The sequence below is a fragment of the Streptomyces sp. NPDC050508 genome (genome assembly GCF_040655155.1).
Taxonomy (GTDB): Bacteria; Actinomycetota; Actinomycetes; order Streptomycetales; family Streptomycetaceae; genus Streptomyces.
Window position 1 is genome coordinate 593,094 of the sequence record NZ_JBFAJJ010000001.1, and the last position, 54,211, is coordinate 647,304.

Annotated in this window: 56 protein-coding genes and 2 pseudogenes (2 of these 58 only partly in view); 29 read left to right on the forward strand and 29 right to left on the reverse strand. The window is 70.7% G+C overall.

Annotation, left to right across the window (positions count from 1 at the left end):
• From AB0I69_RS02650 to AB0I69_RS02660, 3 genes are all read right to left on the reverse strand, one after another.
• Window positions 1–449: the beginning of a lactonase family protein gene (locus tag AB0I69_RS02650; protein ID WP_363093663.1), read on the reverse strand. The gene continues 778 nt to the left of window position 1, outside the view; 449 of the gene's 1,227 nt are visible here — the first part of the coding sequence; its start codon is at window positions 447–449; the stop codon falls past the left edge of the window.
• Window positions 450–563: 114 nt separating this feature from the next.
• Complete coding sequence (locus AB0I69_RS02655) at window positions 564–1,613, reverse strand: hypothetical protein (RefSeq protein ID WP_363093664.1); 1,050 nt, start codon at window positions 1,611–1,613, stop codon at window positions 564–566.
• A 51-nt stretch (window positions 1,614–1,664) separates the two neighbouring features.
• Complete coding sequence (locus AB0I69_RS02660; protein ID WP_363093665.1) at window positions 1,665–2,918, reverse strand: FUSC family protein; 1,254 nt, start codon at window positions 2,916–2,918, stop codon at window positions 1,665–1,667.
• 123 nt (window positions 2,919–3,041) lie between these two features.
• Between AB0I69_RS02660 and AB0I69_RS02665 the strand changes: the two genes are divergently transcribed.
• Window positions 3,042–3,635, forward strand: coding sequence for a TIGR03086 family metal-binding protein (locus AB0I69_RS02665; protein WP_363093666.1), 594 nt, complete (start codon window positions 3,042–3,044; stop codon window positions 3,633–3,635).
• A 69-nt stretch (window positions 3,636–3,704) separates the two neighbouring features.
• A complete protein-coding gene (locus AB0I69_RS02670; protein ID WP_363093667.1) occupies window positions 3,705–5,045 on the forward strand; it encodes an erythromycin esterase family protein in 1,341 nt (446 codons plus the stop codon).
• Here the strand turns inward: AB0I69_RS02670 and AB0I69_RS02675 are convergent.
• Window positions 5,009–5,575 carry an ABATE domain-containing protein gene (locus AB0I69_RS02675; protein ID WP_363093668.1) on the reverse strand — a complete coding sequence of 189 codons (567 nt, stop codon included), beginning with the start codon at window positions 5,573–5,575 and terminating at the stop codon, window positions 5,009–5,011. The genes AB0I69_RS02670 and AB0I69_RS02675 overlap by 37 nt on opposite strands.
• Window positions 5,576–5,740: 165 nt before the next feature.
• On the opposite strand from AB0I69_RS02675, the gene AB0I69_RS02680 reads away from it, so the two are divergent.
• Window positions 5,741–6,736 (forward strand): zinc-binding dehydrogenase, encoded by a 996-nt coding sequence (locus AB0I69_RS02680; protein WP_363093669.1) that lies wholly within the window; start codon window positions 5,741–5,743, stop codon window positions 6,734–6,736.
• A 14-nt stretch (window positions 6,737–6,750) separates the two neighbouring features.
• Here the strand turns inward: AB0I69_RS02680 and AB0I69_RS02685 are convergent, their stop codons facing one another.
• Complete coding sequence (locus AB0I69_RS02685; RefSeq protein ID WP_363093670.1) at window positions 6,751–7,245, reverse strand: FBP domain-containing protein; 495 nt, start codon at window positions 7,243–7,245, stop codon at window positions 6,751–6,753.
• 86 nt (window positions 7,246–7,331) lie between these two features.
• Here AB0I69_RS02685 and AB0I69_RS02690 point away from each other — a divergent pair, with 86 nt between their 5' ends.
• Entirely contained in the window at window positions 7,332–8,252 is a 921-nt protein-coding gene (locus AB0I69_RS02690; protein ID WP_363093671.1) for a DUF3626 domain-containing protein, read from the forward strand.
• Here AB0I69_RS02690 and AB0I69_RS02695 read toward each other — a convergent pair.
• Both AB0I69_RS02695 and AB0I69_RS02700 read right to left on the reverse strand, forming a co-directional pair.
• Window positions 8,183–8,827, reverse strand: coding sequence for a PAS domain-containing protein (locus AB0I69_RS02695; RefSeq protein WP_363093672.1), 645 nt, complete (start codon window positions 8,825–8,827; stop codon window positions 8,183–8,185). The two genes, AB0I69_RS02690 and AB0I69_RS02695, sit on opposite strands and share 70 nt — an antisense overlap.
• A 44-nt stretch (window positions 8,828–8,871) precedes the next feature.
• Window positions 8,872–9,306 carry a DUF6234 family protein gene (locus AB0I69_RS02700; RefSeq protein ID WP_363093673.1) on the reverse strand — a complete coding sequence of 145 codons (435 nt, stop codon included), beginning with the start codon at window positions 9,304–9,306 and terminating at the stop codon, window positions 8,872–8,874.
• A 207-nt stretch (window positions 9,307–9,513) separates the two neighbouring features.
• Here AB0I69_RS02700 and AB0I69_RS02705 point away from each other — a divergent pair, with 207 nt between their 5' ends.
• Genes AB0I69_RS02705 through AB0I69_RS02720 form a run of 4 tightly spaced genes read left to right on the forward strand, consistent with a single transcriptional unit; the run spans window position 9,514 to window position 15,709 of the window.
• The gene (locus AB0I69_RS02705; protein WP_363093674.1) at window positions 9,514–12,690 is read left to right on the forward strand and encodes a cytochrome P450; all 3,177 of its coding nucleotides are present in this window, start codon (window positions 9,514–9,516) and stop codon (window positions 12,688–12,690) included.
• Window positions 12,691–12,714: 24 nt separating this feature from the next.
• Complete coding sequence (locus AB0I69_RS02710; RefSeq protein ID WP_363093675.1) at window positions 12,715–13,680, forward strand: aminoglycoside phosphotransferase family protein; 966 nt, start codon at window positions 12,715–12,717, stop codon at window positions 13,678–13,680.
• A 59-nt stretch (window positions 13,681–13,739) separates the two neighbouring features.
• Window positions 13,740–15,029 (forward strand): ROK family transcriptional regulator, encoded by a 1,290-nt coding sequence (locus tag AB0I69_RS02715; RefSeq protein ID WP_363093676.1) that lies wholly within the window; start codon window positions 13,740–13,742, stop codon window positions 15,027–15,029.
• Between the two features lie 29 nt (window positions 15,030–15,058).
• The gene (locus AB0I69_RS02720) at window positions 15,059–15,709 is read left to right on the forward strand and encodes a M15 family metallopeptidase (RefSeq protein WP_363093677.1); all 651 of its coding nucleotides are present in this window, start codon (window positions 15,059–15,061) and stop codon (window positions 15,707–15,709) included.
• A 14-nt stretch (window positions 15,710–15,723) separates the two neighbouring features.
• On the opposite strand, the gene AB0I69_RS02725 is transcribed toward AB0I69_RS02720, so the two are convergent.
• Window positions 15,724–16,686: an SDR family NAD(P)-dependent oxidoreductase gene (locus tag AB0I69_RS02725; protein ID WP_363093678.1), complete on the reverse strand. Its 963-nt coding sequence runs from the start codon at window positions 16,684–16,686 to the stop codon at window positions 15,724–15,726.
• A 264-nt stretch (window positions 16,687–16,950) separates the two neighbouring features.
• The gene (locus AB0I69_RS02730) at window positions 16,951–17,973 is read right to left on the reverse strand and encodes a PHP domain-containing protein (protein WP_363093679.1); all 1,023 of its coding nucleotides are present in this window, start codon (window positions 17,971–17,973) and stop codon (window positions 16,951–16,953) included.
• A gap of 80 nt (window positions 17,974–18,053) precedes the next feature.
• On the opposite strand from AB0I69_RS02730, the gene AB0I69_RS02735 reads away from it, so the two are divergent.
• Window positions 18,054–18,290 (forward strand): hypothetical protein, encoded by a 237-nt coding sequence (locus AB0I69_RS02735; RefSeq protein WP_363093680.1) that lies wholly within the window; start codon window positions 18,054–18,056, stop codon window positions 18,288–18,290.
• A 26-nt stretch (window positions 18,291–18,316) separates the two neighbouring features.
• Here the strand turns inward: AB0I69_RS02735 and AB0I69_RS02740 are convergent, their stop codons facing one another.
• The 4 genes from AB0I69_RS02740 to otr(A) all read right to left on the reverse strand — a co-directional run bounded on the left by AB0I69_RS02740 (window position 18,317) and on the right by otr(A) (window position 23,140).
• The gene (locus tag AB0I69_RS02740; protein WP_363093681.1) at window positions 18,317–19,558 is read right to left on the reverse strand and encodes a family 16 glycosylhydrolase; all 1,242 of its coding nucleotides are present in this window, start codon (window positions 19,556–19,558) and stop codon (window positions 18,317–18,319) included.
• A 153-nt stretch (window positions 19,559–19,711) separates the two neighbouring features.
• A complete protein-coding gene (locus AB0I69_RS02745; protein WP_363093682.1) occupies window positions 19,712–20,320 on the reverse strand; it encodes a VanZ family protein in 609 nt (202 codons plus the stop codon).
• A 40-nt stretch (window positions 20,321–20,360) separates the two neighbouring features.
• The gene (locus tag AB0I69_RS02750) at window positions 20,361–21,023 is read right to left on the reverse strand and encodes a DUF4230 domain-containing protein (RefSeq protein WP_363093683.1); all 663 of its coding nucleotides are present in this window, start codon (window positions 21,021–21,023) and stop codon (window positions 20,361–20,363) included.
• A gap of 254 nt (window positions 21,024–21,277) precedes the next feature.
• Complete coding sequence (gene otr(A) / locus AB0I69_RS02755) at window positions 21,278–23,140, reverse strand: tetracycline resistance ribosomal protection protein Otr(A) (protein ID WP_363093684.1); 1,863 nt, start codon at window positions 23,138–23,140, stop codon at window positions 21,278–21,280.
• 198 nt (window positions 23,141–23,338) lie between these two features.
• Between otr(A) and AB0I69_RS02760 the strand changes: the two genes are divergently transcribed.
• Complete coding sequence (locus AB0I69_RS02760; protein WP_363093685.1) at window positions 23,339–24,292, forward strand: ribose-phosphate diphosphokinase; 954 nt, start codon at window positions 23,339–23,341, stop codon at window positions 24,290–24,292.
• A 55-nt stretch (window positions 24,293–24,347) separates the two neighbouring features.
• Window positions 24,348–25,541, forward strand: coding sequence for an elongation factor Tu (gene tuf / locus AB0I69_RS02765; RefSeq protein WP_363093686.1), 1,194 nt, complete (start codon window positions 24,348–24,350; stop codon window positions 25,539–25,541).
• A gap of 47 nt (window positions 25,542–25,588) precedes the next feature.
• Here tuf and AB0I69_RS02770 read toward each other — a convergent pair whose 3' ends face one another.
• Together AB0I69_RS02770 and AB0I69_RS02775 are read right to left on the reverse strand one after the other, a co-directional pair.
• Window positions 25,589–25,969, reverse strand: a complete 381-nt coding sequence (locus AB0I69_RS02770; protein WP_363093687.1) for an anti-sigma factor antagonist — start codon at window positions 25,967–25,969, stop codon at window positions 25,589–25,591.
• Between the two features lie 178 nt (window positions 25,970–26,147).
• Window positions 26,148–26,585 (reverse strand): MarR family transcriptional regulator, encoded by a 438-nt coding sequence (locus tag AB0I69_RS02775; protein WP_363094157.1) that lies wholly within the window; start codon window positions 26,583–26,585, stop codon window positions 26,148–26,150.
• Between the two features lie 127 nt (window positions 26,586–26,712).
• Here AB0I69_RS02775 and AB0I69_RS02780 point away from each other — a divergent pair, with 127 nt between their 5' ends.
• Both AB0I69_RS02780 and AB0I69_RS02785 read left to right on the forward strand, forming a co-directional pair.
• Window positions 26,713–28,167, forward strand: a complete 1,455-nt coding sequence (locus tag AB0I69_RS02780; RefSeq protein WP_363093688.1) for an aldehyde dehydrogenase family protein — start codon at window positions 26,713–26,715, stop codon at window positions 28,165–28,167.
• Window positions 28,168–28,236: 69 nt separating this feature from the next.
• Window positions 28,237–29,343, forward strand: a complete 1,107-nt coding sequence (locus AB0I69_RS02785; protein WP_363093689.1) for an NAD(P)-dependent alcohol dehydrogenase — start codon at window positions 28,237–28,239, stop codon at window positions 29,341–29,343.
• 13 nt (window positions 29,344–29,356) lie between these two features.
• Here AB0I69_RS02785 and AB0I69_RS02790 read toward each other — a convergent pair whose 3' ends face one another.
• On the reverse strand, window positions 29,357–30,307 hold the full coding sequence (locus tag AB0I69_RS02790) for an NADP-dependent oxidoreductase (RefSeq protein WP_363093690.1): 951 nt from the start codon (window positions 30,305–30,307) through the stop codon (window positions 29,357–29,359).
• A gap of 71 nt (window positions 30,308–30,378) precedes the next feature.
• Here AB0I69_RS02790 and AB0I69_RS02795 point away from each other — a divergent pair, with 71 nt between their 5' ends.
• Window positions 30,379–31,326: a helix-turn-helix domain-containing protein gene (locus tag AB0I69_RS02795; protein WP_363093691.1), complete on the forward strand. Its 948-nt coding sequence runs from the start codon at window positions 30,379–30,381 to the stop codon at window positions 31,324–31,326.
• A 57-nt stretch (window positions 31,327–31,383) separates the two neighbouring features.
• The gene (locus AB0I69_RS02800) at window positions 31,384–32,211 is read left to right on the forward strand and encodes a hypothetical protein (protein ID WP_363093692.1); all 828 of its coding nucleotides are present in this window, start codon (window positions 31,384–31,386) and stop codon (window positions 32,209–32,211) included.
• Between the two features lie 7 nt (window positions 32,212–32,218).
• Here AB0I69_RS02800 and AB0I69_RS02805 read toward each other — a convergent pair whose 3' ends face one another.
• Together AB0I69_RS02805 and AB0I69_RS02810 are read right to left on the reverse strand one after the other, a co-directional pair.
• On the reverse strand, window positions 32,219–32,782 hold the full coding sequence (locus tag AB0I69_RS02805; RefSeq protein ID WP_363093693.1) for a TetR/AcrR family transcriptional regulator: 564 nt from the start codon (window positions 32,780–32,782) through the stop codon (window positions 32,219–32,221).
• Window positions 32,779–33,141: a DUF1304 domain-containing protein gene (locus tag AB0I69_RS02810; RefSeq protein WP_266865717.1), complete on the reverse strand. Its 363-nt coding sequence runs from the start codon at window positions 33,139–33,141 to the stop codon at window positions 32,779–32,781. The genes AB0I69_RS02805 and AB0I69_RS02810 overlap by 4 nt, the downstream gene beginning before the upstream one ends.
• Before the next feature lie 260 nt (window positions 33,142–33,401).
• Between AB0I69_RS02810 and AB0I69_RS02815 the strand changes: the two genes are divergently transcribed.
• Genes AB0I69_RS02815 through AB0I69_RS02835 form a run of 5 tightly spaced genes read left to right on the forward strand, consistent with a single transcriptional unit; the run spans window position 33,402 to window position 37,734 of the window.
• Window positions 33,402–35,120, forward strand: coding sequence for an ATP-binding protein (locus AB0I69_RS02815; RefSeq protein WP_363093694.1), 1,719 nt, complete (start codon window positions 33,402–33,404; stop codon window positions 35,118–35,120).
• Entirely contained in the window at window positions 35,117–35,527 is a 411-nt protein-coding gene (locus tag AB0I69_RS02820) for a roadblock/LC7 domain-containing protein (protein ID WP_363093695.1), read from the forward strand. The genes AB0I69_RS02815 and AB0I69_RS02820 overlap by 4 nt, the downstream gene beginning before the upstream one ends.
• Window positions 35,524–35,895 (forward strand): DUF742 domain-containing protein, encoded by a 372-nt coding sequence (locus AB0I69_RS02825; RefSeq protein WP_363093696.1) that lies wholly within the window; start codon window positions 35,524–35,526, stop codon window positions 35,893–35,895. Before AB0I69_RS02820 ends, AB0I69_RS02825 begins: the two co-directional genes overlap by 4 nt.
• Window positions 35,876–36,484, forward strand: a complete 609-nt coding sequence (locus AB0I69_RS02830) for an ATP/GTP-binding protein (RefSeq protein WP_363093697.1) — start codon at window positions 35,876–35,878, stop codon at window positions 36,482–36,484. The genes AB0I69_RS02825 and AB0I69_RS02830 overlap by 20 nt, the downstream gene beginning before the upstream one ends.
• On the forward strand, window positions 36,481–37,734 hold the full coding sequence (locus tag AB0I69_RS02835) for a cytochrome P450 (protein ID WP_363093698.1): 1,254 nt from the start codon (window positions 36,481–36,483) through the stop codon (window positions 37,732–37,734). The genes AB0I69_RS02830 and AB0I69_RS02835 overlap by 4 nt, the downstream gene beginning before the upstream one ends.
• 107 nt (window positions 37,735–37,841) lie before the next feature.
• On the opposite strand, the gene AB0I69_RS02840 is transcribed toward AB0I69_RS02835, so the two are convergent.
• The 3 genes from AB0I69_RS02840 to AB0I69_RS02850 form a co-directional block, all read right to left on the reverse strand.
• Window positions 37,842–38,855, reverse strand: a complete 1,014-nt coding sequence (locus AB0I69_RS02840) for a 7-epi-alpha-eudesmol synthase (protein ID WP_363093699.1) — start codon at window positions 38,853–38,855, stop codon at window positions 37,842–37,844.
• Between the two features lie 177 nt (window positions 38,856–39,032).
• Window positions 39,033–40,664, reverse strand: a complete 1,632-nt coding sequence (locus AB0I69_RS02845) for an amidohydrolase (RefSeq protein WP_363093700.1) — start codon at window positions 40,662–40,664, stop codon at window positions 39,033–39,035.
• A gap of 22 nt (window positions 40,665–40,686) precedes the next feature.
• Window positions 40,687–42,174 carry an APC family permease gene (locus AB0I69_RS02850; RefSeq protein WP_363093701.1) on the reverse strand — a complete coding sequence of 496 codons (1,488 nt, stop codon included), beginning with the start codon at window positions 42,172–42,174 and terminating at the stop codon, window positions 40,687–40,689.
• A 135-nt stretch (window positions 42,175–42,309) separates the two neighbouring features.
• Here AB0I69_RS02850 and AB0I69_RS02855 point away from each other — a divergent pair, with 135 nt between their 5' ends.
• Together AB0I69_RS02855 and AB0I69_RS02860 are read left to right on the forward strand one after the other, a co-directional pair.
• Window positions 42,310–43,032, forward strand: a complete 723-nt coding sequence (locus tag AB0I69_RS02855) for a TetR/AcrR family transcriptional regulator (RefSeq protein ID WP_363093702.1) — start codon at window positions 42,310–42,312, stop codon at window positions 43,030–43,032.
• Window positions 43,033–43,048: 16 nt separating this feature from the next.
• On the forward strand, window positions 43,049–43,513 hold the full coding sequence (locus AB0I69_RS02860; RefSeq protein WP_363093704.1) for a pyridoxamine 5'-phosphate oxidase family protein: 465 nt from the start codon (window positions 43,049–43,051) through the stop codon (window positions 43,511–43,513).
• Between the two features lie 9 nt (window positions 43,514–43,522).
• Here AB0I69_RS02860 and AB0I69_RS02865 read toward each other — a convergent pair whose 3' ends face one another.
• Window positions 43,523–44,962, reverse strand: a complete 1,440-nt coding sequence (locus AB0I69_RS02865; RefSeq protein WP_363093705.1) for a VCBS repeat-containing protein — start codon at window positions 44,960–44,962, stop codon at window positions 43,523–43,525.
• Window positions 44,963–45,131: 169 nt separating this feature from the next.
• Between AB0I69_RS02865 and AB0I69_RS02870 the strand changes: the two genes are divergently transcribed.
• Complete coding sequence (locus AB0I69_RS02870; protein WP_363093707.1) at window positions 45,132–45,524, forward strand: VOC family protein; 393 nt, start codon at window positions 45,132–45,134, stop codon at window positions 45,522–45,524.
• Here the strand turns inward: AB0I69_RS02870 and AB0I69_RS02875 are convergent.
• Together AB0I69_RS02875 and AB0I69_RS02880 are read right to left on the reverse strand one after the other, a co-directional pair.
• A complete protein-coding gene (locus AB0I69_RS02875) occupies window positions 45,515–45,832 on the reverse strand; it encodes a DUF4235 domain-containing protein (protein ID WP_363093708.1) in 318 nt (105 codons plus the stop codon). The genes AB0I69_RS02870 and AB0I69_RS02875 overlap by 10 nt on opposite strands.
• Before the next feature lie 295 nt (window positions 45,833–46,127).
• Window positions 46,128–46,577 (reverse strand): nitroreductase family deazaflavin-dependent oxidoreductase, encoded by a 450-nt coding sequence (locus tag AB0I69_RS02880; protein WP_363093709.1) that lies wholly within the window; start codon window positions 46,575–46,577, stop codon window positions 46,128–46,130.
• Window positions 46,578–46,773: 196 nt separating this feature from the next.
• Between AB0I69_RS02880 and AB0I69_RS02885 the strand changes: the two genes are divergently transcribed.
• From AB0I69_RS02885 to AB0I69_RS02895, 3 genes are all read left to right on the forward strand, one after another.
• The gene (locus AB0I69_RS02885) at window positions 46,774–47,235 is read left to right on the forward strand and encodes a nuclear transport factor 2 family protein (protein WP_363093710.1); all 462 of its coding nucleotides are present in this window, start codon (window positions 46,774–46,776) and stop codon (window positions 47,233–47,235) included.
• 142 nt (window positions 47,236–47,377) lie between these two features.
• Window positions 47,378–48,601, forward strand: coding sequence for a cytochrome P450 (locus tag AB0I69_RS02890; RefSeq protein WP_363093711.1), 1,224 nt, complete (start codon window positions 47,378–47,380; stop codon window positions 48,599–48,601).
• Between the two features lie 13 nt (window positions 48,602–48,614).
• Complete coding sequence (locus tag AB0I69_RS02895) at window positions 48,615–48,821, forward strand: ferredoxin (protein WP_363093712.1); 207 nt, start codon at window positions 48,615–48,617, stop codon at window positions 48,819–48,821.
• A 148-nt stretch (window positions 48,822–48,969) separates the two neighbouring features.
• On the opposite strand, the gene AB0I69_RS02900 is transcribed toward AB0I69_RS02895, so the two are convergent.
• Window positions 48,970–49,848 carry a sigma-70 family RNA polymerase sigma factor gene (locus tag AB0I69_RS02900; RefSeq protein ID WP_363093713.1) on the reverse strand — a complete coding sequence of 293 codons (879 nt, stop codon included), beginning with the start codon at window positions 49,846–49,848 and terminating at the stop codon, window positions 48,970–48,972.
• A gap of 68 nt (window positions 49,849–49,916) precedes the next feature.
• On the opposite strand from AB0I69_RS02900, the gene AB0I69_RS02905 reads away from it, so the two are divergent.
• Complete coding sequence (locus tag AB0I69_RS02905; RefSeq protein ID WP_363093714.1) at window positions 49,917–50,591, forward strand: NAD(P)H-dependent oxidoreductase; 675 nt, start codon at window positions 49,917–49,919, stop codon at window positions 50,589–50,591.
• Between the two features lie 2 nt (window positions 50,592–50,593).
• Here AB0I69_RS02905 and AB0I69_RS02910 read toward each other — a convergent pair whose 3' ends face one another.
• On the reverse strand, window positions 50,594–51,145 hold the full coding sequence (locus AB0I69_RS02910) for a TetR/AcrR family transcriptional regulator (RefSeq protein ID WP_363093715.1): 552 nt from the start codon (window positions 51,143–51,145) through the stop codon (window positions 50,594–50,596).
• Between the two features lie 112 nt (window positions 51,146–51,257).
• On the opposite strand from AB0I69_RS02910, the gene AB0I69_RS02915 reads away from it, so the two are divergent.
• On the forward strand, window positions 51,258–51,719 hold the full coding sequence (locus AB0I69_RS02915) for a nuclear transport factor 2 family protein (protein WP_363093716.1): 462 nt from the start codon (window positions 51,258–51,260) through the stop codon (window positions 51,717–51,719).
• A gap of 9 nt (window positions 51,720–51,728) precedes the next feature.
• Window positions 51,729–52,253 (forward strand): flavoprotein, encoded by a 525-nt coding sequence (locus tag AB0I69_RS02920; protein ID WP_363093717.1) that lies wholly within the window; start codon window positions 51,729–51,731, stop codon window positions 52,251–52,253.
• On the opposite strand, the gene AB0I69_RS02925 is transcribed toward AB0I69_RS02920, so the two are convergent.
• From AB0I69_RS02925 to AB0I69_RS02935, 3 genes and pseudogenes are all read right to left on the reverse strand, one after another.
• A complete protein-coding gene (locus AB0I69_RS02925) occupies window positions 52,250–53,104 on the reverse strand; it encodes a hypothetical protein (RefSeq protein ID WP_363093718.1) in 855 nt (284 codons plus the stop codon). The two genes, AB0I69_RS02920 and AB0I69_RS02925, sit on opposite strands and share 4 nt — an antisense overlap.
• Before the next feature lie 129 nt (window positions 53,105–53,233).
• Window positions 53,234–54,039 (reverse strand): annotated as a pseudogene (locus AB0I69_RS02930) (alpha-glucosidase/alpha-galactosidase); the annotation flags it as partial.
• An 8-nt stretch (window positions 54,040–54,047) separates the two neighbouring features.
• Window positions 54,048–54,211: pseudogene (locus tag AB0I69_RS02935) on the reverse strand (ABC transporter substrate-binding protein) (its annotated part continues 85 nt past the right edge of the window); the annotation flags it as partial.

Below are 54,211 nucleotides of genomic sequence, written 5' to 3' on the forward strand. Positions count from 1 at the left end.
CCGCCGGTGCTCCGCGCGCCGAGGATCTTGCGGTCCGCCAGGCGTACGGCGGTCACCGCGCCGGCCGTCTGCTCGTCGACCGCGTACAGCGTGCGGCCGTCGGGGTGCAGAGCGAGGTACGACGGGTCGGCGACCCCGGTGAGCGTGCCCGCGCCGGTGATCTGCCCGGTCGACGTGTCGTAGGTGGCCAGGCCGATGCCCGTACCGCCGCCGTCGACCGAGGTGTAGGTGCCGAGGTAGAGAGGGCGGGGGCCGGAATCCTTGCCCGGGTGGTGGGCGCCGGGTGCGGGCGCCTTCGCGGCCGTCGAGTCCGCCGTAGGAGCGGATTCGGGATCCCCCGGTGCCGAAGCCGGTGCGGGGACCACGACCACCGCCGCTGTTCCCGCCAGGGCGCCGAAGAAACGGCGCCTGCTCCAGCCCTCGCGTGACGGCTCCGCACCACTGGTCATGCCCACACCCTCAGGTCGTCGCTTGCCCCGGTCGTCACAGCAACCTTGGCGTGGAGGGCCCGTCGAGCGCAAGACCGGCAACGACCGTTGCGCATGCTGCAATGGGTGACTGGCTCACCAGTCGCCGTCCTCCACCGGCTCGCCCTGCGCGTCCTTGAGAGGCTGCACCTGGTCAGGCGTGGGCTGCTGCCAGGGTTCATGGTCGTCACCCAGCCAGTCGCCGACCGGCTGCACCGCCTCCAGGGTGTCGGTGGGGGCGAGATCCGCGGCGTCCTGGTCGTAGTAGTCGAACCAGGGGAGCCCCGCCCGGGTGTACGCGGCACGGTCCACCGGCGACGGCGGCGGGGCCTCGCCGGTGATACGGCGCCACTCCGGAGGCGTCACCAGATGGACGAAGACCCGCCCGGCGGGCGCATCGGCCCAGGACTTCGGCGGGCGGTCGTCCTCGTAGACCTCCTGGTGCATCGAACCGCCGACACCGAGCCCCATGGCGGTGGCCCCGCGGCTCGGCGTCGGCGCGGCGCCGGGCGCGGGGGCGGCCGGCCCGGACATCATCGGCATGGCGGGCATGCCGTGGCCGCCGATCGGCAAGGTCGTCCTCCGTGCCCGCTCCGAGCGGCGTCGCTCGGCCTTGCGCCACTTGGTCAACTCCCGCTTGACGAGCGGGAAGGACTGGAGCTGGACGCCGCCCCACACCTCCTCGCCCGTGACCTGCCCCTCGACGGTCGCGCCGAGGCCGAGCGGGACCGCCACGAACTGACGGACCGTGCCCTTGCCGGAGTTGATGCCGTCGAGCCACGGCTGGCGGGGCAGCACCACGTAGTTCTGCGGGCTCCGGGACAACCGGTCGCTCCACGGCTCGCCCGAGACCGCGCACACCTTGCCCACCCCGACCTGAAGGGCGGCCGGCTCCCGCGTGCCCGCGAAGCTCAGCCACATCGCCTCACGCAGATACACCGGCAGCATCACCCCGCTCCGCGCCCGCCACTCCTCCGGCACCGTGTCCGGGAAGTCCGCGACCCGCCGGACCGGGAACTCGCCGAGCCCCGGCGGCAACGGATGCGTACCCGTCTCGGGCAGCCGCAGGGTGCGGACGAAGCGCACCGCCACCCCACCGGGCAGGCGCAAGGTGTTCCCGTCGATCCGTACGCCGTTGTCGGTCATGCGCCCGCCCCCATCGCCGTGCTGCCTCAGGCACCCCCTGAGATGACTCCGTCACCTGGAACGATCGGCGCCCGTGTCCCGGTTCCTGCGCAGCCGCTCCGGTACGCCCACCCGCTCCCGCAGCCAGGTCAGCCACGGCAGGCGCTCGCGCTGCTCGCCGGCACACCGGTCCAGTTCCTCCAGCAGCCGGCGCGAGCGGTGCTCGGTGTCCAGCTCGTCCAGCATGCGGTTGACCTCGGTCAGCATCGCACCCAGCAGCTGCCACTGGGCCGCGTCGCGCTGGACCTCCTCCAGGAGCAGCTGGGCCAGCTTGTCGCGGGTCGCGGCGGCCGTGTGCAGTTCGGCGGTGAGCCGCGACTCCGCGGACTCGGCGCTCACCGTCACATCGGTGGTCACCAGCACCGCGAAACTGACCACGGCATCACCGATCTCGGACAGCAGCTGTTCTACGGCCGCGCCGGTGGGCGGCGCGAACAGCGGCTCGGGGTCGCGCTGTTTCGCCAGGTCGGTGAAGGTCCGCGCGAGGACGCGGAGCACGACCGTGCAGATCTCCAGGGTGTCCAGGCCGGTCCGCAGCACGACCCGGTGCAGCAGCCCCTCCCGTACGCGCGGATTGAGCCGCAGGCTGTCCTCGGCCTGCCTCAGGGCCGCGTCCACCTCGACGATGTCGTGGTCGAGCCGGCGCGCCTCGTGCAGCCGCGCGGTGGCGTGGTCGACGGGCGTACGGCCCGCCGCCTCCTCGCCCATGCGCCGCATCAGCCGTCGTAGCCGACGGGCCAGCCCCTCGATCGACTCGCCGGCCTCGTCCACCCACACCGGGGGCGCCAGCAGCAGATTGCAGCCGAGTCCGACGACCGCGCCGATCAGTGTCTCCACGACCCGTGCCCAGGCAGTGTTCCCGACCGTGGTGACCCCGAGGACCAGCATCGCGCTGATCGCCACCTCGGGCACGTACTCGTCGACCCGCACCAGTCGCCCGACGACCAGTGCGGCCACGATCAGCAGCGCCAGGCTCCACCAGGTCAGACCGACCAGCAGGCTGAAAGCGATGGCGACGAGCACGCCCGCGACCACGGCGTTCACCCGGCGGATGCCGTTCGTGAGGGTGGCGTAGAGGGTGACCTGCACGACGAGGAGCGCGGTCAGGGGAGCGGTCAGCGGCGCAGGCTCGGGGCTCAGGCGCAGTGCGACGACGTACGCGACCGTCGCCGCGGTCGCCGACCGCAGCGTCTGGACGACCACCGGGTCCCGGCGACGCCCCACGAACCGCACCAGTGGCGCGGTCCACTCACGGACATCTCGCATCCTTGGCCTATTCCCTTTCACAGATGCGTCGAACGTATCCATTGAGGACAGTAACTGTCCGCAAGGGGTCCTAGATTGTTATCACCGGACGGAGCCAAGGGGACCAAGGGGAGGGGAACGTTCATGACGAACATCCAGGGCATCGAGGTGCTGACCCGCTCGCACGACTACCTGCGCGAGGTGGTCGCCGCCGTGCCCGGGACGGCCTGGGCGGCGCCGACGCCGTGCAGCGAGTGGACGGTACGGCAGGTCCTCAACCACGCACGCGTCGACCAGCAGGCATACGGCCTCGTCCTCACCGGCGACCGGCCCGACTCCGACCCCTTCCACCCGGCGGACGCCCTGGACGGGGACCCGGTAGCCGAACTCGACAAGGTGCTCCGCGCGGTGGCGGACGGGTACGCGCGGCTGCCCGCCGACACCGACCGGGTGCCGACACCGCTGGGCCCGATGCCCCTCCCGTTCGCCGCCGCGACGGCCGCCATGGACGCGGCCGTGCACGCCTGGGACATCGCGGCGGCCACGGGCCAGAACCGGCCACTGGGGGCGGACCTGGCCGAGGGAATCTGGCCGGCCGCGGAACGGCTCGTCGACCAACTCCGCGACGCCTACCGGGTGTTCGCGCCCGCGCTTGAGGTGGCGGACGGCTACGGCAGGTCCGAGGCGCTCCTCGCCTTCCTCGGACGGGACCCGCACTGGACGCCCGCCGGATCCTGAGGGAAACCCCACCCCGATACGGAGGATCACTGCATGGCCTCCGCCCCTGAGGCACGCAACCCTCGCACCATGAAACGGCATCGGACCGGACTGATCCTGACCCTGCTCATCAGCCTCGGCGCCGTCGCGGTCGGCACCCCGGCCGCCACGGCAACACCAACTCACGCGCCCTCGGCCGTGGTTGCGGCCCTCGACCGCTCCGCCCACCCCCTGCGGACCGTCGAACCGGGCGGCGCCACCGACGACTTACGCCCCCTCGACCGGATGCTCGGCGGCGCCCGAGTCGTCGGCCTCGGCGAGGCCACGCACAGCTCCCACGACTTCTTCGCCCTCAAGGACCGCGTCTTCCGCCACCTCGTCGAGAAGAAGGGCTTCCGCACCTTCGCCCTGGAGGGCGCCTGGAGCACCGGCCTGCGCCTCAACGACTACGTCCTGTACGGCAAGGGGGACCCGCGACGCATCTTCCGCGAGGAGTTCCAGCGCGACTACCTGTGGTGGAACAACACCGACTACCTGAAACTCGTCGAGTGGATGCGCGCGTACAACGTCCGGCATCCCGGCGACCCCGTGCGCTTCATGGGCGACGACATGGGCTGGGCCGGACCCGAACTCTACGACTCGGTCAGCACCTATGTGGCCCGCACCCACCCCGAGTTGAGCGCCCGCCTCGCCGAGCTGTACCGCGGGCTGCGGCCCACGGTGCCGGCCGGGACGTACATCGAGCAGTACCTGGACAAGCCGTACGCCGAACGGAAGGAGATGGCCGAACGTGCGGACCGGGCACTGGAGTTGCTGAAGCGCCAGTCACCGGGGGAGGACCGCGAGGCGTACGGCTGGGCCGTGCAGAACGCGGCTGTCGTCGACCAGGTGGCTCGGCAGTACGACTTCGACTTCGACGACCCCGCGCAGATCGCCGCGGCCATGCGCTATCGGGACGAGACGATGGCCGCCAACGTCGTCTGGTGGCAACGGCACACCGGAACCAAGGTGTTGCTGTCCGCGCATGACGCCCACATCGGCTATGTGCCGTCCGATCCTGCCAACTACCCCAAGATGCAAGGGGCGTTCCTGCACGACCAGCTCGGCTCCGGGTATGTCGGCGTGGGTCTGACCTTCGACCGGGGTTCGTTCAACGCCACTGGTCCGGACGACGCGATCCACCGCTGGACGCTGGGACCCGCCGGGGCGGGCAGCAACGAACAGACCCTGGACCAGGTGCGGTTCGCCGACTACGTGGTCGATCTGCGCTCGGTCGGATCACCGGCCCGGACGTGGCTGGAGACGGCACGGCCGACCCGCAGCATCGGCACCGACTACCCGGAGAACCCGCACGACATCGCGCTGGCGCGCAGCTACGACGTCCTGATCCACCTTCACTCGGTCACGGCGGCCCGGCTGCGCGAGCGATAGCCCGCGATCTTCGCGAGGTTGCCGCAGCGGTCCATCGAGCACCAACGGCGGCGGCGGGCCTGGGAGTCGTCGAGGAACAGCAGTGAACACTCCGGGTTCTCGCACTCCTTGACCCGCTCCAGCAGTGGACTGCCCACCAGCAGAACGCCGTCCCGGGCCACCGTCGCCAGCGCCGCGCGTGCCGGATGCGCCGACTTCCAGCGCTGTTCGCCCAGTTGGGGTGCGAGATCCGGGCGGGCGGCGGCCTCGTTGATCCGCTCGACGTCGGCCGCCTCCGGCTTCCGGCCGGCCATCGCGGCCCGTACGACGCGGTAGAGCGCCTCCCGGAGGGCGCGCGCGTCCGTCAGCTCCCGGGCCGTGACCCGCACCGGCTCGGTACCCGCCGCCAGCTCCGCCTCCGTGATCCAGCGGGCCAGGGCGGACGGATCCGGGAGCCGCTCGACGGGGGTTCCGTGCCGTTTGCCGAGCGTCGCCGCGAAGTTCAGACACGGGCGTCCGCCGATGAACGGGAAGGCGAGCGGGAGGGTCATGGCAGCGAGCATACCTCGCGCACACCGGTTCAGGAGGTGTACGGGAGATCGTCGTACGGGGCGTTGTCGGGCGACCCTTGACACCTGTTCGTCCGGTGTCGCATGGTGACACCACTTCAATAGGTGTCGGCCGGTTCGGTGGCCGTGACAGGGAGCGGGTTCGGTATGCGTGCGGTACGGATCGACGAGTTCGGTGGGCCGGAGGTACTGGTGCCGGTCGAGGCGCCCGACCCGGTCGCGGGCCCCGGGCAGGTGCTGGTGCGGGTCGCGGCGGCGGGGGTGAACCGCGCGGACGCCCTGATCAGGTCCGGCAACTACCACCGGGCCGGGAAACCACCGCTGATCCCGGGGGTGGAGGGCGCCGGCACCGTCGCCGCGCTGGGGGAGGGCGTCACCGGATTCACGGTCGGGCAGCGGGTCGTGGCCCTCGACGGCGTGAACTCGCCCGGTTTCTATGCCGAGTTGGCAGCCGTGCCCGCTACCCAGGTGACCGCCCTGCCCGACGGGGTGGACCTGACGCATGCTGCCGCGCTGCCCGTCGCCTGGCTGTCGGCCTGGTACTGCCTGCGGCACCTCGCCCGCCTCACCAAGGAGGACACCGTGGTCGTGAAGGCCGCCGCGAGCGGAGTCGGCAGCGCGGCCGTGCAGATCGCGGCCGAGACCGGCGCCCGGGTCATCGCCCTCGCCGGATCACCCGAAAAGGCCGCCTGGGCAGGGGAGTTCGGCGCCCACACCACCCTCGACACGTCCTCCTACCCCGACGACGCGGAGGTCGACGAGGTGCTGCGGCTCACCGGTGGTCGGGGCGCGGACGTCGTCCTCGACACCGTCGGCGGCCGGGCCTTCGGGCGCAGCCTGCGCGAGATCGGGCACGGCGGCCGAGTCGTCGCGCTCGCCAATGTCGCCCTGGAGTCGAGCACCGTCGACACCCGCGACTTCTACCCGAAGAACGCGTCGATCCTCGGCTTCCAGCTCACCAACCTCCAGGTCCACGGCGGCTACGACCCCCGCCCCGACCTGCGTGAACTCGCCGAGCGGGTCGCGGCCGGCACCTACCGTGTGCCGATCGAGACGGTCGTACCCCTCGCCGAAGCGCGTGCCGCCCACGAGCGGCTGGAGCGTCGCGACAACCGGGGCAAGATCGTGATCGCCGTGGAGTAGGAGCGGGATCGACGTCAGACGTACAGCTTGTCGAGGAAGGCGGTCAGATTTCCCACCGCCCGCTCGATCTGCTGCTCCGTCGTCAGGCTCTCCTCGATGCGGATGCCCGACTCCGGGATCTTCCTGCCGCGCACGTAGAGGGAACAGGCCAGGTCGGTGCACATGTACAGGCCGACCGAGTTGCCCTCGCGGCCCGCCGGGCCCGCCTTGCGCGCGGTCATCAGGGAGACGCCGCCGCCCGGGTGGGTCGTCAGGCACAGAGAGCACATGCTCCGGTGCGGAAAGCCGCGCCGCGCGGACGGGAACCGCAGGGTGACACCGACCAGCCCGTCCGCCCGCTCGGTGACCAGATAACTGCGGTCGGGCGCCCCGGGATCTCGCCAGCCCAGGAAGTCCAGGTCGCCCCAGGGTCGGGTGTCGAGATCGCGCGGGGTCGCCAGGCGCTTGGCCTCGCCCTTCGAGCAGTTCACAAATGAGTTGCGGATGTCGTGCTCGGTGAGTGATCTCATGGGAAGCCTCCTGGGTGGTGCCCGAACCAAAACCTAGAGGGTCTAGGTTTTGGCCAAGGGTAATCAGGTGAGCGGTGGAGGAGCCAGTGGATTTCGACGGCGTCGAGCCGCGGCAGGCGCAGGCGCTTCGGCATGTGGCGGCACGGTCCTCGGGCCCGGCCGTCGACCGGCGGCTGCGTATCACGCTGAACTTCCATCCCGACCGTACGGCGGCCGGGCGACCGATCCTCGACGCGCTGGCCCAAGACGGCACGTACCACTCGCAGTTCGTCACCGGCACCAGCAACGGCGGCCTCACCGCCCACCCCGGCGGCGACCGCTGGCGCTGGGAGAGCCGGATCTTCGCGGGTGCCTACGACGACGCGCCCGCGCCCGAGCGACCGGTGTACGGCGCGCTGGACTTCCGGCGCCAAGTGGTGGGCGCCGCCCCGCGGTTCGGCTCCTCGCACTTCCGGCTGACCGGCGCGGTCCTCGCCCGTGCGACCTTCTGCTACCCGGACAGCGCGGCCGAACCGACCGACTTCGGCGTCGCTGGCGGGATGTCCCTGATCGCGCTCGCCGAGGCCGACGAACAGGACGCCCTCAACGACTACATCGAGACACAGGTGCACGGCGGAGTCGTCCTCGCCCGGGACGCGGAGGCACTCGTCCTGGACGCGAGCTACCGCGGTACCCCCGTCGAAATTGCCGCCCGCCGCCTGCCCTGTCCCGTCGAATGGCACCCCGGATACCGGCTCACCGTGCGGGAGTTGCGCCGGTACGCGGACTATCGGGGTCAGGAGTACGCCGACCTCGGCGCCCACATCGCCGAGCGCGGGATCGTCGACCCGCGGATCATCGGCGACGCCGCCCGCACCGGCCGTTACGAACTCCAGGACCTGAAGATGGTGTGGCACACCCTCGCCCGCTTCGGGGCGCCGGAGGGAGCGGGTACGGCCTACCGCTCGTCGGAGGCGGTGACCGGCATGGGCGGCCACACCCCCGGCGTCAGCACCCCAAGCGCATAGGCGCGGGCGACCAGTTCGGTACGGTTCGCCGCGTCCCAGCGGGCCGACAGGCGTCGTAGGTGATAGGTCACGCCGTCGGTGGTGAGGCCGGTCTCGCGGGCGGCGCGGGCCGTGGTGGCACCCCCGGCGAGCAGCGCCAGGATGCGGGCCTCGATCGGGGTGACCTGCGTGGGAGTGTCCTCGCGGGGCTCGCCCTCGCCCTGTACGCGCAGCATCACCAGCAGTGCCGGGGTGTCCTCCACGGTGTCGCTCACCGGGTCGGCCGTCAGTTCGCCGTAGCGCTCGGCGCCGCCCGGGGCCCGCCATCGCACCGACACCTCGTAACGCGACCGGTGCCGCAGCCGTAGCGCCTGCGCGATCCGCTCGACCTGTCCCGACTCCTGCGGCTGGAACAGGTCGAGTACGTCCCGGCCGCGCAGTCGTCCCGGCGTCGTGCCGCACTCCGCCGCCATCGCGGGATTGGCGACCTGCACCGAGCCGTACACGTCACACACCGCGACCGGCACCGACACCCGGTCGAAGAGCATCAGGGCACGGTTGCGCCACACCACGCCCTCCCTGCGGGTCCAGTCCACCCGTACCTCCTGCCATGCCCTTGCCCACTACATAATCATGCGGCTCAGCGGCACTTCCCACTGCCGCTGAGGCAGGGCGTGTACTGGATGGACGGGGTGGGCGCGGGGGCCGGATGCGTGCGGTCGTAGCCCTGCCACGCGCCCGTGAGCAGCGCGAACACGACGAAGGCGGCGAGGAGGTGCGACACCGTCGTCCACGGTGCGCGGGACAGTGCCGCGAGTCCCGCCAGGGCCAGGAGGACGTAGAGGAGGTGTTCCGTCCAGACGATGCTCGCGAGCGTCGAGTCGCCGCCGATACTGTCCGGCTGGCCCTGCGCGGCCCAGCCCTTCATGGCGTCGCTGAACGTCTTCAATGCGAAGACGGCGGTTTCGACGAGGGACAGGAGGACGGCGGCGCTGATGTCCGAGACGCGCGACGTCCGGTGGGACCACGGCCATCTGCTGCGCCGAGGTGAGCGTTCGGGCAGTACCTGCGTCATGGGCCCACCCTGCCGGGGCGGTCACTGGGTACGCATGAGTACGCGCACTCAGTTCACGCGCCCGGTTAGCCGGACCGTGCCGTCGGCGCAAGACGCCATCGGTGCCTTTCGCTACACGATCGTGTAGTCGCGCGGCGCGGTCCGCAGGGGCGCGGCGAGCACGCTGGATCGCAGTACTTCCGTACCGCGAAAGGCAGTTGTCGCGCCATGCCCCCCACCGCGCCGCACCCCCAGCCCGTCGACACGCTCCCCGGCGTACCCGTCGTCGACATCACCGCGATCGGCCCCGGTCGCACCCCGATGCAGCAGATCATGGACCTGATGCGCCGTCACGGACCGGTGTTCGTACGGCGGTTGCACGGGCGGGACACGCTGTTCGTCAGTGATCTGGACCTGGTGACCGACCTCGCCGACGAGCAGCGGTTCGCCAAGCACATCGGGCCCGCCCTGGAGAACGTGCGGGCCTTCGCCGCCGACGGACTCTTCACGGCGTACAACGACGAGCCCAACTGGGCCAAGGCGCACGACATCCTGATGCCCGCCTTCGCGCTCGGCTCGATGCGCACCTACCACCCCGTGATGCTGAAGGTGGCCCGCCGGCTCGTCGAGGCCTGGGACCGAGGCGCCCGTGCCGGGCAGCCCGTCAACGTGCCCGACGACATGACCCGGATGACCCTGGACACCATCGGACTCGCCGGATTCGACTACGACTTCGGGTCCTTCGAGCGGGACGAGCCGCACCCCTTCGTCGAGTCCATGGTGCGCTGCCTGGAGTGGAGCATGACCCGGCTGGCGCGCGTCCCGGGCGAGGACCACTCGGTGGCCGACGCGGCCTTCCGGGCCGACGCCGACTATCTCGCCCAGGTCGTCGACGACGTCGTCGCCGCCCGCACCGGCACCGAGCAGGGCGACGCGGAGGACCTCCTCGGACTCATGCTGACCGCCGAGCACCCGGTCGACGGCACGACGCTCGACACCGCCAACATCCGCAACCAGGTGATCACTTTCCTGATCGCGGGCCACGAGACGACGTCCGGCGCGATGTCGTTCGCGCTGTACTACCTCGCCAAGCATCCCGCCGTGCTCCAACTGGTGCAGCGCGAGGTGGACGCGCTGTGGGGCGACACGGCGGACCTGGAGCCGACGTACGACGAGGTCGGCCGACTCACCTATACGCGTCAAGTGCTCAATGAGGCGCTGCGGTTGTGGCCGACCGCCGCCGCGTTCAGTCGGCACGCGCTGGAGGACACGGTGCTCGGCGGGCGCATCCTGCTCAGCGCCGGGCAGGCCGTCACCGTGATCGCGCCGATGCTGCACCGGCAGCCCGGCTGGGGCGACAACCCCGAGCTGTTCGACCCCTCGCGCTTCACGCCCGAGGCGGAGGCGGCCCGGTCCGTGCACGCCTTCAAGCCGTTCGGCACCGGTGAACGCGCATGTATCGGGCGGCAGTTCGCGCTGCACGAGGCGACCATGCTGCTCGCGATGCTCGTCCACCGCTACCGGCTGCACGACCACGCCGACTACCGGCTCACGGTGAAGGAGACCCTCACCCTCAAGCCCGACGGCTTCACTCTCACCCTCACCCCGCGCACCCCCGCCGACCGCGTGCACAGTCCGCTGCCGGGTGCCGTCGAGGCCCCCGAGGGCCCTTCGGTCGACACAGCCACCCTGCCCGCCCGCGTCCGACCCGGCATCGCGGCCCTCCTCCTGCACGGCAGCAACTACGGCACCTGCCGCGAGTTCGCCGCCCAACTGGCCGACGAGGCGGCCTTGTTGGGGTGCGCCGTGGAGGTGGCACCGCTGGACGCGTACGCCGACGGACTGCCCACGGACCGGCCCGTCGTCATCACCGCCGCCTCCTACAACGGCCGTCCCACCGACGACGCCCTCGCCTTCGCCGCCTGGCTGGAGGAGACCCACGACCTGGATGGCGTGACGTACGCCGTCCTCGGCGTCGGGGACCGCAACTGGGCCGCGACCTACCAGCACATGCCGACCCGCATCGACGCCCGCCTCGCCGAACTCGGCGCCACCCGCCTCACCGACCGTGCCGCAGCCGACGCCTCCGGCGATCTCCCCGGTGCCGTACGGGAGTTCACGGCCCGGCTGCGCACGGCACTGCTGGAGAAGTACGGCGATCCCGATGCCACGGACGCCGAACCAGTGGAGCAGACCTCCGCCTACGAGATCCGCACCCTCACCGACGGTCACCTGGACGCCCTCGCCGACCGGCACGGTCTCGTCCCGATGACCGTCACCGAGGCCCACGACCTCACCGCCCCCGGCCACCCGCGCCGCAAGCGCTTCGTCCGCGTCGCCCTGCCGGACGGGACCCGCTACCGAACCGCCGACCACCTGACCGTCCTGCCCGCGAACGCGACGGCTCTGGTCGAACGCGCCGCCGCAGCCCTCGGCGTCGACCTCGACACCGTCCTCGACATCCGCCCGGCCCGCCCGCGCCGCGACGTCCTGGCCGTCGACCGACCCGTGACGGTACGTCAACTCCTCACCCACTACGTCGAGTTGCAGGACCGCCCGACCGCCGCCCAACTGATCGCGTTGGCCGCCGCCAACCCCTGCCCGCCCGAGCGCACCGCCCTGGCCGCCCTCACCGACGACCCGCGCACCTTCGTCGAACTCGTCGATGACCACCCGGCGTTGCGCGGCGCCCTGGACTGGCCCACGCTCCTCGACCTCCTCACCCCGCTGCGCCCCCGGCACTACTCGATCTCGTCCTCGCCCGCCGTCGACCCCGACCACGCGGACCTGATGGTCTCCCTGCTGGAGGCCCCGGCCCGCTCGGGCAAGGGCGTCTACCGGGGGACCGGTTCCGGCCACCTCGGCACCGTCGCGCCGGGCGACACGGTGTACGCCCGCGTCCAGCCGTGCCGCGAGGCCTTCCGGATCGACGACTCCACTCCGGTCGTGATGATCGCGGCCGGTACCGGGCTCGCCCCCTTCCGAGGAACGATCGCGGACCGTACGGCCGCTCTCGCCACCGGCGCCGAACTCGCCCCGGCCCTCTGCTACTTCGGCTGCGACGCACCCGGCGCCGACTACCTCCACGCCGACGAACTCCGCACCGCCGAGAGCGCCGGAGCCGTCTCGCTCCGCCCGGCCTTCAGCGCGGCCCCGGAGGGCGGAGTGACCTTCGTCCAGCATCGCGTCGCCGCCGAGGCCGACGAGGTGTGGGCCCTGTTGGACGCGGGCGCCCGGGTGTTCGTCTGCGGCGACGGCTCGCGCATGGCACCGGGCGTGCGGGAGGCGTTCCGTACCCTGTACCGGGACCGTACGCCCGGCGCCGACGACGCGGCGGCCGAGCGGTGGCTCAACGAACTGATGGCGGACGGGCGTTACGTCGAGGACGTGTACGCCGCCGGCTGATCGAGAGGGAGAGGTGGGCGCACGGTGACGGACTCCTTGGAGCGGGCCCGGCGGACACTCGGCTCGGCGGGCATCCCACCCGGCGACCTCGCCCACCTCCGCCCCCTCGGCGGCGGCACCTACAACACCGTCGAGGAACTCACCCTCACCGACGGCAGCCGCTACGTGCTGAAAACCGCGCCCACCGCCCCCGGCCTGGCCCACGAGCGCCAACTGCTCATCTCCGAGGCCGACTTCTACGGCGCCGCCGCCAAGGCCGGGATGGCGGCGCCGCGCGTCGTGGTCCTCGACGGCGACACCCTCCTGATGACCCTCTGCCCGGGCGAACCCTGGGGCGACCCCCTCACGGACACCGAAGTGGGCGCCCTGCGCACGGAGTTGGGCCGTCAACTCGCCCGGCTGCACGAGATCACCGGCCCCGGCTTCGGCTACCCCTCCGGCGCCCTCGGCCCGCTCGCCTCCGACTGGCGGACCGCGTTCACCACGATGTACGACGCCGTCCTCGACGACGCCCGCCGCTACGGGGCCTGGCTGCCGCTCCCCGCCGCCGACATCGCTCGCACGGCCCGGTCGGCGTACGCCGCCCTGGACGAGGTCACCGTCCCCTGCGCCGTCCACTTCGACCTGTGGTGGGGCAACATCCTGGTCGACCGCACGACCGGCACGCCCCGTATCGGCGGGCTCATCGACGGCGAGCGCATGTTCTGGGGCGACCCCCTCGCCGACTTCGTGTCCGTGGCGCTGCTGGGCGACATCAGGACGGACGACGCGTTCCTCGCGGGCTACCGGGAAGCCGGCGGGCGGGCCGAGTTCGACCGGTCGGCCCGCCTCCGTTACGCCCTCTACCGCAGCTACCTCTACCTGATCATGCTCGCCGAGGCGGTCCCCAGGGAGTTCGGCGCAGAAGAGAACCGCTGGCGGCGGGAGAAGGTCGGCCCCGAGCTGCTCGCTGCCCTGGGAGAGATCGACGGGACGGCCTCCACCACGTAGTGTGCATTCCGCAGCCCCTTAGTTCAGGGCGTGAATTAAGAGGGTTCGGAGGGATCCACATGGCGGGGCGGAACGGGCGCACGGTACGCGACCTCAGGCGGGCCAACCGCACGGCCGTACTGCAACGGCTCTACTTCGACGGGCCCCTGAGCCGCTTCGAACTCGGTCCGGCGACCGGACTGAGCTCCGGCTCGGTGAGCAACGTCGTCGCGGACCTCGTCGCCGACGGCCTGGTCGAGGAGGCCGGCAGTGTCGACTCCGACGGCGGTCGCCCTCGCACCCTGCTGCGAGTCGCCCCGCACAGCGGCCACATGATCGGCGTCGACGTCGGCGAGACCCGGGTCCGCGTCGAGCTGTTCGACCTGACCCTCACCGAACTCGCCCGCGCCGAACGCCCGTTGGAGCAGCAGCGGTACGAGGTCGAGGTCATCGTCGGCCACATCCGCGAGGGCATGGCCGAGGTCCTCGCCGCCGCCGACATCGTGCCCGAACAGCTCCTCGGCGTCGGCATAGGCGTGCCCGGCATCGTCGAACACACCCCGGACCACGGCGCGGTGGTACACGGCCAGACGATCGGCTGGGACGCGGTCCCCCTCGAAGAACTGCTCCGCTCCACCTCTCAACTCCCCGACTCCGTCCCGTACTTCATCGACAACGGCGCCAAGACCCTCGGCCAGGCCGAGATGTGGTTCGGTGGCGGTCGCGGTGCGCGCAACGCGATCGTCGTCCTCTTCGGCTCCGGCGTCGGAGCCTGCCTCGTCACCCCCGAGGTGGAGCACGGCCGGGCCGTCGAGTGGGGGCATCTGACCGTACGGGTCAGGGGGCGCCGCTGCCGTTGCGGAGCCCTCGGCTGCCTGGAGGCGTACGCGGGCGCCGAGTCCCTGCTCGAACGCTGGCGCGAGCAGGGCGGCCGTCCGCCCGAGGGCACGGACGAGGAGACGGCGATGACCGCGCTGCTGGCCGCCGCCTACCCGCCGGAGGGCACCGAGCCCGACCCCGTCGCGCTCGCCGTCCTGGAGGAGACCGCCGAGTACCTCGGCGCCGGCCTCTCCGACCTGATCAACCTCTTCCAGCCCGAGCGCATCCTCATCGGCGGCTGGGCCGGACTCCAGCTGGGCTCCCGCTTCCTGCCCGCCGTACGCCATCACGCCACCGCGTACGCGCTGCGCCACCCCGCCGGCCGCGTGACCATCGACCTAGGCCTCCTCGGCCCCGACGCGGTCACGGTCGGCGCCGCGATCCTCCCGCTCGCCGACTTCTTCGCCCGCGGCGGCCGCAGGGCCGAACCCGAACCCGAGGGCCCACCGCCCGCCTGGCGCACGGCACTTGAGGAACGCGCCCCGCACTGAGGCGACGGGCAGTTGGGGATGATCACCCCATGAGCGAGATCATCCTGATGTCCGACGCCCGGGTCGCCGCCATCCCTGTCGAGGAGTGCGGGGAACCCCTCGTCGACGTGAGCGACGTACTGCTGGTCGACGACCGCAAGAACGACAGCGGCGCTGAACTCCACCTGCGCCAGGGCGTGTTGGACCGGCTCCTGGAAGCGGAAGCCCTGCTGCCCGACGGCCTGCGCCTGCTGTTCGTCGAGGGCTACCGGCCGCCGGCCCTCCAACGCAGCTACTTCGAGGGCTACGGCGACGAACTGCGCGCCGCCAACCCGGACTGGTCCGCCGATCGCGTCCGGTCCGCCGCCAGCCGCTATGTGTCGCCGCCCGAGATCGCCCCGCACTCCGCCGGTGCGGCCGTCGACCTGACCCTCGCCGACGCCGACGGCCGCGAACTCGACATGGGCACCGCGATGAACGCCAACCCCGAGCAGAGCGACGGGGCTTGTTACACCGGCGCCGACAACATCACCGCCGAGGCCAGGACCCACCGCGCCGTGCTGGGCAAGGCGCTCGGCGAGGTTGGTCTGGTCAACTACCCGACGGAGTGGTGGCATTGGTCGTACGGGGACCGCTACTGGGCGCTGATGAGCGGTGCGCCCGCCGCCCTCTACGGACCGAAGGACCTCGACCCCTCGTGAGGCTGTACCTGGTTCTATCCGGCAAACGCGTTCACACCGGTTAGATCGGCGGACAGCTTCCAGAGGCGGGCCGCCTGCTCGGGGTCGGTCGCCCAGGACTTGACGCCGGTGCGCTCGCCGTCTGCGGGGGCGGGTTCGGCGATGTCGCAGTCTTCCAGGTAGACGCCGCCAAGGCCGTCCAGCTGGGGCGAGGTCGCGGCCCAGACCTGGGTGGCCGCGCCCTGCTCCGGGGTCTTGAAGGCGTCCGGATTCAGCAGGTTGCCGTCCTCGTCGATCCAGCCGCGCTCCACCATCTCCTGTGTGGCCAGATGGCGTTGGAGTGGTGTGAGGATGCCACCCGGGTGGAGCGCGAAGGCCCGTACGCCGTGGTCGGCGCCCAGCTTGTCGAGGTGGACGGCGAACAGGATGTTCGCGGTCTTCGCCTGCCCGTAGGCCTCCCACTTGTCGTATCCGTGGCTCCACTGGATGTCGTCCCAGCGGATCCCGGAGTTGTGGTGGGCGCCCGAGGACACCGAGACCACCCGCGCGCCGCCCGGTGCGATCGCCGGCCACAGCCGGTTGACGAGGGCGAAGTGGCCGAGGTGGTTGGTGGCGAACTGCGCCTCCCAGCCGGGCCCGACCCGGGTCTCCGGGCAGGCCATGATGCCGGCGCTGTCGATCACGAAGTCCACGGTGCGGCCGGAGGCGAGGAAACGGTCGGCGAAGCCGCGCACGCTCTCCAGGTCGCCGAGGTCCAACTCGTCCAGCTCGACACCGTCGAGGCCGGCCACGGCCTCGCGCGCGGTGTCGGGACGGCGGGCGGGGACGACGACCCGAGCCCCCGCCTTGGTGAGCGCACGGGTGGTCTCCAGGCCGATACCCGAATAGCCGCCGGTGACGACGGCGAGCTTTCCGGCGAGGTCGATGCCCTTCAGGACGTCGTCGGCGGTGCTCTTCGCACCGAATCCGGAACCGATCTTGTGCTGTGCAGTGGTCATACCGGAACGCTACGAATTGAAGTGCGCTCGAAGTCAAGGAGAAGCCCCGACCGTGACGGGGGAATCACGGCCGGGGCGGCCAAGTGGTGGGCACGGAAGGCGGTCGCCTCGCGGCGAAAGGCTCCACAGGGCTTCAGCCGAACGATCTTCCCTGTGGGCGGAGGTTGAGGCCCGGGGACACTGTTCCCTCCGCACCCACGATCTGTTCAACGGGGAACTACCTGCGAGTGTTCCTGTGCGGGCCGCCGTGAGCGGTGATGTGCATCACTTGCCATTGGTCCAGTCCAGTAGTGAGGTCGCAGGCCAGGTCGTCACCACCCGTTCGGCGGGCACCCCGCACTCCTCCGCCCGCGCACAGCCGTTGATCTGCCAGTCGAGCTGGCCGGGCGCGTGCGCGTCGGTGTCGATCGAGAACAGCACCCCGGCTTCGACGGCCTTCCGCAGCAGCCGCCTCGGCGGGTCCAGCCGCTCCGGACGGCTGTTGATCTCCACCGCCGTACCCGACTCGGCACACGCGGCGAACACCTCGTCCGCGTCGAACTCCGACTCCGGCCGCGCGGCACCCCCGTCCCGCCCGATCAGCAGCCGCCCGGTGCAGTGCCCGAGGATGTCCGCGTGCGGATTCCGTACGGCGGCCACCATGCGGCGGGTCATGGCGCGGGCGTCCATGCGCAGCTTCGAGTGCACGGAGACCACGACCACGTCGAGCCGATCGAGGAGCTCCGGTTCCTGGTCCAGGGAGCCGTCGTCGAGGATGTCGCACTCGATGCCGGTGAGCAGCCGGAAGGGCGCCCAGGTCTCGTTCAGCGCCGCCACGACGTCCAGCTGCTCGCGCAGCCGCTCCGGGGACAGGCCGCGGGCCACGGTCAGCCGGGGCGAGTGGTCGGTCAGCACCGCCCACTCGTGGCCGAGCCGGGCCGCCGTACGGCCCATCTCCTCGATCGGGCTGCCGCCGTCGGACCAGTCGGAGTGGAGGTGGCAGTCGCCGCGCAGCAGTGCCCGCAGCTTCTCGCCGCCGGGGCCGGACGGGGCGGGGGCCTCGGCCTCCAGTTGCTCCAGATAGGTGGGGACCTGCCCGTCCAGGGCCTCGCGTGCCACCTGCGCGGTCTTCGGGCCGACGCCCTTGAGGGACTCCAGCGTCCCGGCCGCCGCGCGCTCGGCGACCTCGCCTTCGGGGAGCGCCGCCAGGACCCTGGCCGCCGTACGGAAGGCGCGTACGCGATACGTCGGGGCCAGGGAGCGTTCCAGCAGGAAGGCGATCCGGTCCAGTGCCTGCACGGGATCCATCGAGCCTCCTCCCGCGAGCGGCTCCCGGCCGGGGACCGTGGACCACTCGCGTCCGCCTGATGCGTTCTAGGCTCTATTGCATGACCGAAATCGCCAGCCCGCACATCTCACACCCGCGGATCATGGTGCTCAAGGTGCAGCCCGGCACTCCGCCGTTCCGCATCGTGGAGATCGACGGGGAGATGGTCTGCGAGGCCAGAACCCTCACCGACGTCCTGGAGGTCGCGGCCGTGTGCGGCATCACGGTGCGTGACCTGGACGACCCGGACGTGGTCCGCTGGGTCGGCGGGGACAAACTCACCTGGATGCCGCACTAGGCCCTGAACAACAGGGATCTACGAGGTCAGCCGACCGTCCACTTCTGGTTGGCGGCGCCCGAGCAGGTCCAGATCTGGAGCGGGGTGCCGTTGGCGGAGTTGTTGCCGGTGACGTCCAGGCACTTGTTGGCCTGTGGGTTGACGATGTCGTTCGCCGAACTGACGGCCCACTGCTGGGCGGCGCTGCCGTTGCAGTCGTAGAGCTGGACCTTGGTGCCGTCCGCGGTGCCGCCGGCGTTCACGTCCAGGCACTTGCCGAGCGCGCGGATCGTGCCGTCGGAGCCCACGGTCCACTGCTGGGCGGTCGAGCCGTTGCAGTCGTAGAGCTGGACGGCGGTCCCGTTGGCGGAGCTCGCCCCGTTGACGTCGACGCACTTGCCGGCCAGGCCCTTGATCGCCACCCCGGTGGCCGTGTTGCTCGTGGTCACCGACACCGAGTCCACCACCAGTTGGGCCGGGAAGGCCGTGGCACTGTTCGGGTCGCCGGGCCAGTCGCCGCCGACGGCCAGGTTGAGGATCAGGAAGAACGGCTTGTTGAACGCCCAGGTGTTGCTGCCCACGTCGGCGGGTGTGCGCGTCTCGTAGACGACACCGTCGACCGACCACTTGATGGAGTTGGGCGCCCAGTCGACGGCGAAGGTGTGGAAGGCGTCCGCGAAGGCCGCGCCGTTCGCCAGCGTGTAGCCGGCGCCTATCCCGTTGGCGCCGGAGTAGCCGGGGCCGTGGATGGTGCCGTGGATCGTGGAGGGCTCGAAGCCGACGTTCTCCATGACGTCGATCTCACCCGAGTTGGGCCAGCCGACCGACCCGATGTCGGTGCCGAGCATCCAGAACGCCGGCCACATGCCCTGCCCGCGCGGGATCTTCATCCGGGCCTCGACATGCCCGTACTGCGCGCTGAACTTCCCGGAGGTGTTCATCCGGGCCGACGTGTACTGACAAGTGCCGTACCAGCACTGGTAGTTGGCCGGGTTCTCCTTCTTGGCCGTGATCACCAGATGGCCCTGGCCGTCCAGGGCCGCGTTGTTGGTGCCGGACGTGTAGTACTCGCGCTCGTGGTTGTTGACGTTGTCGCCCGTCTCCAGCGTCCAGTTCGAGGAGTTGACGGCACTGCCGGCGGCCCCGTCGAAGGTGTCGGAGAACGTGGTGGCGTCGGCCTGGGCGGCCGACGAGGAGTCCGCCTGCGCCGGACCGATCGCGGCGGACGCGACCAGTGCGGCGGACAGGGCGGCGAAAAGACATCTGCGGAGTACGCGTGGGGAGGCCACGGCATTCCCTTCTGTACGGCGGACGTGGGGACCGACACGCCGACTGAGGTGGGGGGTGAAAGCGTCGCCTCTTGATTTAAGGAGTGAGATAAGGAGAGCGTCAATACCTTGGTACGGACCAGTAGTTGAAAGTTACGGGCCAGTAGTTGATCGTTACGAAGTGGCCTTCGGCGCTTTGGACGCCTTCGCTGCCTTTGATGTCCTTGCTGCCTTCGCGGCGGGCTTCGCAACGGGCTTCCGCGCGTGCACCGCCCGGCCGAGCCGGCGCCCCAGCAGGACCCAACCGATCAGCGCGCCCGAGGTGTTGAGGATGACGTCGTCGATGTCGAAGGCCCGCCCGGTGATCAACGCGCCCTGCGCGAACTCGACCAGGAGCATGACGGTCGCGGTCAGCAGCAGCACCTTCAGGATGCCGCGCGCCCGTGGCGCGAATACGGGCACCAGCACCCCGAACGGGATGCCGAGCACCACGTTCCCGCCGATCTGCTTGATGGCGTCCCGCATGGCCGGCTGGTCGAGATAGGCCTTCAGGGAGCGGCCCGGGTGCAGATTGGTGTGCACGAGCGCCTTGGACGCGGGGGACGGTTCCAGGGTGAGCCTGGCCAGTACGACGGCGAAGGCCACCATCAGCAGGAAGCCGATCAGCATCGCGAACAGGCGGACGGGGAGGGACAGTTGATGGCGTCCGCGTTCGGGGCGGGTCGGCTTCGACTCGGCCTCCGTCTTCTTGGCGGTGCGCAGGCGCGAGACGGAACGGGCCATGCGGTGGGCCTCCAGTTTTCCAGGGTTCGGCAGCGACCGGTCAGGCGCTGTACGAGATGTTCACGGTCTTGAAGCCGAGCGAGCCGAGGAGACCCTTGAGCATGTTGGTGGTGTTGGTCTCGGCACGCGTGGTCAGGCCGCTGGTCTTCGCCGCCTCCGCGATGTGCTTGGAGGCGAGCTTCTGCACGGCCTGCTCGTTGTTGGGGTTGTCGGAGAAGATGTCGCCCAGGCGGTCCAACAGGCCGCGCTGCTTGGAGACCGTGTAGGAGTGGTCCGGGTCCAGCGCCGGCCTGCCGAGCGTCGCGTGCGGCAGCTTGATGCTTGCCGACGTGCGGTCGCTGTTGACCGTCACGTCCTGCTTGCCGAGCTTGCCGAGGTCGACATAGCCCTCCACGGTGCCCGCGCCGACGTACAGCGTGCGGGTGCCGCGGATCGCCTGGGGCAGGAATTTGGAGTCCTTCTCCAGGTCCACGACGACCTGGAAGTTGCCGGAGGCCGCGTCGTAACGGCTCATGTCCTGAATGGACTTGAGCAGGGCGGGCCCCGAACGGTCATGGGTCTCGGTGCCGAAGATGTCCCGCAGCCCCGGGAGCACGGCGAGCCGGAGCCCGGCGAACAGCACGGCGATCACAACGACGACGGCGGTGAGCACCTTCGCCCAGCCCGGCATGCGCCGGGGTATACGGCTGATGGAAGTCGTCATGGGGACGGCCCTCCCTTCCTCGGTATGCGCATGCCCCCCAAATGCCTTGTCAGACAGACCTGTTGGTCGATCGGTCCATCTGACGGGGGCACGGAGGGCGCGCAGGGGTGAAAAGTCACTGTTCCGGCCCGCCAGGAGTCCTGGATGACCGCAGACAGCATTTCCCGGACGCTCCGCCCGATGCGTCCCGTGACCTTTCCGGAGCACGGTCCGCTCCGTGTCGTGACACTGGCCACGGATGCCCCGAACACCCTTCAGCGCGACCGCAGTTCGCGGTCACCGGACGGGCGCGACCACCACATCCCCTCCCCGTGCGTGAGCCCCGGCAGAGCCGTTTCCACGTCCCGCACCCGACGCGCGGGCAGCTCGCCGGTGATCAGCCAGGTGCCGATGCCGCCGGTCGTCCCCGCGAACTCGGCACGACAGGAGGCGAGATGCGCGGTCACCGGTGCGAGCGCGTCCAGCGGGACCTCCGTCTCGAACGCGACGTACGGCTCGTACAGCCGCGTCCGCGCCAGCCGCAGCGCCCGGCGCAGCACGATCGGGGTGAGGCCGCGGAAGTCGGCGGCCGTGCTGATCGGGGCCGCGTACCCGGAGCGGGTGAGGGTGACCCGGTAGTCCGTCACGGGTGCGTCGTGCAGCCCGCTCAGCAGGGTCGCGTGGACCGTGTCCTCGGTGGCCTGGTGGAACGCGCGGGGGAGCGCGCCGAGTTCGGTCTCGTACGCGAAGATCCCACCGGAGCCGCGCTCTCCCGGCTCGACGCGCAGCCCGATCGTGGCCCAGTAGCGGACGCGGTCGTGCCAGGGAAACTCGTCCCAGGCCTCGCCGGTTCCGGCCGGGCGCTCCAGGAACCGCACCCGGCTCGGCTCGAAGTCGGCCTCAATTCCGAAGTCCTGCACCAGAGTTGCCGCGAGAACCTCCTTCTGGACCTCGCCGTACAGGAGCAGCACGGTCGCCCCGGACGCGGCAGGCCGCGCGTGCAGCAAAGGGTCCTGGTCGGCCAGCGTGAGCAGGGCTGAGCGCAGCCCCGCCGCCTGCTCGGGCCGCCGCGCCCGTACGACCGTCTCCAGCGTCGGCGGCGCGAACTGCGGTGCCCGCTCGGTGAGTTCACCGAGCCGGTCGCCGACCCGGATGTCCTTCGGGCCGGTCAGCGCACCGATGTTCCCGGCGGTGAGCGGGCCGGGGTGGCCGATCACGTCGAGACGCGTGACGCGTCCGGAGACCTCGACGGTTCGGCCGTCCGCCTCGCGGCGGCGGAACGTGAGGCGCTGGTGCGGGGCCACCTCACCGTCGTAGAGCCGCAGATACGCCGTCCGTTCGCGGCCCGGGCCGGGGCGTACGGCGAAGACCGTGCCCCTCGGGGTGCCGGGCGGGCCGGTGGGTGCGGGTGGGATCAGTCGGACCAGGTGCTCGACGAGTTCGGTGACGCCCTGGCCGCCGAGGGCCGAGCCGAAGAGGAGCGGGTGGAGGGAGCCGTCGGCGGTGCGGGTGGCCAGGGCCTTGCGCAGGTCGTCCGGCGTGGGGTGGGGACCGTCCACGACGGCCGCGAGGATGTCGGGGTCGACCTCGGCGAGTGCCTCGGCCAGCCGCGGGTCGCCGGGTGGGCGGGGCAGGACGCGAGCTCCACGCGTGCCGAGGCCCGTCACGTCCGTGAGCGGTACGACGTGCGGGGTCAGCCTGCGCCGGATGTCCGCGACCAGGTCCTCGTCGCAAGCGCCCGCTCGGTCGATCTTGTTGACGAAGACGAGCGTGGGGAGCCGTAGCCGCCGCAGCGTCCGCATCAGGACCCTGGTCTGCGCCTGGACGCCCTCCACTGCGGAGAGCAGCAGGACCGCGCCGTCGAGCACCTCCAGGGCGCGCTCGACCTCCGCGATGAAGTCCGAGTGGCCCGGAGTGTCGATCAGGTTGACCTGGGTGTCACCGGATGTGAACGCGGCGACGGCCGAGCGGATGGTGATCCCGCGCTGCCGCTCGATCGCGCCGTCGTCCGTACGGGTGTCACCGGCGTCGACGCTGCCGAGCCGGTCGATCGCGCCGTGGTCGAACAGCAGCCGCTCTGTGAGGCTGGTCTTACCGGCGTCGACGTGGGCCAGAATTCCGATGTTCAGGGTGTGCATGCGTGGTCGAGTCCTCAAGAACCGTCGTCCAGTGGGAAGGGCGGTGGATTCCGAGGAGTCGGCGCATGCGAGGGTTCCTGACGTGAGAGGGCACGGACGCGGCCATCATGGCGTGCCGCGCTGGGCGGCCCGCAACAGGTTTTCCTGGTCAGTAGCATGAACCACGGCCGGGAATGATCATGCGAGGAGCAGCAGATCGTGCGAGACATCGCCGTGTTCAGCGGGAATGCCCACCCCGAGTTGGCGAAGGAGGTCTGCGCACATCTCGGAGTACCGCTCAGCCCCACCCGCGTCAGCCGGTTCGCCAACGACTGCCTGGAGGTACAGCTCCAGGCCAACTGCCGGGAACGGGACGTCTTTCTGATCCAGCCGCTGGTCAAACCGGTTCAAGAGAACCTGGTGGAGCTGCTGTTGATGTGCGACGCGGCGCGCGGTGCCTCCGCCGGGCGGATCACCGTCGTCATGCCGCACTACTCCTACGCCCGCTCCGACAAGAAGGACGCCCCGCGCATCTCGCTGGGCGGACGGCTGGTCGCCGACCTGATGGTGGCGGCGGGCGCGAGCCGCGTCCTGGCCATGACCCTGCACTCGCCCCAGGTGCACGGCTTCTTCTCGGTGCCGGTCGACCATCTGCACGCCCTGCGCGAACTCGCCGCGCACTTCCGGCAGTACGACCTCTCGCGCACCACCGTCGTGTCCCCGGACCTCGGCAACGCCAAGGAGGCCGCCGCGTTCGCCCGGCTGATCGGCGCCCAGGTGGCCGCCGGCGCCAAGCAGCGGTACGCCGACGACCGGGTCGTCATCAGCTCCGTCATCGGTGACATCGCCGACCGGGACGTCATCGTCCTGGACGACGAGATCGCCAAGGGCAGCACCGTGCTCGAACTCCTGGACCGGCTGCGGGACTTGGGGCCGCGCTCGATCCGAGTGGCCTGCACCCACGGCCTGTTCGCGGCGGGCGCGCTCAAGCGGATCGGCGAGCAGCCCGACGTACTGGAGATCGTCTGCACCAACACGGTGCCGGTGCCCGAGGAGGAGCGCACCGAGAAGCTGCGCATCCTGTCCATCGCCCCGGCGCTCGCCGAGGCCGTACGCCGCATTCACAACGGCGAGTCCGTCAGCGCCCTGTTCGACGCGCCGCCGAACGAATAGACATGAGGGGACGGAGCAACGCTCGGCAGCACCGAGGTGATCAGGAGGACTCGCCGTGGCGAAGGCGAAGTTCGAGCGGACCAAACCCCATGTGAACGTCGGCACCATCGGTCACATCGACCACGGCAAGACCACCCTCACAGCGGCCATCACGAAGGTGCTGCACGACCGGTTCCCCGACCTCAACCCCTTCACGCCGTTCGACCAGATCGACAAGGCGCCCGAGGAACGGCAGCGCGGCATCACGATCTCGATCGCCCATGTCGAGTACCAGACCGAACACCGGCACTACGCGCACGTCGACTGCCCCGGGCACGCCGACTACATCAAGAACATGATCACCGGCGCCGCCCAGATGGACGGCGCGATCCTGGTCGTCGCGGCCACCGACGGACCCATGCCGCAGACCAAGGAACACGTGCTGCTGGCCCGGCAGGTCGGGGTGCCGTACATCGTCGTCGCCCTGAACAAGACGGACATGGTCGACGACGAGGAGATCCTGGAACTGGTCGAGCTGGAGGTGCGGGAACTGCTCACCGAGTACGAGTTCCCCGGCGACGACCTCCCGGTGGTCAAGGTGTCCGCGCTCCGGGCCCTCGAAGGGGACCCCGCGTGGACCTCCTCGGTGCTCGAACTCCTCGCCGCCGTCGACGAGTTCGTGCCCGAGCCGGTACGGGACGTGGACCGGCCGTTCCTGCTGCCGATCGAGGACGTCTTCACCATCACCGGCCGCGGCACGGTCGTCACCGGCCGGATCGAGCGCGGGGTGCTGAAGGTCAACAACGAGGTGGAGATCATCGGCATCCACGAGCAGAAGACCAGGACGACCGTCACCGGCATCGAGATGTTCCGCAAGCTCCTCGACGAGGGCCGGGCCGGTGAGAACGTCGGACTGCTGCTGCGGGGCGTGAAGCGGGAGGACGTGGAGCGCGGGCAGGTGGTCATCAAGCCCGGATCGGTCACACCGCACGTGGAGTTCGAGGCCCGCGCGTACATCCTGTCCAAGGACGAGGGCGGCCGGCACACGCCCTTCTTCCACAACTACCGCCCGCAGTTCTACTTCCGCACGACGGACGTGACCGGCGTGGTGACCCTGCCGAAGGGCACCGAGATGGTCATGCCGGGCGACAACACGACCATGCACGTCGCGCTGATCCAACCCATCGCGATGGAGGAGGGGTTGAAGTTCGCGATCCGCGAGGGCGGGCGGACGGTCGGGGCCGGTCAGGTCACCAAGATCCTCAAGTAGCCCTGCCCGCACGGGAGATCATGGAAGAGCACGGCAGAGTTCGCGGCTCATAACGTGCCGGACGTGGCCTCGGGCTGCCCCAGGGCCGCGTCCAGCGTCGGCTGCGCCGGCAGCAGCCGGTTGAGCCCGGTGACCCGCAGGATGCGCAGGGTCAGCGGGTGCGTGCAGACGAGGTGCAGCCGGCCGTCCCGGTCCAGCACCCGCTGCCGTGCCCGGTACAGCAGGCGCAGGCCCGAGCAGTCGAAGAACTCGACCTGCCGGAGGTCGATCACGATCCGCGACCGGGGCCGCCCTGTCACCCGGTCCAGATACGGGAGGATCTCCATCGCCGCGGCGATGTCGATCTCCCCGCGGAACTCCAGGACCGTGAACCCACGGTCGCGGTGGATCCTCAGATGCCGGGTGAGCGGCGCGGGTTCCTGCTGCACGACCACATCGCCTCCAACCGGCCCTCGGTGAAGCGGGGTTGAGCGCAAAACCGTTCCCCGCCCTGCAAGTTACCCTCGATGGAGTGAATTTGAGCATGTTCGATTGACATATGTCTTCGAATCGAGCGAGAGCTTTCTGAGATGTTCGGCGCAATCACGCCCCGGCGCACGCCCCGGCCTACGACAGCGCGTGCCAGGCCTTGGAAAGTGCCTGACGGAACTGCTCGCTCTGGTGGGCTGTGAGCTCGCGCACCATTCGCTCCTCCAGCTCCCGCACCGGCTCGGCGCAGCCGGCCAGCAGCTCGCGCCCCTCCTCGGTCAGCAGGATCAGCAGCTCGCGCCGGTTACGCGGATTGCGCTCCCGGCGGATCAGTCCGCGGCCCTCCAGGGAGCGCACGAGATCGGCGATGGACTGCGCGGTGACGAAGGAGTCGCGGGCCAGCTGCGCCGCGGACAGACCGTCGTGTCGCTCCAGGACCGTGAGCGCGGTGTACTGGAGTGCGGTGATCCCGTACGGCCTGACCAGCTCGTCCAGGCGTGAGCGGACGACCAGCTCCACCTGCTTGACCATGTACAGCAGGGACGGGGGTGCCTTCGTCGCGTGGGTGCCGATCAGGGATTCAGCCATGGATTCACCCTAGAGCATTGACAGGAAACCTGTCTGTAACGAGACTGCGGACCAGACGAGCAACCAACAGGAATCCTGTTGGTTGAAATCTTGGCAACGATGCTGAGGAGTGGCGATGACCGCCTTCGAGATCGAACCCGGCCGCCTGTTCGTCGGGGGGCAGTGGCGCGAGGCCGCGGACGGAGCGCGCACCGAGGTGGTCGACCCGTCCCGGGGCCGGGTCGTCACGACGGTCGCGGAGGCAGGCCCCGCCGATGTGGACGCGGCCGTCCGCGCCGCCCGCGAGGCATTCGACAGTGGTCGCTGGTCCGGGCTGAGCGGGCGCGAGCGCGGCCGGATCCTGCACCGCGTCGCCGAGCTGATCCGCGAGAACGCCGACGAACTGGCCCAGTTGGAGAGCCTCGACGTAGGCAAGCCCATCACTTTGTGCCACGCCGTCGACGTGACCAACGCGGCCAACGACTACGAGCACTACGCCGCCCTCGCCTTCTCCCTCGACGGCTCGACCCGCGACACCCCCCTCAACGCGCTCGCCTACACGAAGCGCGAGCCGCTCGGCGTGGTCGCCGCGATCACCCCCTTCAACTTCCCCCTGATCCTGGCCGGTTCGAAACTCGCCCCCGCCCTCGCGGCCGGCAACACCGTGGTCCACAAGCCCGCCGACGAGACCCCGCTCAGCGCCCTCCACATGGCCGGGCTGCTCCAGCGGGCCGGAGTCCCGGACGGTGTCGTCAACGTCGTCACCGGTGCCGGACCCGTCGCAGGCGAGGCTCTGCTGCGGCACACCGGCGTCGACAAGATCGCCTTCACCGGCTCCACCGCCGTCGGCCGGCACGCCGCGAGCGTCGCCGGCGAGAACCTCAAGCCCGTGACCATGGAACTCGGTGGCAACGCGGCCCACATCGTCTTCGAGGACGCCGACCTGGAGAAGGCCGTCGGCGCGGTCATCAAGGGATTCGTCTTCAACACCGGCCAGTTCTGCATGGGCGGCCCCCGCCTGCTGGTCGCCCGCTCGGTGTACAGCACCCTGCTCGGCATCCTCGCCGACGCCGTCCCCGGCGTACCGCTCGGCGACCCCCGGCTCCCCGAGACCGTCGTGGGCCCGATGGCGGGGGAGAGGCACCTGCGAAAGGTCGAGGAGTACGTCGACCTAGCCCGCAAGGAGGGCGCCCGCATCGTCTGCGGCGGCGAACGCCTCGACCTGGACGGCGGCTACTACTACAAGCCGACCGTCATCGCCGACCTCGCCAACGACTCGCGGGTGATCCAGGAGGAGATCTTCGGCCCGGTCCTCACCGTGCAGCCCTTCGACACCGAGGACGAGGCCGTCGACCTCGCCAACTCCACGCCCTACGGCCTGGCTTCGGGCATCCAGACCGGCAACCTCGGCCGCGCCCACCGCATCGCCGACCGGCTCCAGGCGGGCATCGTCTGGATCAACGACTGGGCGATGCTCGACCCCAACGTCCCCTTCGGCGGCGTCAAGGACTCCGGCTTCGGCCGCGAGTACGGCCCCGAGGGCCTCGCCGCCTACACCCGGACCAAGTCCGTCGTCGTCTCGCTCGACTGACCATGCCCATCAACTCGAATGACCACGCCCCTCGGCTCAACTGACCACGCCCACCAAGGAGTTCGTACGATGTCCACCACCACGCGCGCGGCCGTCGTCGAGTCGGGCGGCGCACCCTTCACCCTCACCGAGGTCGAGCTGGCCGAGCCCGGCCCGCACGAGGCACTCGTCCGGGTCGTCGCAACAGGCCTGTGCCACACCGACCTCGGAGTGGCGAGCGGCGGACTGCCCTTCCCGCTGCCCGGAGTCCTCGGTCACGAGGGCGCCGGTGTCGTCGAGGAGGTCGGCTCGGCCGTCACCGGTGTCGCACCCGGCGACCATGTCGTCCTGTCCTTCACGTCCTGCGGCGACTGCCGCAACTGCCAGGGCGGGCACCCCGCCTACTGCGCGACCTGGCTGCCGCTGAACCTCATCGGCGGTCGCCGTGCCGACGGCAGCAGCACCATCAGCCGGGGCGGGGAGCCGCTCGGCGGGCACTTCTTCGGCCAGTCCTCGTTCGCCGAAAGGGCGTTGGTCGACGAACGCAGCCTGGTCAAGGTCGACCCGGACGTGCCGCTGGAGTCGATCGCCCCGTTGGGCTGCGGAGTGCAGACCGGTGTCGGCGCCGTCTGGAACGTACTCAAGCCCCGGCTCGGTGACACGGTCGTGGTGCTCGGTGCCGGAGCGGTGGGCCTGTCGGCGGTGATGGCGGCCGCGCTCACCCCGGCCACCCGGATCATCGCCGTCGACCGGGTCGCCGAACGGCTCTCCCTGGCAAAGGAGTTGGGCGCCACCCATACCGTAAACGCGACCGAGGCCGACCTCGGCGAGACCCTCGCGGCGCTGACCGACGGGCAGGGCGCCGACGGCATCGTCGAGACCACCGGCAGTGTCGCGGTCCTCCGTCAGGGCGCCGACGCGCTGGCCGCCCGGGGCACACTCGTCGTCGTGGGGGCGCCGCCGTTCGGCAGTGAAGTCGCCCTGGACGTCAACGGGTTGATCCCGGGGAAGCGGATCGTGGGCCTCACCCTCGGCGACAGCGAGACGCAGAGCTTCATCCCCGCGCTCGTGGAACTGGTCAAGGCGGGGCGGCTTCCGCTGCACCGCCTGATCAGTACCTATCCGTTCGCGGACATCGACCAGGCGGTGCGGGACATGAGCGCGGGCAAGGCGATCAAGCCCGTGCTCACCTTCTGACCTACTCGGTTACTCAGTCGACCGTCAGCACCAGCTTGCCCGCGGTGCGGCCGGTGGCGCCGAGCGCGTGTGCCTCGGCGGCACCGGCCAGCGGGAACGTCCCGGCGATCGTCGCGCGCAGCTTGCCCGCCTCGACGAGCTCCGCGATGGCCTCCATGTCGGCGCGGTCGGCGTCGACGAGCATCCGGACCGCCCGTACGCCCAGCCGCTCGGCCTCCTCGTAGAAGTCCGGCTTGCCCATCGGCACGATGGAGACCACGACCCCGCCCGGACGCAGCACCCGCAGCGACTTGAGCGCGGTCTCGCCGCCGAGCATGTCCAGGACGACGTCCACGTCCTTCACGGCCTCGGTGAAGTCGGTCTCCCGGTAGTCGATCGCCTCGTCTACGCCGAGCTCGCGCAGGAAGTCGTGCTTGGCCGCGCTCGCCGTGCCGATCACGTACGCGCCCCGCGCCTTCGCGATCTGGACGGCCACATGCCCGACCCCGCCGGCCGCCGCGTGGATCAACACCCGCTGCCCGGGCTGGACTTCGGCGTTCTCCACCAGCGCCTGCCACGCGGTCAGCGAGACCAGGGGCAGTGCGCCCGCCTGGACGTGGTCGATCCCCGCCGGCTTGTGGACGAAGCCGCGGGCCGGGGCGGCGACGTACTCGGCGTGCGAGCCGTGGCCCCACGGGTAGGACAGCATCCCGAAGACCTCGTCGCCGGGTGCGAAACGGGCGACACCGACGCCGACGGCCTCGACGACGCCGGAGACGTCCCAGCCGAGGGTGAACGGCGGCTCGCCGAGGAAGCCGCCGGTGGCGCGGTGCTTCCAGTCGGTGGGGTTGAGTCCGGCGGCGTGGACCCGGACCAGGATCTCGTTGGCGCGCGGCGCGGGGCGCTCGACCTCGACTACTTCGAGGACCTCGGGACCGCCGAGGACGTGCTGGGTGAGGACGCGCATGGTGTTCACAGTGCTCATGGTCAGTCAGCCTGCCCGGTCCCGCACGACAAGGAAATGGCACGATGGCCAACCTTCGATAGAATCGTGCCATGCAGCATGTGGAACGGGTCGTGGTCCTGGCGCTCGACGGCGTCTACCCCTTCGAGCTGGGCATCCCCAGCCGTATCTTCGGCGCCGCCGACGGTCGCTACGAGGTGCTGACCTGCACGGTCGACGGCCGTCCGGTGCAGACCAACGCCGACTTCTCGGTCGCGGTGGAGCACGGTCCCGAGATCCTCGAAACGGCGGACACGGTCGTGGTCGCCTCCATGGCGACCCCGCGTATCCCCACCGGGCTGCCCACCGAGATCGGCGACGCCCTCGCCCGGATCCGCCCGGACGCACGGATCGTCTCGATCTGCACGGCCGCCTTCGTGCTCGCCGCCGCCGGTCTCCTCGACGGCCGCCGAGCCACCACCCACTGGCAGGTCGTCGACCGCTTCCGGGCCCTGTACCCGCAGGTCGACCTCGACCCGGACGTGCTCTTCGTCCACGACGGCCGGATCCTCACCTCCGCCGGCGCGGCCTCCGGAGTCGACATCTGCCTGCACATCGTGCGCACGGACCACGGCAGCGAACTCGCCAACAAGGTCGCCCGCAGCTGCGTCGTCCCGCCGTTCCGCGACGGCGGCCAGGCCCAGTACATTCCGCAGCCGGTGCCGGACTGCGGGGTCACCAGTACGGCCGCCACCCGTGACTGGGCCCTGACCCGCCTCGACGAGCCCCTCGCCCTGACCGACCTGGCCCGGCACGCCGGGATGAGCCTGCGCACCTTCGCCCGCCGCTTCAACGACGAGGTGGGCCTCAGCCCCGGCCGCTGGCTGATCCAGCAGCGGGTCGCCCGCGCCCGGGACCTCCTGGAGGCCAGCGACCTGTCGGTCGACCAGATCGCCGGCCGCGTCGGCTTCGCGACGGGCGCGTCCCTGCGGCAGCACCTGCACGCGGCGATCGGGGTCTCCCCGCAGACGTACCGGCGTACGTTCCAGGAAACCCGCTGAACCCCAACGTTTCGGCCCGCCCGTGCGTCGTAGGAACACGACGCGAGGGGGTAGGGCATGCGCAGAGGACTCGCAGGGGTCGCCGTACTGGTGGCCGTGGCGGCGGCGGGGTGCGGCACCGAGGACGGGAAGGACGCCGTGGTCGCGGGCACACCGCCGGCCACGCCCTACGCCGGACCGCTGTACGTACCGGCCACCGCCTCCGACGAGTCGGGTGCCGCAGGCCGGGCGCTGGAGTGCGACGGGACGATGTACTCGGGCGGCGGCGCCGACGCATGGAGCAAGGGCGACGGCGGCAAGACCCCCGAGGGCGGACTGCGGGCGTACTTCGACATGGAGCAGCCGGATGTGCCGCGCACGGGCTACCGCGTCGAGCGCAGGGCGGACGGTCGCGTCCTGTTCTCCTACGATGTCGGCGGCCGTACGAAGGTCGCCGTCGTCGTCGCCAAGGACCGTAAGAACAGGCCGGGTTGGGGCCCGGAGACCAGCGCCTCCTGCGACCCGGCCGAACTCCCGGCGAGCTTCACCAAGGCGCACGGATACGAGATCTGGACCGACAAGCACGGGAAGCGGGTGCCGACCACGGTGCTGAGCAGCTCGGTCGGTGCCGCGCACTGCGACTGGCAGAAGGCGCACTTCCTGCAGACCGGCGAAGGTGAGAAGGGCAGGCTGTACGCCCGCGACCCGGACCAGGTGCTCCCGCCCGAGCTGCTCACCGCCCCCTACGACGGTGACGTCCGGATGCCCGCGACCGCTCGCGACACCGGATACCGGTACCAGGACTGGCAGTTGTGGCTCACGGCCGACGCGTCGAAGGCCTACGTCCGCACGCCGAACGGCGTGGAGGCGTGGCCGTCGGTGAAGCACGGCCAGGCCTGTCAGTGAGCCGCCGTCACCGGCTCATGTGCAGCGCGACCAGCAACTGCCATACCTGGTCGGCGATTTCCTCCGCCGTGCCCTCCAACAGCCCGTGCAGCCAGTCGGCGAGAACACCGCCGAAGGCCCCGGCGACGGCCGAGGCGACCAGCGGGGCGTCCGCCGCGCCCGCGAGTTCGCGCTCGCGGAGGCTGTAGGCGCGCAGGTCCCGGTGCAGGACCCGGCCGAGCGGACCGCCACCGCCCGGGCTCAACAGGGCGCGGTACAGGGCCGCGTGGGGGAGCAGGCCCGCGAAGAACTCCGGCAGCGCGGGCGGCGCGTGCACCGGGTCGGGCCGGCCGCGCCACGCGTGCAGTGCCTCCACCGCGTCCCGTACGACGTCCGCGCAGGCGTCGACCGCAAGCGCTTCCAGGCCGTCGTAGTGGACGTAGAACGTGGCCCGGCCGACCCCGGCCCGGCGTGCCAGGGCGGCGACGCCGACCTCCTCCAGAGGGCGTTCGGTGCACTCGTCGAGGAGCGCCTGGCGCAGCCGTGCCCGGGTGCGGGCGGCCCGCCGGTCCTCGGGCTCGGCGCGGCTCACCGGGCGATCAGGACGGCGGCCAGGGCCACCGCGCCGGGCAGTGCCTGCGCGAACAGGATGCGCCGGTTCGCCGTCACCGTGCCGTAGACGCCCGCGATCACGACACAGCTCAGGAAGAACACCTGGGCGCGGAAGCCGGTCGGGTCGGCGGCGATCAGGCCCCAGATCAGACCTGCGGCGAGGAAGCCGTTGTAGAGGCCCTGGTTGGCGGCCAACGGTGCGGTGGCTCTTGCCATCTCGGGGTCGAAGCCGTGCAGGCCGCGCCCGGGCTTCTTCTCCCACAGGAACATCTCCAGCACCAGGATGTACAGATGCAGCGCGGCCACCAGCCCCACCAGCACGTTCGCGAGCGTTTCCATGATCGTCGGACTCCTCATCGTCTTGGACAGGTGTCTACTATAACTGGACACATGTCCATGTTCAGACTTTCCGGAGAGTGACGGAACCCTCACTTCCGCACCGCCTTGAGGTTGATCTTTTACGGTTCAAACCCGATAAGCTCCCGTGCGGCGCAGCGAGTTGAAGTGATCGTGACCGGTCGGCTCGTGGTGCGTCCTCCTGAGTGCGGTCTGTCCTCGCACACCCCCCATGTTCGTTCGTGTCGCTTCGAAGGATGCAGATGGAACTCGCCACTCCGCCACCGGCGGCGCGGGCACCTGTCGCCTGGTACAGCTGGTGGCTGATGCCGCTGGCCTTAGGAGGTGGGACCGTTGCCGCCACGTTCATGAGCTCGGAGCGAATAACCGCGACCGTCGCCGGAGCGGCGGCCACGGCGGCCAGCGCCGTGTGTGTACGACTGCTGGTGCGCAGCCAGGGACAACTGCGCCGCGCCGAAAGCGGTTTCCGCACCTCGCAGGCCGAGCACTCCCAGCAGTGGCAGCAGCATGTGGCGGGCCTGGAGCGGAAGTTCAACGCCGAGCGCGTCACGCTGGAGGCGCAGCTGACCGAGCACTCCGGTGCGTACGAGGTACAACTCGCCGACCGGTCCGGCGCGTACGAGGCACAACTCGCCGAGCAGGCACGGGCGTACGAGGAGCGGCTGACCGACCAGGCCGAGTCCTACGAGGCACAGCTCGCCGACCAGGCCGAGGTGTGGCAGGAGCAGCTCGCCCACCAGATCAGCGCGGTGGCGCGGCTCGCCGACGAGCAACTCCCGGAGGCACTGCAGCAGTTGCGCGCCGGTGACGCCCTCGACGACCTGCTGCCGGTCGCCAACCAGTGCGCGAAGGTCAGTGCCGAGCTCCAGGCCGAACTGCGCAAGGTGCTGCGGATCTCGCTCATCGGTGTCGAGGCGGAGTTCAACCGCTCCACCGCAGCCGAGCAGGCCGTCATCAGCATCGGCAACCGCATCCACGTGCTGACCAGCAAGCTCCGCGGCCGACTGCACGAACTCCAGGGCGAGCACGGGCGGTTGCCCGCCGTCGCCAGCGGTCTGATGGAGCTGGACCAGGAGATCGGCCCCGCCGACTGTCTCGCCGCGAGCGTCGGTGTGCTCGGCGGCTCGGACCGGCCCGGCAGGCAGTGGCAGGAACCGCAGCGACTGCTCAGCGTGGTGCGCGGCGGCATCGGCCGGATCAAGGACTTCCACCGCGTCGACGTACGCCAACTGCCTGAACTCGGCGTCGACGGCGGTCTGGTGGACCACCTCACGCTGATCTTCGCCCACCTCCTGGACAACGCGGCCCGCTACTCGCCGCCCACCGAGCCGGTGATCGTCTCCGGCAAGGAGGTGCCCAACGGCGTCGGCATCGAGATCCAGGACTCCGGCAAGGGCCTGAGCGAGGAGTCCAAGCGCGAGGCCGAACACGCCCTCACCGGCACCGGTGCGGGCCCCGGACTCGGCGGTGTCTCGGAGGACGCCAGCATCGGCCTCCGTGTCGTCGGCACCCTCGCCCGCCGCTACGGCATCCGCGTCACCTTCGCGGACTCGCCCTGGCTCGGCACCTCGGTCGTCGTCGTGGTCCCGCACAAGTACTTCACCCGGCTGCCCGCGGCGGCCGTCACCGGCACTCCCTCGTTCCAGGCCGCCGCGACGGCCGCGACCGTGGCGGCGAGCCGCGGCACCGCCGGCGCGGAGACCCCGGCCGAGACCGTCGAAGCCGAGGACACCACGCCCGGCGGGCTGCCCAGGCGCCGTAGCAAGCGTGGCGAGACGGCGCGGTCCCAACCGGCCGGGCGGACCGGGGAGATGGCCGTCTCCGCCGTACCGCCCGACGCCTCCTTCGCCGGCCTGGCCGCCTTCGCGACCGCCGGACGGGAGACCCCGGGGGAGGAACCGGCGTCCGCAGGCCGCGAGTTCACCGAGCACAGCACTGAAGAGAGCGACGAGTCCACATGACGCAAAAGGGAACCGACGTGAGCTGGGCGCTCCGCGATCTGGTGGAGAGCATCCCGGAGATCCGCTTCGCCCTCGTGGCCTCCAGCGACGGCAAGGCGATCACCTCCTTCGGCGCGGAGGACCCCGACGACGTGGACCGCTTCGCGGCCGTGGTGGCCGGCCTGCAGGCACTGGCCCAGCCGGTCGCCGAGCAGTTCCCCAAGTACGCGGGGCAGTTGCGGCTGGCGATGATCGAGGTCGACGGCGGCCATCTCTTCGTCGTCCGCGCGGGTGTGGAGACGTATCTCGGCGTGCTGGCCCGGGAGGGCCTCGACCAGGGCCTCCTCGGACACCAGATGCGGGACCTGGCCCGCAGGATGGGTGAACTCCTCGGCACCAGCGCGCGCCTGGAGGAGCACTCTGGATGAGTGCTCCCCGCCGGCCAGTTGACCCCTCCGGTCTGGAGCGTTACTACGTCCTCACCGGAGGGCGCAGCGGACCGGGCGGTTCGGCGTCGAGCCTCGACGTGGCGACCCTCATCGTCTCCCGTGCCGCGCCCGTGCCGGGCATGCAGCACGAACACGAGGAGATCCTCCGACGCTGCCGCGAACCGCTGTCGGTGGCCGAACTCGGCGCCCACCTCGGACTGCCCTTCAACATTCTCGCGGTGCTGCTGACGGATCTGCTGGAGGCAGACCGCGTCGAAGCCCGTGACCCCATCCCGGCGCACGACGCCGGTCGCGGGCCCGACCTCGCGCTCCTTGAGGAGGTACTCAGTGGACTTGAAAGGCTTTGACCGGCCCGGCTCTCCGGCCGGTGACGGTACCCGTTCGGTGAAGGTGATGATCGCCGGCGGTTTCGGCACCGGGAAGACCACGATGGTCCGCTCGGTCAGCGACATCAAGCCGCTCACCACCGAGGAGACCCTCACCGAGGCGACCGCAGGCGTCGACCACCTCATCGGGGTGACCGACAAGACGGAGACCACCGTCAGCCTCGACTTCGGCAAGATCGGCCTCAACGACGAGCTGGTCCTCTACCTGTTCGGGACCCCGGGCCAGGAGCGGTTCTGGTTCCTGTGGAACGGCCTGTTCAAGGGCGCGCTCGGCGCGGTGGTCCTCGTCGACACCCGCCGCCTCGCCTCCAGTTTCCGGGCGATCGAGGAGATGGAACGGCAGGACGTGCCGTTCGTCATCGCGCTCAACGTCTTCCCCGACTCCCCGGAGCACCCGGTCGACGAGATACGGGACGCCCTCGACATCTCCCCGAACATCCCCGTCGTGGCCTGCGACGCCCGCGACCGCTCCTCCAGCCGTGACGTACTGGTCGCGCTGATACGGCACTTGAAGGAACGCTCGGCCGTCGTCGCACTGGAGCCCCGATGAACGACCAGACCTTAAACGACCCCGACGCTCCGAGGGGCTGCCCCGTCGCCCACGGGCCGGGTGACGACCTCACGCGACTGTACGGGCCCGACGCGGCGACCGACCCGCGCGGCATCTACGAGCGGCTGCGCGAGCAACACGGCTCCGTGGCACCGGTGTTGCTCGAAGGCGACGTCCCCGCCTGGCTTGTCCTCGGCTACCGCGACAACCGCCGCGTGCTGGACAGCCCCCGCCAGTTCAGCCGCGACGCGCGGATCTGGCGGGACTGGCGGGAGGGCCGGGTCGCGGACACCTCACCGATCATGCCGATGGTCGGCTGGCGCCCGGACTGCGTCTCGCAGGACGGGGAACCGCACCGTCGGCTGCGCGGCGCGGTGACCGACGGGCTGCTCGCCGCGTCCGGGCGTGGTGTCCGGCGGCACGCAACTTACTTCGCCAACAAGCAGATTGACGCGTTCGCGGGCGCCGGTCGGGCCGATCTGGTGGCGGACTATGCCGAGTATCTGCCGATGCTCGTGCTGACCCGCATCCTGGGGCTTCCCGCGGCGGACGGGAACCGGCTCGTGGAATCCAGTGCGCAGGTCCTCAAGGGCGGTGAGGACGCCCTGATGCACAACGACCGCATCATCGCGATCCTCGGTGAACTCGCCGAGCGCAAACGGGCGGAGCCGGGTTCCGACTTCACCACCGCGCTCATCCAGCACCCGGCGGCACTGGATGCGGAAGAGGTCGTCATGCATCTGCGGCTGGTGCTGATCGCCGCGCACACGACCACCAGCAACTTGTTGGCGCGGGTGTTGCAGCGGATCCTCACGGACGCGTCTCGGCTTTCGGGGCTGGTCAGTGGGCAGTTGACTGTCTCGGCTGTCGTTGAGGAAGTCATGTGGGACACCCCGCCGCTTGCCGTTCTGCCGGGGCGGTTCGCTACGGCGGATCTCGAACTCGGGGGGCATCGGATCGAGGAGGGGGACCTGCTCGTGCTGGGGCTCACCGCGGGCAATGTCGACCCGGAGGTTCGGCCTGACGCGGGGGTGTCCGTGCAGGGCAACCAGTCGCATCTGGCGTTCAGTTCGGGGCCGCACGAGTGTCCGGGGCAGAGTATCGGGCAGGCGATTCTTGAGGTCGGGGTGGATGTGTTGCTGCATCGGCTGCCGGGGTTGCGGCTGGGTGTGGCGGTTGAGGAGCTGACTTCTACGGCGTCTACGTGGGAGTCGCGATTGGACAGGCTGCCGGTCGAGTTCGCGGTATGAGTCGGTAGTTCTTCGACTGCGGGCGCGTTGGGGCTGGTCGCGCAGTTCCCCGCGCCCCTAAAAGCAGGCGAGCTGCCCGGCCCTTGGCCGGGCAGCTCGCCCCCGTCTCACACTGCCAACAGGTCGTCCACCGAACCCTTCACCGCCGGGCCTTCCTTTGCCGCCGTGTACCTACCCGACACCAGCGCCCACTCGTAGTTGCCGTTGATCCAGTGCTGGATGGCTTCAACGCCCTGTTGCACCCGGAGTCGTTCGTTGTCGTTCAGGGCCAACTCATTGCACATCTGGGGGACTTGGGCCTCCAGGTCGAGGTACTCGGTCAGGCAGGCGTTCGTCATTCGGTAGGCCTCTTCGGCCGCCGCCTCCCATGACAGGCCCCGATCCCGGTGGAGCACCGCTATCAGGTTGTGGCCGTCCCCTCGGCGCCGTTCGCGCTCGAAGGAATGGATGTCGTTCATGAAACCGATGGTGTCCGCGGCCAGGTCACGCATGCGTTCCATCAGCGGGTGGGCCTGCACCTGAGCCGGGACCTCGAAGCCCCGGCTGCGTTCGCCGGCGTCGATGCTGTGGTGGATGCCGACCGTGCGGCGCCGGAACTCCGTGTACTCGTCGAGGTCCAGCGTGCCCGCGATGCCCCGGGCCGCCAGGTCGACCTCCTCGCAGTGCGCCACCAGGAACCGCCCCCAGGACGCGGCGAACCGGGTCCGCCAGGTCAGGGACATGCCATCCGAAAGGTGGTCCCACACCTGGGCCCAGGCCACGGTGATCGGGCAGACCACCCGGGGCCTGCTGCCCGTCGGACGCAGGGGCGTGACGATCAACTCCCGCGCCACTTCAAGTATTCGGTCGGCGCGGTCCGGCTGGCTCGCGTCGAACTGGTCGTCGAAGAGGAATGCCAGCGAGAACCAGTTCATCAGGACGACCATGTCCGCGGCCGACGCGTGCGGATAGGTACGGGCCGCGGCCTGCGGGAGATCCCACGACCGGTACTCCTCGAACCCGGCCTGGCTGCGCACCAGGCCCATGTCCCAGACCCAGCGCAGATGGCGGGCCCGTGCGTACTCCAGATGGTCGCTGACGGGGGTGTCGAAGGGGAGGTCGAAGGTGACGTCCTGAGGCATGCGCTTCCTTTCGGGAGACGGAACACTGGTCCCCCCACTGCGAGCGGGCGGTCCGTTCGACCGCCCGCGCCCTCGAACTGCGCTTCGTGGTACGAAAGTTGGTCCCACAAGCGGTTACGAGGCTGCCCAGAGCCTAGATGATCTACACCGTGCCCCGATCGTGATCCCCGTTACTGCTCACGCCTCCTGAGCTGCGTACACTCCCGTCCCTCCCACATAAGTAAGCGCTACCTGCGTCTCCCCGATCTCCTCCGGCGGCGCGGCGAACGGATCGCGGTCCAGGACCACCAGATCCGCCAACGCCCCCGCCGTGATGCGACCGGTTTCGTCCAGATGGTTCGCGTACGCCGAACCCGCGGTGTACGCCGTGAGTGCTTCCGTGAGTCCGAGCCGCTCGCCCGGCAGGAACACCGGTCCCGCGCCCCCGGGTTCGACCCGGTTGACCGCGACGTGGATGCCCTGCAGCGGATCGGGACTGCTCACCGGCCAGTCGCTGCCCGCCGCGAGGGTGGCCCCGGAGCGCAGCAGCGCCCCGAACGGGTACTGCCACAAGGCCCGTTCGGGCCCGAGGAACGGAATCGTCAGCTCGTCCATCTGCGGTTCGTGCGCGGCCCACAACGGCTGGATGTTCGCCACCGCGCCGAGTTGCACAAACCGCGCCACGTCGTCGGGATGCACCACCTGAAGGTGTGCGAGGTGCGGGCGGGTGTCGGTCGGCCCGTTGGCGGCCCGCGCCGCCTCGACCGCGTCCAGCGCATCCCTTACGGCCCGGTCGCCGAGCGCGTGGAAGTGGCACTGGAAGCCGAGTGCGTCCAACTCGGTCACGTACTTGGGCAGTTGCTCCGGGTCGATGAAGCTGGTGCCCCGATTGGCCGTCGCGCAGCCGCACTTGTCGAGGTAGGGGTCGAGCAGGGCGGCCGTGCCGGTCTCGGCGACCCCGTCCAGCATCATCTTCACGCTGCCCGCCCGGAACCGGCCGTGGCTCAACGCGGCCCGCCGCTCGACGAGTTCGGGGATCTGCTCGGCCCCGCGCTCCCGGTCCCACCACAGCGCGCCGACCACGCGTGCGGTGAGCGAGCCGTCCCGGGCGGCTGTCAGATAGGCGTCCGACGGATCGGCCATCCCCGCGTACCTCCCGACGATCGCGTCCTGCCAGGCCGTGATCCCGAGCGCGTGCAGATGCCGCTGGGCCTGCAGCAGCGCGGCCAGTCGGTCGGCCGGGGTGGTGGGCGGCGTGAGCGTGCCGACCAGCAGCATCGCCCCCTCCTGGAGCGTCCCGGTCGGCTCGCGCGACGCGTCCCGCTCGATCCGCCCGTCCACCGGATCGGGCGTGTCCCGCGTGATGCCCGCCAGCTCCAGGGCACGGCTGTTCACCCAGGCGCCGTGATGGTCCCGGTTGGGCAGATACACCGGCCGGTCCGGCACGACCGAGTCCAGCAACTCCTTTGTCGGCGTGCCCCCTTCGAACGCCTCCATCGACCACCCGCCCCCGGTGATCCACTCCCGCTCGGGATGCGCGTCCGCATAGGCCCGTACAGCGGCGATCGTGTCCTCGGCGGTCTTGGCCCGCGTCAGATCGCACTGGGTCAGCTCCAGCCCCGCCGGTACCGGATGCACATGCGCGTCCTGGAATCCGGGCAGCAGCAACCGCCCAGCCAGATCGACGACTTGGGTGCGCGGCCCGGCGAGGTCGTGCACCTCGGCATGTCCTACGGCGGTGATCCGGTCGCCGGTGACGGCCACGGCGGTCGCGGTGCGGCCCTCGGGGGTGAGGGCAGGGCCGTTGGTGAAGAGGAGGTCTGCGTGCATGGTTCGTATCCTTGCGGGGTTGTCAGGAGGTGGCGAGCAACTGCGGGGCGTCGGCGTCGGTGCCTTGGCCCGAGTGGAAGTACGGCGACCTGCGGACCCACTTCGCCCACGCGGCGGCCAGGAAGCCGGACGCGATCATCGCCAGCGGGGTGAGCAGGAGGAACCAGCCGTTGTCCGCGCTGACTTCGAGGTGGTCGGTAGAGGTGTAGAAGGACCAGCCGAGGTAACCGCCCAGTCCCAGCAGGGAGATGGCGCTCAGTGTGGGCAGCACCACCGCGCGGACACCCTGCCGCCAGTCCTCGCGGAGGAGAGCCCGGAAGCGTACGGCGGCGGCCAGAGCGGTGAGCGCGTAGGAGAGCGCTACGACGATCCCCACTGCGTTCACCGTGGCCATGATCATGTCGGCGAGGCGGGGGATCACCAGCGCCAGTGCCGCGACCGCCGTTGCCAGCGCGCCGATCAGCAGGGTGCCGAGGGCCGGAGTGCCGTAGCGAGAGCTGATCTTGGACCAGACGGGGCCGAGGGTGCGGTCGCGGCTCATCGCGAACATGCCGCGGGCGGTGGGGATGACTCCCGCCTGGAGCGAGGCGACCGCCGAGAACATCAGGGCGACCAGGGGGAGTGCGGCCAGTGGTTGGGAGGCGAGGCGGTCGCCGAAGTACGCCAGGCCCTGGGCGCCATGGCCCGCCAACTCGCCCTCGGAGAGCACCCGTTGGAAGGCGATCGAGCCGAGCAGGAACAGGCCCAGCATCGTCACCAGGGTGATCAACCCGGCCCGGGACGCGTCGCGTGGGTCGCGCACCTCCTCGTTCACGGTGAACGCGGCCTCGAATCCCCAGTAGCAGAACACCGAGAGCAACAGTCCCTGCGCGAGCGCCGACGCCGAGGGGATCGCGAACGGGTCGAACCAGCTCAGGCTGAAGGCGTGCGGGCCGGTGACGATGCCGTATCCGCAGAAGCCGAGCAGGACGACGTACTCGAAGATCAGTAGTCCGGACTGGAGTCGGGCGGCGGTGCGGACGCCGGTCACGGCGGTCAGGGTGACGGCGATCAGGACCACGATGCCTATGGCTGTTGTCTGTGCCGTCGAGCCCGGGTCGAGGGTGAGGCCGCCCGCCCGGTGGACTCCGGCCTCGCCGGCGAGCTGGATCATGGCCGAGCCGGTGACCGCCGTGGTGTACGCGAGGAACGCGATCGTCGCGACGATGTTCACCCAGCCGACCAGGAAGCCGAGCCACGGAGTGAGTGAACGGCCCACCCACACATAGCCGTTGCCCGCGTTCGGCTCGACCTTGTTCAGCCGGGAGTAGGCGCCCGCGATGCCCAGGATCGGCAGGAACGCGAGCAGCATGATGGCCGGCAGATGCAGCCCGACCACCCCGGCGGTCACGCCGAGACCGATGCCGATGCTGGTGGTCGCGGCCGTGCTGGACGCGGCGATGGCGACGCCGTCCAGCAGACCGAGGGACTTGCGCAGTGCGGGCCCCGACGGGGGTGGCGTGTCGATCATGGCGTGCTCTCCGCTCGCACCGGGGGGCCCGAACGGCCCCGGTGAACGCACATGAAACTGCCCGCACACTTAACAGGTCAACGGTGTTGTCGTAAGGTGCGGGCACGCGGCACACGAGCAGCGAGGAGGTGCCGTATGAGCGAGCGTGTCGTCCCGGCCGCCGCCCGGCAGCGCAGGCGCCCCACCAAGCAGGGTGTCGTCCTGTCCGAGGAACTGATCGTCGAGACCGCCCTGAGGCTGATCGAGGAGCACGGCACCGACGCCTTGTCCGTGCGCCGGCTCGGTCGCGCCCTCGGCGCCGACCCCAGCTCCCTGTACCGCTACTTCCGGCACACCGACGACCTGATGCTGGCCGTCGCGGATGAACTGATCGGCCGGACGCTGCGCACCTGGCGGCCCAGCGGCGACTGGCGGGCCGACCTGCGGGACCTGGGCCTGCGCATGCACGCGGGCGCGCTCGCGCATCCGAGGGCGGCGGTGCTCAGTGCGTACCGGGTGACCGGGCGGGTCTACGAGATCCAGGCCGTGGAGGCGATCCTCGGGGTGCTGCGCGGGGCCGGGTTCCCCGACGCCGAGGCGGTGCGGATCTACCACGCCTACGTCGACCAGGCCCTCGCCTTCGGTGCCCTCGACTCAGCGAACACGGCGTTGCCGAAGCCGGCCCGCGAGGCGGAGGCGGCCGTATGGCAGGCCACGTACGCCCGGCTGCCCGCCGACACGTACCCGCACATCGCGGCCACGGCCCGACACCTTGTCGCCACGATGCGGCACAGTTCCTACTCGGCCGCCCTGGATCTGCTGCTGAGCGCGGCGGCGGCCCGGCTCGCCGAGATTCGGGCGGCGGAGGAGGAGGGCTGAGCGGCAGACTGGGGCCATGACTCAAGAGCCCGCACGTACCGCGAAGCAGCGCTTGCAGGACACGCTCCGTCGGCTGGAGCACGATGAGGACGCCTGGGTCGCCACAGCCGGTGAGGACGGGGGAGCGCCCTATCTCGTGCCGCTGTCGTTCGTGTGGGACGGCACGACCCTGCTGTTCGCCACCCCGGCCGCGAGTCCCACGGGCCGCAATCTCGCGGCGACCGGCGTCGCCCGGCTCGGCATCGGGCCGACCCGTGACGTCGTGATGATCGAGGGCACGGTGGTGATGCTGACACCCGCCGACCTGCCCGAGGAGGACGCCGAGATCTTCGCCTCGAAGACCGGCTTCGACCCGCGCCAACTGGCCACGCCCTACCTCTACTTCAGGATCCGCCCGCAGCGCGTGCAGGCCTGGCGGGAGGCCAACGAGCTGAAGGGGCGTGACCTGATGCGTGACGGCGAGTGGCTGGTGGCCGACTGAGCCCGTGCCCTATGGGGAGTGCGGGGCGAAGTTCGTCGTCGTGAAGGTCGCCTTGTTCGCGCTTGTCGTGCCGTCGGTGATCCACCAGCGCGTGGCGCGCTCGCCGTAGACGCCGAATTCCGCGTCCGCGCCCCAGTTCAGGACGAGTTCGTCCTTGCCGTCACCATCGAAGTCGGCGGCCCCCGCGGGCCGGGCGTGCCGCCACTTCGCCGGGATCTTCTTGCCGTCCTCCGCGGCGGGCCCGTCACGGAGGACGGTGGTCCGCCGGGTGCCGTCGATGAGCGTCGCGCCCTCGTACGTGGCGACGAGGATGCCGTCACGGCCGTCGCCGTCCGGGTCGGCGGACATGTAACCACCGGGCCCGTAGTCGGAGCGAGCGGACTTCGGCGCCTCGGGCAGGCGGTACGTCACCGATGCGCCGCCGGCGCCGGGATACACGGCGAGCGAACCGTCGACGTCGGCCGGCTCGGTATCGTAACCGGGCTCGTCGTTACGGCTGCCGTCGTCGCCCACGGCCACGTCGCGCTGCCCGTCGCCGTCGAAGTCGCCGAACGCGTGGGCGTTCCCGCTCCTCAACTGCCGACCGGTAGCTGAGAGTTGGGAACCCCGGTGGGCGGTGTAGAGCGTGTTGCCGGACTGCTCGCCGTCGCTCACCGCGTGCATCAGGAGCGAGGTCGCGCGGGGTGTGCCGGACGGGGCGATGGCGTCGGCGGTGAGGTCGCCGTCCGACCAGGGGAGGCTCGTGTCGGTGCGGGCGGGCGCGCCCGAGCGCGAGAACGGGCCGTACATCACCACCATGGACGAGCGGTTGTACGCGAACCCGGCGAGGTCGTGGTGCCCGTCGCCGTCGAAGTCGCCGCGCACCACGGACTGGATTCCCAACTTCGTTGCGCTCTGGGGCAGTTGGACCGGCGTGGCGGAGGTCTTGGCGGCCGGTCCGCCGGGGCCGCCCCACGCTATGTACGGGATGGTGCGCGCGCCGATGACGTTGTTGTCCGACGCCATCGTGCCGTGGACCGTCGTGACGAAGTCCGGGAAGCCGTCGCCGTCCAGATCGGCGGTGGTGAGGTCGGCGGCGGACAACGAGTCCTTGGGCGCCAGGAGTTGCCTGATGGGTGCCGGCAGGCCCAGGTCCGCGCGGCCGTAGACCGTGCGTGTCGACAGGTCGAGGCCCTTGGCCGATCCGTAGACCACACCGACCCGTTCGTCGGTGGCGCCCTCGCCGCCGCCGACGACGATCGGCACGACGAGGTCGCGGTGACCGTCGCCGTTGATGTCGTCGGGGTCCTTGGAACCCTTTCCCGGAGCGGGAGTTCGGCTCGCGGCGGTCGTCGTCGGCTCTCCCGACGAGGGCGACGACTCATGGGCGGTGGTGCTGCTGCCGCATGCGCTGAGCGGAGCGAGCGCGGTGCAGACGGCGAGGGTCACTACGGCGTTACGGGGCTTCACCCGTCTCACTCTTGCATCCCGCGTCACACCCGAACCAGGGGAGCCGTGCGGATGTTGCACGTTCGTTGATCGACACCGGCCGTCGGCATCAACTGGCCGAACCGGGATACCCGTTGGGTGCGTGGCAACCGGACTCGACCCTTGCGCGCCCCGATCCTCGGAGGAACACATGGCACTGGTGAACGCGAGCTTCGTGGTGCTCGACGCGGTCGAGCCGGAGAAACTCGCCGTGTTCTACACGGAGTTGCTGGACGGCGAGCAGACGGACATCACCCTCGACCAGGTGGAGATCAGGGGCGCCGACGGGACCCGGCTCGCGTTCCGCCGGGACCTCAGCGCCACCCCGCCGAGCTGGCCCCGCGCCGAGAACAGCCAACAGGTCCACCTCGACTTCCTGGTGGAGGACCTGGACGAGGCGGAGCGCAGGATCGTAGGGCTCGGCGGACGCCCGCTGGAGACCAAGGACATGCCGGGCCCGTACGAGGAGCGGGTGTACGCGGACCCGGCCGGCCACTCCTTCACCCTCCGCCCGGTGCCGCCCACGGCCGGCGATCAGGGCTGAGGAAGCTCACTCCGGCCGCCTTTGTCCTTCGCGGGCCAGACCCCGGTCGAGCGCTCGATGGCCTTCGCACCGGTACGGTCCGCCGCGCTGCGCGCCACCGCGAAGAGGGCGCCCTGAAGCGCGGCGGCGAGCAGGATCTCGGCCCAGCCGCGGTCCCGGTCCAGCGGGTCGGGGGCGGTGTCCTCGTGCCGTATCGCCTGCCACGTGGCGCGGAAGGCACGCCCGGCGAGGGCACCGCTCACCAGGCCCAGGACGAGGCCGACGGGCTGGTAGACGAGGGGGAGTTTCTTCTTCTTGATCTTGGCCACGTGGGTCTCCTTCTACGGACGAGCGGGCCGGTCGGGACGGTCGGCACCCCGACGGTGTCACCGAAACCGGGGCTTCGGTAGAGGGTGTGAGCAGCACCTTCGGGGCGAGTCGGCGTAGATGAACGGCGAGGCCGTCGACCCGGAGCTGAGCGCCGGTCGAAGAGGTGTCCGCAGGGGAAAGCCCCGCCGCGACGGGGGAGCGCGGCGGGGCTTGAACGTCGGATGCCCGACGTCGTACCGGTTCATGCGCCCCGGAACGAGAAAATCTCTCCGGGCGCTGGATCGGTCGCGGGGATCAGCTTCCGTCGGCCGGTTCGAGGACGAACACGGGGATCTGCCGGTCCGTCTTCGTCTGGTACTCGGCGTACGGGGGATACGCGGCGACCGCCCGCTCCCACCACTCGGCCTTCTCGTCGCCGGTGACCTCGCGGGCCGTCAGGTCCCACTTCTGCGGTCCGTCCTGCAGCTCGACGTGCGGGTCGGCCTGGACGTTGAAGTACCAGACCGGATGCGTGGGCGCGCCGCCCTGCGAGGCGACCACGGCGTAGCTTCCGTCGTGCTCCACACGCATCAGCGGGGTCTTGCGGATCTTCCCGCTCTTGGCGCCCACGGTCGTCAGCAGGATGACGGGCAGCCCCGAGTCCCTCAACGTGGTCCCCTTGGTGCCGCCGGAGCTCTCGTACAGCTCCACCTGCTCACGCACCCACTGCGTCGGGCTGGGTTCGTACTCGCCCTGAAGAGGCATGGCATCCGTCCCATCTCGCGTTCTACGGCTGTCTCGCATCGAGTCAACACCAGCCGGTGCGTGATTCATCCACACCACGGCTCTCTTCGGCCACGCCCGCTCCACCGGGTGATGACCTCGGAGGTAATCGCGCCGCAATGCCCACTCCGGCACAGTCGGCACCCCGCACGACCACCGGCCGAGAGAGGGCGCCCGCATGCCCGAGACCCCGAGCACACGCACCGTCGTAGAGGACCTGCTGCACCGGATCGGCCACGCCGAGCCGGAGCGCATCGCGGAGCCGGAGCGCATCGCGGAGCTGTACGCCGAGTGCGCCGACTGGAGACTGAACTGGCCCGAGGACGAGCACGGCCGTGCGGCCACGCCGTGGATCCGGCACCGGTCCTCCCGTGCCGACGCCGCCGACCACTTCCGGGACCTCGCCGCCCATCATGTGCCGGGACAGGCGGGCACGGAGATCGAGCGCATCCTGGTCGACGGTGAGTACGCGGTGGTGTTCGGCGAGATCCGGCTGACCGCGAGGCCCACCGGACGGCCGTATCGCGCCAGGTTCGCCCTCCACCTCACCGTCCGGGACGGACTGATCGTCCGTCATCACGTGTACGAGGACAGCCTCGCCGTGGCCCGTGCCTTCGCGATCGGATCAGGCGCGCGGTGAACGTGGGACCGGGCGAACCGGACCACCAGGTTCAGCCAGATTGTAGGCACCACCGATCTGGCCGAACTTCGGGTGGCCCCATAGGTGCCTTGGGCATCTAATGAAGATCGGCAAGACGCACTCTTCGTCTGCGAGGTCTTCCATGACGGATCTGACGGATCTGACAGAACCGAAGGACCGAACCGAACCCGTCGCCTTCCCCCAGGACCGCACCTGCCCCTACCAGCCGCCCACCGGCTACGACCCCCTGCGCGCCGACCGCCCGCTGGCCCGCGTCACGCTCTACGACGGACGTACGGCGTGGCTCGTCACCGGACACGCCGCCGCCCGTGCGCTGCTGGCCGACCAGCGGTTGTCCAGCGACCGTACCGAGCCCGATTTCCCGGTGACCAACGAACGTTTCGCGGCGGTCCGGAGGCGGAGGGTCGCGCTGCTCGGTGAGAACGACCCCAAGCACCGCACCCAGCGGCGGATGATGATCCCCGCCTTCACCGTCAAGCGCGCCACGGCGATGAGGCCCGACATCCAGCGGATCGTCGACGAACTGCTCGACGCGATGATCGCCCAGGGCCCGACCGCCGACCTGGTGTCCGCGTTCGCGCTGCCCGTGCCCTCGATGGTGATCTGCGCGCTGCTCGGTGTCCCGTACGCCGACCACGAGTTCTTCGAGGCCCAGTCCCGACGCCTGCTGCGCGGCCCGAAGCCGGAGGACAGCCAGGACGCGCGCGATCAACTGGAGGCGTATCTCGGCGGGTTGATCGACAGCAAGCAGAAGGATCCGGGCGACGGGCTGCTGGACGACCTCGTCCGGGAGCAGCTGAGCGAAGGGGCGCTGGACCGCACGGAGTTGATCTCCCTCGCGATCATCCTCCTCGTCGCGGGCCATGAGACGACCGCCAACATGATCTCCCTGGGCACCTTCACGCTGCTGCGTCACCCCGAGCGGCTGGCCGAACTCCGGGACGATCCGGGGCTGTTGCCGGACGCGGTCGAGGAGCTGATGCGGTTGCTCTCCATCGCGGACGGGCTGATGCGGCTCGCCGTCGAGGACATCGAGGTGGACGGTACGACGATCCGGGCCGGTGAGGGGGTGCTCTTCTCGCCCGCGGTCATCAATCGCGACGTGGACGTCTACAGCGCTCCGGACGCCCTGGACTGGCACCGGCCCACCCGCCATCACGTCTCGTTCGGCTTCGGCATCCACCAGTGCCTCGGCCAGAACCTGGCCCGCGCCGAACTGGAGATCGCCCTGCACAGCCTCTTCGACCGGTTGCCCACGCTGCGCCTGGCGGCTCCGGCGGAGGAGATCCCCTTCAAACCCGGCGACACGATCCAGGGGATGCTGGAACTCCCCGTGACCTGGTAAGAGGCTGCGCTCCATGCACACGGAAATCCACATCGACAAGGACGTCTGTATCGGGGCGGGCCAGTGCGCCCTGGCCGCCCCGGGCGTCTTCACCCAGGACGACGACGGCTACAGCACGGTGCTGCCGGGCAAGGAGGACGCCGGCGACGACCCGATGCTCCGCGAGGCGGCCCGCGCCTGCCCGGTGAGCGCGATCAGCGTCACCGACACGGAGGGGTGAGCGGCCTGCGCCTGGCGGGCCCTTCGGCTCGTTCGTAGGAGGTGTGCGGCTCAGCCCGTAGGCCGACCGAGTGCCTCTGGACTCTCTGTCCTCTCGGTGCGAGGCAGATCGACCTGCGGGGCTGAGCCGCCCCCTCCGCCCAGGACCGTCAACCCCCTGTCCCCAGCACGGCCACCCCGAGCCCCCGCAGTCGCTCCCGCCCGGCGATCACCTCGTATGCGGCGACCCGCTCACCCTCGACGGTCACCCGGAGCGCGAGCAGCAGCCGTCCGCCGGGGGCGACCACGATGCCGGCATCCCCGTCGACGAGGGCCAGGGCCGCGAACCGCGTCCGGTGTCGCAGCAGCGCCGTCCCCTCCGCCACCGCCCGGGCGCCGCGCAGCTCGGTCGGTACGCCGGGCGGCAGTGCGGTGGGGTCGGCGCGACGGACCACGTCGGGGGCCAGTACGTCGAGCAGCGCGTCGAGGTCACCGCCCCGCGCGGCGGTCAGGAACGCCTCGACGACCTCGCGGTGCCGGTCCAGCTCGGCGCGCGGCACCGTCGGCGTACCCCGAACCCTGTGACGGGCCCGGCTGGCGAGCTTCTTCGCGGCGGGCCGGGAACGGTCCAAGATCGTGGCGATGCGGTCGAACGGGACCGAGAAGAGGTCGTGCAGCACGAACGCGACCCGCTCCGCCGGGCCCAGCGTGTCCAGCACCACCAGCAGGGCGAGGCCTACGGAGTCGGCGAGTACGGCCTCGTCCTCGGGCAGGTCACCGGTGCTCGCCTCCGGCAACTCGTCGCCGTACGGATCCTCCCGCCGGGACGCGCGCGTGCGCAGCATGTCCAGGCAGATGCGGGAGACGACCGTCGTCAGCCAGGCCGCCAGGTTGCCGATGTCGTCGCCGCCCGAGCGGCTCAGCCGTAGCCAGGCCTCCTGTACCGCGTCGTCCGCCTCGACCGTCGAGCCCAGCATCCGGTGGGCGACCGCCCGCAGCTGCCCGCGCCGCTCCTCGAACCGCTCCGCCAGCTCGTCGTGCCCGTGCATGGGTCACCTTTCCTCGTCGTGCTCCGTCACCTGTCCGACGCACACGAACCGACCGAGGTGACCACACCATGCTGCTGCACATCGACTCCAGCGCCGACGTGACCGCCGACTCCGTGACCAGGCGACTCACCGAGACCTTCGCGCGGACGTGGCGCACCCGGCACGGCACGGCCGACCACCGCCACCGTGACCTGTCCGCCGATCCGGTCCCGCCGATCACCCCGGCGTACACCACCCTGGGCCGCCGCGTGGAACGCGAGGGATTCGCGCCACCGGCCAAGGTGCCCGCCCTGATCGAGAGCGACGCCGAGCAGTACGAGTGGGACCTGACCCTGCCGCTGGTCACCGAACTCCTGGGCGCGGACACGGTGTTGCTGGGCGTCCCGATGTACAACCTCTCGGTGCCCGCGACCCTGAAGGCGTGGATCGACCGCGTCACCTTCCCCGGCGCACTCACCGATCCGGACACGGGCGAGAGCCTCCTGCGCGACACCCGCGTGGTCGTCGTCATGGCACGCGGCGGCGGATACGGCGCCGGCACCCCGCGCGCACACCTCGACTTCCAAACGCCCTACCTGAAGGGCTACTTCGGCAATCTCGGGGTGCCGCCGGAGCACCTCCACCTCGTCGTCGCCGAGCTCACCCGCGTCGACGTGCTGCCGCACTTGGCCGGCCTGGAGGGCCTGGAGGCAGCCTCCCTCGCCCGGGCCCGCGCCACGCTCACGGCACTCGCCGCCGCCTGACCTCAGCGGGCCCGCAGCAGCGACCGGGCCGCCCCGCGTGCCTCCGCCGCCGGCTCCGCGCTCCCGGTGATCCCGGCCGTGACCATGGCCCCCTCGGCAAGCAGGAACAGCTGCCCGGCGAGCGCGGCGGGCAGCCCTGCGTCGTCCACGAGACCGGCGAGATACTCGCGGAACGCCCGCTTGTGCGCCCGCACTTGGGCCGCCACCCGCTCCGAGGTCACGCCCAGCTCGCCGTACGAGTTGATCCACGCGCACCCACGGAAGTCGGCCTCGCCGAACCAGCCCTCCAGCCAGTCGAAGACGGCCAGAATCCGCCCCTCCGGATCATCGTGCCGCTCGACGTGCTCGGCGAGGCGTCCGCGCCAGCGCAGGTCACGCCGTTCGAGATACGCCTCCACCAACTGGTCCTTCGCGGGGAAGAGTTGGTAGAGCCGCTTGAGGGAGACCCCGGAGGCGGTACGGACCGCGTCCATGCCGACGGCCTGGACGCCCCGGCCGTAGAACAGCTCCTCGGCGGCGTCCAGCGCCTGCTCCCGGGCGACTGCGCTGTCCATGGAACGACTCCCCACTCCTCTGCTGCTCCTTGACGTGAGAACGAGCGTTCTCTACGTTAGCAGTCACCCCGGAGAACGCGCGTTCTCCACCGTTACGTCCAGGAGGCACCCCATGGCTGACGCCCGCCCGCCCCTGCCGCCCTTCACCCGCGAGACCGCCGCGCAGAAGGTCCAGGCCGCGGAGGACGCCTGGAACACCCGCGACCCGCACCGGGTGGCGCTCGCCTACTCGGAGGACTCGGTCTGGCGCAACCGCGACACCTTCGTCACCGGCCGCGCGGAGATCGCCGCGTTCCTCACCGCCAAGTGGGCACGCGAGCACGAGTACGCCCTGCGCAAGGACCTGTGGGCCTTCGACGGCAACCGCATCGCGGTCCGCTTCCAGTACGAGTGCCGGGACGCCGACGGGCAGTGGTGGCGGTCGTACGGCAACGAGTTGTGGGAGTTCGACGAGCACGGGCTGATGACCCGGCGCGAGGCGAGCATCAACGACCTGCGTATCGAGGAGAAGGAGCGGCGCGTGTTCGGGGCGCGGCCGGAAGCGGAGCGCGGGCGGTCGTTCCCGCTTCAGTAGGCTCCCCGGGTGACCGAACAGGACTCGAAAGCCTTCCTCTACGTCGTCGTCTGTGCCGCCGGTATCGCCGCGGACGTCAGCAAGCTGATCACCGCCGCGCAGGAGCGGGACTGGGCGGTCGGGGTGATCGCGACCCCGGTCGCGATGGGCGGTTTCTTCGACACGGGCGCCGTCGAGGCGCAGACCGGGCGCCCGATACGGTCGGCGTGGCGCACCCCCGGTGATCCGCGCCCCTTCCCGCCCCCGGACGCCGTGGTCGTCGCGCCCGCCACCTTCAACACGATCAACAAATGGGCGGCCGGTACGGCGGACACCCTCGCGCTCGGCACCCTGTGCGAGGCGTACGGCCTCGGTGTCCCGACCGTCGTACTCCCTTGTGTGGGCGAGGCGTTGGCCGCCCACCCCGCCTACCGGGCGAGCCTGATACGGCTGCGCGGGATGGGCGTCCGGTTCGGGGAGCCGTACTCCGGCGAGGTCCAAGAGGGCGGTGGACGGCCGGAGTTCGGCTGGGAGCGGGCCCTCGACCTGCTCTAGGCGCAGGTCACGGTCGGCCCGGCCAGCATGCCCCCGGTGTGGAGCGCCTGCCCCTGTGGCATCCAGTAGCCCAGCTTCGAAACCACCGTGGAACAACGGGACTTGAGCGCGACACGGACCACCACGGTGGCCGGATGCCCCGGCTGGAGATCGGTGAGCGCGCAGTCCAGGGCGTGCGGGAGCCGGTCCTTCGACGGGTGGCTGCCGACCAGCGGATTGACACAGCGGGCGTCGGACGTGGTCAGCTCCGCCCCCGTGCCCTCCTCCGCGATGAGCCCGAACCGTGCGCTGCCGTCGCCCTCGTCGCTGTGCCGGCGGACCGTGTACGTCAACGTGGTCACGGAGTCGGGCCGCAGCGTGCTCCGGTCCACCTCGATGCCGTGCGTGACCTTCGGCCCGGGCGCGGTCAGGGTCAGCTCGGTGTGCACGGTGCCCGTCAGGTCCACGCCCTCGGGCGTCGACTGGACGCGGACGGTGGCCGTGAAGTCGTACGTGCCCGGCCCCGGGTACTCGCCCGACCCCGGGAGCTTGCCGGACGCGACAGTCTCACCGTCGCGCTCGGCGGTCCAGGTACCCGAGGTGCGGCACGCGTACCGGACGGTCGACCTGAGCTGTCCGCAGGCCGCGGGAGCCGAGACCGCCATGGTCGGAGTACCGCTGCCCGCACACAGGCTGACGACGGCATGCTGGCCGCGTGCGCCGTGCAGGGTGCCCGCGGGCGCGCACAGGGTCGACGGCGGCTCGGGCGGGGACGGCGCCGGGTCCGTGCCGCCCCACGCGGGCGACACCAGGGCGAGCGGCAGCAGCACCGCCCCGATCAGAATCCTCAGGCTGGTCGAACGTCTCGGCACCGCGTTCCTCCGTACGGGCATGACCGGCCGGGCGCCGGTCGTCCGCACCGAGGATGTGGGACCCCCGTTGCCACCCGTCCGTTCCCACGCCGGGCGGCCGGGGGCGGTCACACCAACGCCGGACGCCCGTCAGTGCCCCAGCAGTGCCCGCAGTTCCGGTTGCAGCAGTTCTCCGTGCGCCCGTACGAGGTCGTCGCACAGGTCCCAGATCCGCTCGACCGGCAGTGCCGCCGCCGTCGCCGGGTCGGCCATCGCCGCGTGCCTGATGCGGCGGGGGTCGCCGTCCGTGGCCGCACGCACCACCAGGTCGGTGACGGAGACGTAGGCGCTGTTGAGAGCCGCGCACTGCGGAGGCAGGGCGCCGATCCGGGTCGGCTGGACGCCCAACGCGTCGACCAGGCACGGGACTTCGACGACCGAGTCGGCCGGGAGGTTGTCGATGAGGCCGGGTTGGGGACGTTGCCGTAGACCGCGCGGGGGGTGTCGGACACGATGCTGTGGATGATCTGCGGGGCGTATTCCAGGGTGCCCTCGACCGGGAGCGGGGTGCCCGCCGCGAGGGCCTCGCGGGTGCGTTCGTAGCTTGCCGTGTTCCCCTCGATGATCTCCAGGTACGCGCCGACCGGGAGCCGTAGCCGCTCGATCTCGCTGTTGTGGTGGAGATACCAGGGCACGTACTCGGCGGAGTGCTCGCTGGTCTCGGTGGGGTAGTGGCCGAGCCTGCGGTACATGTCCACGCGGACCCGGCGCAGCAGTTCGGGGTCCTTCGCGATCGTCTCGTCGAGGAGCGGGTACAGGCTCTGCCCCGCCCGCTCGAAACGCGGCACCCAGGCCTGGTGGTTGACCCCGGCGGCCAGGTACGAGACCTCCTCGAAGGGGACGCCGACGAGCTGGGACAGGTCGTGCATCGTCCAGTACACCGAGTGGCACAGGCCCGTCGCCCTGCGGTCACCTTCTGGAGCATCGCGTCGGCCAACACCCCACCGCCGCCCGGGTCCACGCGGATCGTGGGGTGGGTCCGGTTGAACTCGGCGACCAGCGCCTCCACCGCCTTGCGGCCCGTGTCGGTCTGCCCGTGCCACAGCTCCACGCTCACCCGGCCGTCCG

Excerpts from the sequence above, each read along its gene's own strand:
- AB0I69_RS02860 (WP_363093704.1), top strand. The coding sequence starts at position 43,049 with ATGACTCAAGAGCCCGCACGTACCGCGAAGCAGCGCTTGCAGGACACG.
- AB0I69_RS02895 (WP_363093712.1), top strand. The coding sequence starts at position 48,615 with ATGCACACGGAAATCCACATCGACAAGGACGTCTGTATCGGGGCGGGC.
- AB0I69_RS02815 (WP_363093694.1), top strand. The coding sequence starts at position 33,402 with ATGGAACTCGCCACTCCGCCACCGGCGGCGCGGGCACCTGTCGCCTGG.
- AB0I69_RS02675 (WP_363093668.1), bottom strand. The coding sequence starts at position 5,575 with ATGACCCTCCCGCTCGCCTTCCCGTTCATCGGCGGACGCCCGTGTCTG.
- AB0I69_RS02665 (WP_363093666.1), top strand. The coding sequence starts at position 3,042 with ATGACGAACATCCAGGGCATCGAGGTGCTGACCCGCTCGCACGACTAC.
- AB0I69_RS02790 (WP_363093690.1), bottom strand. The coding sequence starts at position 30,307 with ATGAGCACTGTGAACACCATGCGCGTCCTCACCCAGCACGTCCTCGGC.
- AB0I69_RS02885 (WP_363093710.1), top strand. The coding sequence starts at position 46,774 with ATGCCCGAGACCCCGAGCACACGCACCGTCGTAGAGGACCTGCTGCAC.
- AB0I69_RS02715 (WP_363093676.1), top strand. The coding sequence starts at position 13,740 with ATGGCGGGGCGGAACGGGCGCACGGTACGCGACCTCAGGCGGGCCAAC.
- AB0I69_RS02735 (WP_363093680.1), top strand. The coding sequence starts at position 18,054 with ATGACCGAAATCGCCAGCCCGCACATCTCACACCCGCGGATCATGGTG.
- AB0I69_RS02660 (WP_363093665.1), bottom strand. The coding sequence starts at position 2,918 with ATGCGAGATGTCCGTGAGTGGACCGCGCCACTGGTGCGGTTCGTGGGG.
- AB0I69_RS02905 (WP_363093714.1), top strand. The coding sequence starts at position 49,917 with ATGCTGCTGCACATCGACTCCAGCGCCGACGTGACCGCCGACTCCGTG.
- AB0I69_RS02685 (WP_363093670.1), bottom strand. The coding sequence starts at position 7,245 with ATGAGATCACTCACCGAGCACGACATCCGCAACTCATTTGTGAACTGC.
- AB0I69_RS02705 (WP_363093674.1), top strand. The coding sequence starts at position 9,514 with ATGCCCCCCACCGCGCCGCACCCCCAGCCCGTCGACACGCTCCCCGGC.
- AB0I69_RS02890 (WP_363093711.1), top strand. The coding sequence starts at position 47,378 with ATGACGGATCTGACGGATCTGACAGAACCGAAGGACCGAACCGAACCC.
- AB0I69_RS02820 (WP_363093695.1), top strand. The coding sequence starts at position 35,117 with ATGACGCAAAAGGGAACCGACGTGAGCTGGGCGCTCCGCGATCTGGTG.
- AB0I69_RS02850 (WP_363093701.1), bottom strand. The coding sequence starts at position 42,174 with ATGATCGACACGCCACCCCCGTCGGGGCCCGCACTGCGCAAGTCCCTC.
- AB0I69_RS02655 (WP_363093664.1), bottom strand. The coding sequence starts at position 1,613 with ATGACCGACAACGGCGTACGGATCGACGGGAACACCTTGCGCCTGCCC.
- AB0I69_RS02780 (WP_363093688.1), top strand. The coding sequence starts at position 26,713 with ATGACCGCCTTCGAGATCGAACCCGGCCGCCTGTTCGTCGGGGGGCAG.
- AB0I69_RS02880 (WP_363093709.1), bottom strand. The coding sequence starts at position 46,577 with ATGCCTCTTCAGGGCGAGTACGAACCCAGCCCGACGCAGTGGGTGCGT.
- AB0I69_RS02680 (WP_363093669.1), top strand. The coding sequence starts at position 5,741 with ATGCGTGCGGTACGGATCGACGAGTTCGGTGGGCCGGAGGTACTGGTG.
- AB0I69_RS02670 (WP_363093667.1), top strand. The coding sequence starts at position 3,705 with ATGAAACGGCATCGGACCGGACTGATCCTGACCCTGCTCATCAGCCTC.
- AB0I69_RS02910 (WP_363093715.1), bottom strand. The coding sequence starts at position 51,145 with ATGGACAGCGCAGTCGCCCGGGAGCAGGCGCTGGACGCCGCCGAGGAG.
- AB0I69_RS02825 (WP_363093696.1), top strand. The coding sequence starts at position 35,524 with ATGAGTGCTCCCCGCCGGCCAGTTGACCCCTCCGGTCTGGAGCGTTAC.
- AB0I69_RS02745 (WP_363093682.1), bottom strand. The coding sequence starts at position 20,320 with ATGGCCCGTTCCGTCTCGCGCCTGCGCACCGCCAAGAAGACGGAGGCC.
- AB0I69_RS02785 (WP_363093689.1), top strand. The coding sequence starts at position 28,237 with ATGTCCACCACCACGCGCGCGGCCGTCGTCGAGTCGGGCGGCGCACCC.
- AB0I69_RS02720 (WP_363093677.1), top strand. The coding sequence starts at position 15,059 with ATGAGCGAGATCATCCTGATGTCCGACGCCCGGGTCGCCGCCATCCCT.
- AB0I69_RS02840 (WP_363093699.1), bottom strand. The coding sequence starts at position 38,855 with ATGCCTCAGGACGTCACCTTCGACCTCCCCTTCGACACCCCCGTCAGC.
- AB0I69_RS02900 (WP_363093713.1), bottom strand. The coding sequence starts at position 49,848 with ATGCACGGGCACGACGAGCTGGCGGAGCGGTTCGAGGAGCGGCGCGGG.
- AB0I69_RS02750 (WP_363093683.1), bottom strand. The coding sequence starts at position 21,023 with ATGACGACTTCCATCAGCCGTATACCCCGGCGCATGCCGGGCTGGGCG.
- AB0I69_RS02870 (WP_363093707.1), top strand. The coding sequence starts at position 45,132 with ATGGCACTGGTGAACGCGAGCTTCGTGGTGCTCGACGCGGTCGAGCCG.
- AB0I69_RS02855 (WP_363093702.1), top strand. The coding sequence starts at position 42,310 with ATGAGCGAGCGTGTCGTCCCGGCCGCCGCCCGGCAGCGCAGGCGCCCC.
- AB0I69_RS02725 (WP_363093678.1), bottom strand. The coding sequence starts at position 16,686 with ATGACCACTGCACAGCACAAGATCGGTTCCGGATTCGGTGCGAAGAGC.
- AB0I69_RS02795 (WP_363093691.1), top strand. The coding sequence starts at position 30,379 with ATGCAGCATGTGGAACGGGTCGTGGTCCTGGCGCTCGACGGCGTCTAC.
- AB0I69_RS02800 (WP_363093692.1), top strand. The coding sequence starts at position 31,384 with ATGCGCAGAGGACTCGCAGGGGTCGCCGTACTGGTGGCCGTGGCGGCG.
- AB0I69_RS02845 (WP_363093700.1), bottom strand. The coding sequence starts at position 40,664 with ATGCACGCAGACCTCCTCTTCACCAACGGCCCTGCCCTCACCCCCGAG.
- AB0I69_RS02700 (WP_363093673.1), bottom strand. The coding sequence starts at position 9,306 with ATGACGCAGGTACTGCCCGAACGCTCACCTCGGCGCAGCAGATGGCCG.
- AB0I69_RS02835 (WP_363093698.1), top strand. The coding sequence starts at position 36,481 with ATGAACGACCAGACCTTAAACGACCCCGACGCTCCGAGGGGCTGCCCC.
- AB0I69_RS02915 (WP_363093716.1), top strand. The coding sequence starts at position 51,258 with ATGGCTGACGCCCGCCCGCCCCTGCCGCCCTTCACCCGCGAGACCGCC.
- AB0I69_RS02810 (WP_266865717.1), bottom strand. The coding sequence starts at position 33,141 with ATGGAAACGCTCGCGAACGTGCTGGTGGGGCTGGTGGCCGCGCTGCAT.
- AB0I69_RS02730 (WP_363093679.1), bottom strand. The coding sequence starts at position 17,973 with ATGGATCCCGTGCAGGCACTGGACCGGATCGCCTTCCTGCTGGAACGC.